This is a genomic window from Exiguobacterium sp. ERU653 (assembly GCF_018617775.1).
Taxonomy (GTDB): domain Bacteria; phylum Bacillota; class Bacilli; order Exiguobacteriales; family Exiguobacteriaceae; genus Exiguobacterium; species Exiguobacterium marinum.
The window spans coordinates 112,400-170,070 of record NZ_JACSKV010000002.1 but is presented as its reverse complement, the minus strand read 5'-3'; the positions used below and the strand labels follow the sequence as shown (position 1 = coordinate 170,070).

The window sequence follows — 57,671 nt, the reverse complement described above, 5'->3', positions numbered from 1 at the left end:
TATATCAAGCAACTTCGATGATTCGAAGTTGCTTTTTTTAATATTGGACATATGTCCTATTCAAGTCATTTTTCTTTTCGTAAAGTCATACGGAGAGAAAGGGGGATGACATGGGAATTCTATTCGCTGTATTATCTGGGACATTTATCGCCCTACAAGGAATCTTCAACGCGAAATTGGGAGATGCGGTAGGGGCGTGGATGTCTGTCACGATCGTCCACTTTGTCGGACTTCTGTTAGCGCTCGCCATCTATTTTTTTAATCGAGACGCAGATTTAACTGCCTTTAAACGCGTACCTTGGTATTATAGTTTGGGTGGACTATTCGGTGTATTCGTTGTATTCGGCGAATTGACGGCGATTCAACAGTTGGGTGTGACGTGGGCAATCTGTGTATTGCTTGTGGCACAATTAGTAGGAGCCTTTATCATCGATTTGAACGGTTGGTTTGGTGTCAAACGGAAGCCGGTCAACACGGGACAGGTCATGGGACTCGTCTTGATGATCTTTGGTATCGGGATTTATACATTTGCGTAAGGAGTTCAATTTTAATGATGAATATTATGGATGCACTGACACGATTGCAGTGGAATCATCTTTTTTCGACCGAAACGCTCGAGGCATCGTCGGTGGTCACGTATGCATCCGGAACGATGCTCTGTTCAAACGATCAACAGATTGAATCCTTGTTCGTCGTACTCGAAGGACGCGTCAAAATTTATACGCTCAGTGAAGAAGGGAAGTTGCGTCTGCTACGTTTGAAGGCTGCCCCGACGCTCATTGGAGATATCGAGTATGCGAGTGGACGTAACGTCTTGCATACGGTTGAAGCGGTCGGTCCGGTGACGTGTTTGCGAATCCCGTTTGAAACACTTCGACATCATAACCGAACGGTCGAATTCACGGAACATCTGTTACGAGGTGTGTCGGAAAAGCTATTCATCGAGGCGAACGCCTCATCCAATCACCTCATGTCGACACTAGAAGAACGATTGGCCGGTTATTTGATTTCTCTTAGTGAATCCGAGAACGAACTGTTTCAAGCCGAGATGAGTCAATTGAAGCGCAAAGAAGTTGCGGAATGGCTTGGGACGAGCTATCGTCACTTGAACCGGACGCTACAAGCATTTGTCGATGAGGGATTAGTGAAACGAACGAGAAAAGAAGTCATCATTTTAAATAGTGAGCGATTGAAAGAACGTGCGAACGGCATGTTTTATGAGTGAGGAGAGGTCATATGCTATTTGGTATTATCTGTTCGGCTGTAGCTGGGGCATTTATTAGTGTACAGGCGGCGGTCAACGCGAAAATGAATACAAATTTAGGGGCCTGGGCCACCACGGTATTAGTCTTTATCGTCGGTCTGGTCGGATCCATCATCCCGTTGTTATTATTTGGAGGAAATCTTGCCGGATTACGTGAGCTATCTCCAATCTATTGGCTCGGTGGATTGCTTGGGGTCGGTGTCGTTTATTGTGTCATGCGGAGTATCCAGTTACTTGGACCAACGTTGTCGGTGTCGCTCATTCTCGTGTCACAACTCATTTGGGCGTTACTCGTCGATTTGTATGGAGCCTTCGGGATGCCTCAAATCACGTTATCGGCTGGACAAATTGTAGGGCTCACCATCCTTCTTGTCGGGGTCATTCTCTTTAAACAGTCTCAGACAGCGGCCATCGCCAAACAAGCAGTCAACGAAGCTACTTCATGAGGAGTGGCTATTTTTTTGAGTAAAACGGGTACAGGTTGGTAACGATTTTTTGTTAAAATGAAGCGGTATGGTTTAAAAAATAGCTGAGGTGATGAAAAAAGTGGATTCTTCCATAGTGATTGATTTGTTGATTGTTTTGTTTTTGATTGTGTTGAACGGGATTTTTGCGATGACAGAAATTGCGCTCATCTCATCGAAACCTGCAAAACTTGAGGTTGAAGCAAATCGAGGGAAACGAAGTGCAAAGATTGCACTCCATTATTCGAAAGACCCGACAGATTTGTTGTCGACCGTTCAAGTCGGAATCACATTAATTGGGATTATTAACGGGGCCTACGGGGGTGCGCGCTTCTCGGCACCACTCGCCTCTGCGTTTGAACAAGCCGGAATGAGTGCACAGTATGCCGGAACGATTGCTTATGTGGTCGTTGTAACGATTATTACGTATCTGTCCTTAATCATCGGTGAATTGGTGCCAAAGCGAATTGCGCTTGTGTCTCCTGAAAAAGTCACGATGGCAATCATCCCTTCACTTGATTTATTCAGTAAAGTGATGAAGCCATTCATTTGGATTTTATCGAAATCGACACTCTTTTTGTTCAAGCTGCTTGGCTTGAAAGCAGAACAAACGAGCGGTGAGACGGAGCTTGAGATTAAACAGCTTCTCTTTGAGGGGGCACAGCAAGGCCAGTTCGCCCATGAAGAAGTACAGCAAGTCGAACGCGTCTTTGCGTTTCACGATCAATTGATTTATGAACTCATGCAACCTCGGACGACGCTTGAGTGGGTCGATTTAGAAGATGATATGGATGATATCAAGAAGTCGATCTATGAAAGTAAACATAACAAGTTACCGGTCGGTCGCGACTCGCTCGACGATTTTGTCGGATATATCGATGTCCGTGACATTTTGACGTTACCGACATTACGTGAGCCATCACAGATTTTGAAGCGCATCAAGCAACCGCTCATCGTTCCGAAACAACGAGAGGCGAGCCAAGTACTTCAGATGATGCAGAAAAATGGTGTCGAGATTGCCTTCGTCTTAGATGAATACGGTGGATTCCTTGGCATGGTCACCTTGTTCGATATTTTGGAAGAAATCGTCGGAGAAGTCATGATTGAAGAGGATACACCGGAAGTGGTACGTCGCGAAGATGGGTCATATTTAGCGGACGGTTTGCTTGGAATCGAAGATTTGAAACGAACGTTTGAGATTCGGGATAACCGATTCGACGAAGGGCGCAACTCGTATCACACACTTGCCGGACTCGTCATTTATGCACTCGGCGATTTCCCGAAACGGGGCGATGTGGTCGAAGCGTATGGACTTCGCTTTGAAGTCGTAGATATGGACGGAAAGCGTGTCGACCAAGTGCTTGTCTCAGAACTACAAGAACCAATCACAGAAGAGGACTGATGCGGTCGCATCAGTCCTCTTTTTCATGTGTCATCCATGTGCGTTGTAAAGCGCCTAACAAGACGTGAGCCGTGTGCAACATCGCCCGTTCATCCACATCGAAGCGAGGATGATGATGAGGGAAGATTGCTGAAAGCCCGGGATTCCCTGCCCCTGTGAAGAAAAAGCTACCGGGGACATGCTCGACATAGTAAGCGAAGTCTTCCCCGACCATGAGCGGGGACATTTCGATGACACCGTCTGCCCCGACGACATCCATCGCGCTCAAGCGGACGAGTTCTGTTTCGGTCACATGATTCACGACAGCAGGATACCCTTTTATATACTCCAATTCGTAATCGGCATCACTCGCCTCACAGACAGAACGGATGATTCGTTCCATATCGGAGATGATTTTTTCTTGCGTCTCCCGAGTGAATGTCCGCACGGTACCAGATAACTTCGCTTCTTCGGCAATGACGTTGAACGCTTGCCCGGAGTGGAGCGTCCCGATAGTCAACACGGCAGGTTCGAGTGGGTCGATACGTCGACTGACAACTTGTTGGAGATGATTTGCTACGTTTACGGAGACCATGAGGGCATCGACCGTATGTTGTGGAATCGCACCGTGCCCACCTGTTCCTTTAATCGTCAATTCAAATCGATCGGCTGCGGCCATGATAGGACCTGTTTTGACACCAACTGTTCCAAAAGGGAGCGGTGTCCAAATGTGCGCACCATAAATATAGTCCACATTGTTGAGGCATCCGTCTTCAATCATCGGTTTGGCACCACCTGGAGATAATTCTTCGGCAAATTGGTGAATCAATACGACGTCTCCAGGAAGTGACACCTCGGTTAATACTTTCGCGAGGACGAGAAGTGTCGCTGTATGGGCATCGTGTCCACAAGCATGCATGACGCCATTTACTTTTGAACGATATGGAACGTCTTTCACATCTTGAATGGGAAGAGCATCAAAGTCAGCGCGTAACGCGATGGTCGGACCGTCACCGCCTTTGATTCGACCGACGACACCGTTTCCGCCAACATGTTCACGTACTTCGATCCCAAGTTCACGGAGGTACGAGGCGATCTTTTTTGGTGTTTCGACTTCTTGAAAAGACAGTTCCGGATATTGATGAAAATGACGTCGCAGGGATACCATTTCTTCAAATAACTCCGTCAAGCGTATTTCAGCATTCGTGACAGTCATTGCGTACACTCCTTTGTGATCAACGCATCAAGAATTGCAACCATTTGCAGATTTTTTTGAAAGTTAAGCTTATCTTATATGAGTAAAGGGAATTAATACAGGAGAAACTGAAGAAATGAGGTGCCAACATGGGGTGGATTATTGCGATTGTAGCAGTTGTCGTGCTCGTACTCATCTATTTTTCGATGTACAACGGGCTCGTCAAATATCGAAATTGGGTCGACGAGGCGTGGGCTCAAATCGATGTGCAATTAAAACGGCGTTATGACTTGATTCCGAATTTGGTCGAAACGGTGAAGGGCTATGCAAAACACGAGCAAGAAACGCTTGCGAAGGTCGTTGAGCTGAGAAACCAGCTCGGAGAAAAGTCGAATCGCCAAGACCAGATGGCGGTGAACGATCAGCTGAGCGGGGCGCTGAAAAACTTGTTTGCGCTTCGTGAGGCGTACCCGGACTTGAAAGCGAATGAGAACTTCAAGATGTTGCAGGAAGAATTGACACAGACGGAAAACAAAGTGGCGTATTCGCGCCAGCTCTATAACAATACGGTCATGAAGTATAACACAAAAATCGAATCGGTACCGACGAATATCATCGCGTCCGTCCACCACTTTGAAAAGCGCGATATGCTCGAGGCGCGTGCCGAAGAGCGCGAGAACGTTCGCGTCTCGTTTTGATGAATCGAGGTGGCACGTATGCTCCTCTATGAACAAATTCGAAAGAATAAAGTGAAGACGGTGTTCATCGTGACAGGATTCGTTTTATTCGTCCTTCTCGTCGGAGCAGCCATCTCCTACGTCAATTATGGGGATGCGATTCCAGGGTTGATTTTCACACCCGTCTTTTCCTTGTTTTATGTCGGTATCGTCATCATGTCGAGTACGAACATCGTCATGAGAATGAACCGGGCGCAAGAAGTGACTTCGGTAGAAGAGCACCGCTTTTTATGGCATACGGTCGAAAACATGGCGATGGTCGCGCGAGTACCGATGCCTCGCATCTTTATCATCAATGATTCGTCACCGAACGCATTTGCGACCGGACTGAAACCAGAAAAGGCGGCCGTCGCCGTCACGACCGGGCTGTTGGATCAACTGTCGCGTGAAGAAGTGGAAGGTGTGATTGCGCATGAGGTCGCACACATTAAAAATTATGACGTGCGACTCTCGACGGTCACGCTCGCACTCGTGTCAGTGATCGCCATCATGAGTGATATCGGGTCGCGCATGTTATTTTTCCGGAGTATCAGTGGAGGACGACGTGACCAAAATCAAAATCCAATCTTTCTCATCATTGGACTCGTTTTGTTGGTGTTGGCCCCGCTTATTGCAATGCTCATCAATATGGCGATTTCACGTAATCGTGAGTTTCTGGCAGATGCGAGTGGAGCGGAACTGACCCGTAACCCGGATGCACTCGCCTCGGCGCTTGAGAAGATTGCAAACGTGGAGACGCCGGTCGAGCAAGCGTCGAGTGCCTCGGCACCGCTTTACTTCTCCGATCCACTTAAAAAGAAAGTGAGCGGTCTGTTCTCGACGCACCCCGATCCAGTGGAGCGTATTTCCCGACTTCGTCAAATGTAAGAAGGGCCTGTCCGTTGCGACAGGCTCTTTATGTTACACTGAACTGGGAAAATAAGGGGGGTAGATGATTTGAGTAGAAATATGTACATAGGTTTAGGAGTTGCTTTACTAGTCGTATTGTTTTTATTAGGACTAGTACCATATACAGTGCAGGTAGTGCTTAAGGTGTTCATGTGGCTCACGCAGTACATCTTGCCGTGGATTTTCCTCTATTATTTCATACAATTCTATAAACGCTATGCGGCCAAACAAGAAAAGCCACCTGAATGAGGTGGCTTTCGACGTTTATCCAGCGCGGTGGCTACGGATTTTTTCAATCTCATCGAGGACGAACTGAACGTTTGTCCCGACGATGACTTGAATATGGTTTGGACTGACGACTTTGATTCCTGGAATACCGGCTTTCTTGATTTGATCTTGGTTGACCGTATCCATGTCTTTGACATCGACGCGTAAGCGTGTGATACAAGACTCGATTCCCGTGACGTTTCTGTCACCACCAAGACCGTCATAGATCATATTCGCCATGGCTGAGAATTCGTTACCAGAAGCTGATGCGACCGGTGCGACTTTCGTTTCGCCGTCTGTCGTTTCACTTGCAACCGCATCAACGACTTCATCCGATTCACGACCTGGTGTTGCTAAGTTGAGCTTCACAATCATGAAGCGGAAGATCGCGTAGTAAATGACTGCAAACACGAGACCTTGAACGAGTAACATGTACGGTTGGTTCGCGAGCGGCAAGCGTGAACTCAACACGAAGTCAACCAATCCTGCACTGAATCCGAACCCGGCTGTCCATTGGAACGTTGCCGCGATGAAGAGCGAGATTCCTGTAAGGACGGCGTGTACAAGGTAAAGAACAGGTGCGAGGAACATGAATGAGAACTCGAGTGGTTCTGTCACACCAGTAAAGAATGAAGCAAATGCAGCTGCGAGAAGAAGTGAGGCCGCTTGTTTCTTACGCTTTGTCTTCGCTGTGTGGTACATCGCAAGTGCTGCGGCCGGAAGACCGAACATCATGATTGGGAAGTAACCGGCTTGATACATCCCCGTCACACCTTTTTCACCTTCACCTGACCAGAACTTTCCGATATCGTTAATGTCGGCGACATCGAACCAGAAAACAGAGTTGAGGGCGTGGTGGAGACCCGTTGGAATTAAGAGACGGTTAAAGAAGCCGTAGAGTCCGGCACCGAATGCGCCAAGTTTTGAAATCGATTCTCCAAATCCGACGAGACCTGTATAGACGAACGGCCAGATGAAGTAAAGGGCGACCGATACGAGAATCATCGAGAAGGCTGTCATGATTGGAACGAGACGCTTTCCACTAAAGAAGGCGAGAGCATCAGGTAGTTTGACTTGACTGAATCGGTTATACATGGAAGCGGCGACGAGACCGGATAGAATCCCGACGAAAGCATTCCCAATCTTACCGAATGCTGGGTTGACGGCTTCTACATCAATTCCTTGGAACAACGCAACCGTTCCCGCAGAGAGAAGCGTGGTGACAGTCAAGAAGGCAACAAGTCCGCTAAGTGCTGCTGAACCGTCACGGTTTTTGGCCATCCCGAGGGCGACCCCGACTGCGAAAAGAATTGGAATGTTATCGATAATGGCGGCACCCGCTTTAATTAAAAATGCAGCGGCAATGTTTTCAGATCCCCAGCCGACTGGGTCAATCCAATAACCAATCCCCATGAGAATGGCGGCAGCCGGAAGTACGGCGACCGGTAACATGAGAGAACGTCCGAGACGTTGGAAAAAGTTCATCATTGTTAATGTCCTCCTTTTTGATGGTGTTGATCTTGTAGACGTTGGATGTGAAGCGTAATATAACCAAGTTCTGACTCGGGCAAGACGATGCCATATGTCTCTTCCATTTCTTTCGCGACATCAGATGCGCACGCATAAGCAGACGTGAACTTCGTCTGAATCATGCGAAGCATGTCTTCATCAATCGTGTGATGATCGTAATGGTTGACCCGATCCATGACGAACCGTAAATGGGTTAATAATCGTTGGTAGGATAAGTCATCTTCTTCAATGGATACATCGAGTCGTCTTGAAATCGATTGAATCATGTCGCGGACAATCGTTGTCTGTTTGACCGTCTTGCGTAAATCACCTCCTTTCACTTTCATCGTATGGATATGAAGCGCGATGAACGCGGCTTCGTCTTTCGGCATTTTCACGTTGAGCTTTTCAGCGATATGTTCAATCGCCCACAGTCCAATCTCGTACTCATTGCGATAGAGGATTTTAATCTCATTCAACAGTTTGTTGCGTAATAAGATGCCATCCATCTCCCGTTCGATGGCGAACGAGATGTGGTCGGTCAAGACGATGTGGATATGTTCGTTGAACGATGTCTCGAGACGCTTCTCTGCATAGGAGATAATATCCTCGGAAACGGTGAAGTGCTCAACCGGGATCCGACTCAATAACTGTTGGAACTTGTCATTCTCTGGCATGATGAAAAACTTTTCGATTTTATGTGGATTGACGATGTCGTTCTTCGTTTTTTTAAACGCGACGCCCGGACCAATCGCAATCTTTTCTTCCCCATCATCTGAGACGATGACCGCATTGTTGTTTAGAATCTTTTTGATTTTAATCATGTGTCCTCCTTGTTCCGGAGTCACGCTTCCACTCGGGCGACAACCGTCTTGCCTGGTACGGCTTCCTTCGTGAATGTGAAGGCGTAATGATGAGCAAGCGCGCCTCCATTCGTCACGACCATTGGCGTGACCGTGTCCTTACCGGCTTGATGGATTTGTGCTAAGTCTGCTGTCAGTAACAGCTGTCCCGTCTTAACGTGGTCGCCCACATCTACTTGAAGATCAAACGGTCGACCTTCGAGTTCGACGGTATCGAGACCGACGTGAATCAAAATCTCAGCCCCATCCTCGGTCCGAATGCCGATGGCGTGCTTTGTCGGAGCGATTTGTACGATTTCGCCGTCAGCCGGTGAGACGACGGCGCCATCCGTTGGTGTGATGGCAATACCGTCGCCCATCATTTTTTCGCTGAAGACCGAGTCCGCTACTTGTTCGAGTGGAATGACGTCTCCTTCCATTGGTGAGTGCAGTGTGGGTTTGTGTCGATTCATTAACTTATTCCATAGCATATCTACTACATCCTTTCTTGAAACAAAACGCCGAAAAACAAAACAGGCATGGAGTATAGACGGGTGGCATGCACCGTACGTCTTACCCCATGCCTGATCGAATCAGTCACATGTGATCGCTATTCGTTTCTTCACGTTCAACATAACATGTGTGGATTTAAGACACAAGACTTTTTTGAAAGCGTTCTCTAAAATTTTACAAGGCAGAGAATCTGTTGTATAGTAAGGACGAATCTAAGTGAGAAAGGTGTTGCATGTTGATGAGTGAGGTTGTATCTGCCTAACGAACTGAAAAATGTCGGATGACACGTTTATTTGTCATGCCGTCATGTTCCGTTACAGATACCGCCCATCAAAAACTGCCAGACACCGGTCTGTCTTTTTGCGTTGGTCGTCATCGACCGACGCTTTTTTGTTTGCGCGGTATCTCGATTCTATCATTTGAGGAGAGAGACACATGGACGAACAAACATTTGAAAAATTACAATACAACGAATTGATGACGAGAGTAGAGCGCTTCTGCATCAGCGGATTCGGGAGAAGGTTACTCAGACAACAACGTCCGACGAGCCACATCGCGACGGTGAAGAAACGTCTGCAGGAAACGTCCGAAGCCCGAGCGATTTTAGATGCGACGTCACACGTCCCATTTATCGGCGTGTCTGACATGGAGACGATTATCGGGAAACTGCAACGAGGCATCCAACTCGAAGCAACAGAACTTGAAGCGGTCGCCGAGTTTTTACGGGGAGCGCGCAAACTGAAACGATTCATGCTCGAACATGAATTCTTTGCACCGCTTCTTTCGGCTTATGCTGTCGGGATGGGCGAATGGCGGACGCTAGAAGAAGACATCACACGAGCGATTCGAGCTGGTCAAGTCGTCGACGAGGCGTCGAAAGAGTTGAAGCGGATTCGCAAGCAAGTCGACATTTTGGAAGGACGAATCGAGGAACGATTGAACAAATTCTTAAAGAGCGCTGCCAATCGCGAGATGATTCAAGACGGATTTGTCACGAAAAAACAGGACCGCTTCACGATCCCAATCAAAGCTTCATACAAGCACAAAGTAGCGGGTACGATTGTAGACACATCGAATCGAGGCACGACGGTCTTTATCGAACCGGAAGCCATATCAAAATTGAATGCAGAACTCGTCGTCAAGCGTACGGAAGAAGCGGTGGAAGTGTATCAAGTGTTGGCGACATTGACGGGAGCAGTGACTGAAGTCCTTCCTGAAATTGAATCGACACTCGATGTCATCGCCCAGTACGATATGGTTTTCGCCAAAGGGAAGTATAGTCAATCGATTAATGGCGTGACACCACACGTGAATGCGACTGGTCGAATTCAATTGAAACAAGTACGTCATCCACTCTTAGAAAGTGCCGTTCCACTCGATTTTGCCATCGGGACGGACTATCGCGGCTTAATTATCACCGGACCGAACGCCGGCGGAAAGACGGTCGTATTGAAAACGATTGGACTTCTCAGTCTCATGACCATGACAGGATTGCATATCCCGGCACACACCGACACGGTCATCTCTACATTCGATGAGGTGTTCGTCGATATCGGAGATAATCAAGATTTGGAGTCGGCACTCAGTACGTTCTCGGCGCATATGCACAATGTGGCGAATATTATGCAAACCGCTGGAAAACGGTCACTCTTGTTATTCGACGAAATCGGAAGCGGTACGGAACCGAACGAAGGAGCCGCTCTTGCAATTGCCATCTTAGAAGCGGCATATAAACGAGGGGCGATTGTCGTGGCTTCGACCCATTACGGAGAAATCAAATCGTATTCTGAATCCCACCCAGATTTCATGAACGCTGCGATGCAGTTTGACCCGGAAACGCTCGAACCGAAATATCGATTGCTCATGGGGCAGTCTGGTGATAGCAACGCCCTCTTTATCGCCCGCAAGATGAAGTTGCCGGAAGCGATATTGAAACAGGCATCTCGTTACATGAACGAGAAAACGTATGACACTACGAAAGTCGATGATTCTAAAATCACACGCGAAATCGAAGCGGCACCGCTTGAAGAGGCGGAACGCTTTGAAAAAGGTGACCGTGTCCGGTTGTTAGAGACGAATCAAGTCGGGCTTGTCTATGCGTTCGATGCATCTCGTCGGCATGTCCGAGTGTTCGTGAATGACGATTACGTAGAGTTGCCGAGTCGTCGTGTCCGGTTAGAAGCACGTGCCACAGAGCTTTATCCGGCTGACTATGATTTGGAAACGCTATTCACGACGTATCAGGAACGAAAGGAGGCGCACGACTTCGAACGAGGATCGAAAAAAGCGCTACGGCGAGTGGAGAAAGAGATTCGGGAAAGAAAGAAACAAGAGCGATCTAACCGAAAATGAATGTGACATACAGCGAAAGGGTAAAAGCACATAGGGAGAAGTCTTAATGCGGGAGGGGCTTATGTGTTCGAGTTAAGTTTTTGGTTTGCACTCGGTTTTGCGATGATTCACTTTTTTTCAGGAAAGCTCATTCATGTGCGTGAAGTGCCGAGGAGCCGTTTTTTATCAGTGGCGGGCGGGATTGCCGTTGCTTATGTATTCCTTCATCTATTGCCAGAGTTAAATGAGTACCAACGTGAACTAGAAGGGGAGATTGGAAACAACGTCTTCGCCTCCCTCGAGAACCATATCTTGATCATCAGTATGTTAGGACTGGCTGTCTTTTACGGGCTCGAGCGATTCGCAACGGCCAACAAACGTAAACAAAAACCGTATGTGTTTTGGATTCACATAGGTTCATTCACGCTCTATACGTTTAGCATCGGATATGTGCTCGCAGAAAGTGAATTTCAGTCAAATGGGACGATGTTTCTTTACTTCATAGCGCTTGGCATTCACTTTGTTACGGTCGATCAAGGATTGCGTCAGCATCATCAACAACTTTATGATCGACAGGGACGCGTCTTGTTAGCGCTTGCTGTACTTGTAGGGTGGGCGGTCGGTTCGTTTGGAGAAGTGAATGAACTCGGTCTATCTATCGTTGTCGCCTTTTTGGCAGGTGGCGTCATCTTGAACGTCATGAAAGAAGAGTTACCTGCTGAGCGAGAGAGTAGTTTTGGTGCATTTTTGATTGGTTTATTAGGATATGCGTTTTTATTACTCGTCATATAAAAAGGCAGCCACCGCGTGTGGCTGCCTTTTGACTTACAAGCTGTTGCTTTGACTCTCTACATTGCTATCGTTCTCTGTTGAAGCGTCGTCATGATGTGGTCCGTGACCATGGCCATGGCGACCACCTTCTCGTCCACCGCGCATGCCACGTGCATCTTCTAAATCATCGTAACTCGTCACGTCAGCAAAGCGCTCTTCGTGATCCGCTAGGATTTGATCGGCCTCTTCTTGAGTCAATTTCCCGTCTTCCACAGCAGTCGTAAGTTTTTCTTCGTGTGACGTCATGATCGCGTCGATGAATGCATCAATTGAAATGCCTTTTTCTTCTGCGAGCTCATGAATCGACTGTCTATTTTCACGGGCTGCATCCACTTCTTCTTCTGTCAATCCGAGCGCCTCGATAAGCGCTGTATGACCCGCTTCTCGGTCACCAACCATGCCAGAACCTCTTTCTCCACGCTCGCATTGTGTCGATTCCGTCGTTGTCGATTCATCTGTCGTCGTGTCATTCGTCGCGGCATATACGCCAGTGCCTGAGACAGCCAATAGACTGGCCAAGGCGATTGCTAATTTTGTTGATTTCATGTATATCTCCTCCTTTTGATACTTCAAGTGTAGAACTTGAGAGAACTGAAGTTGTGAGAGAGTTGCAAGATTTCTGCAAATTGTCTTTGGGAAACGGTGGGGCATTCCATGTGTACGATATAATGGATGTGGAGGCGATAGAAGATGAACGTACTCGTAGTGGAAGATGAACAAAAACTTGCGGACGGCATGTCTCGCTTTTTAGTATATGCAGGGTTTAATGTGACAGTGGCGATGACCCTCAGCGAAGCGAAGCAACAGTTACATCAGCGCTTTGATGCAGTTTTACTCGACGTCCGTCTCCCTGATGGAGAAGGATGGACCTTGATTCCAACGTTAAAAGCGCAACAGCCCGCTCCTGCTATTATCCTGACGACGGCTCGTGGTGAAGCAGATGATCGCGTATTCGGATTAGAACTTGGGGCGGACGATTATTTGGTCAAACCCATCGTTTTGAAAGAATTGGAGATTCGCCTGAAGCGTCTCGTGAAACAGACCGATATGATTCGGTTCGGTGCGCTCACCATCGACCTCAAATCGAGGATGGTACAAGAGAACGGAAGAACGCTCCGGCTGACGAACAAAGAATATGAACTGCTCTTGTATTTATGGAAGCACGTCGGTGAGGCGTTGGATCGGAATCGCCTGCTCGACGATGTATGGGATTATGCGTTCGTCGGAGATACACGTACGGTCGACACCCATATTAAACAATTACGTGATAAATCACCTACACTAAAAGAACAGCTGAAGACCGTTCATCGGGTCGGTTATCGATTAGAGGGACTGTCATGAATCGCTTAATGAAGAAATTATTGTGGACAGCTATCTTGCCCCTTGCTGTGATGGCGCTTTTAACATTTGGTCTCACGTCACTTTTAATCGGACGGTTCGCAGAAGAGGAGACGTATACGCAATTGGAGCGCGAGGCGGCGATCGTGTATGAAGCCATCCAAGAAGGACGTGGAATTCCAGGTCAATTAGACGTACTCCTATTTCAAGACGGGCAACGTATCGAGCTAGAACGTGGTGGAAGGATGCACCGCATGATGCCGATCAGCCTCGACCCGGATGACTTAACAGTTCAGGACGAGGTGAGTGTGAACGGGACTCGTTTCTTGACGTATTTGCAAGAAGAAGGGAACGTTCAAATTGTGACGTACAGTCCTGTGCCATTCTCAAATCCACAGTTTCAGCAAATCTATCTCATCTTAGCGGGTGGATTTATTTTGGCACTGATGGTTGCCATCGGTGTCACGTTTTGGATGAGTCGACGGCTCACGCAACCGCTCGTCGAGTTGAAGCAAGCGACCGCATCGATTATGGAAGGACAACATCACATTACTCTTCCGAATGTGACGAACGATGAGATTGGGGATTTGACCGTCACGATCGGACAAATGAATGCCTCCCTTCAAGAAAAAGAGGCACTTCAAAAATCGTTCATCTCTGGAGTGACCCATGATGTGCGTACACCGCTCGCTATTGTCCGGAATGAGGCGGAAATGTTGGAACTCGGTGTCGTTAATGAGATGGAGGTGGCTATTACGGGCAAAAGCATTACGGAGGAAATAGACCGAATCGACCGGCTTGTCAATCAGATGCTCGAATACTCAAAGTTGTCCTCTGGGACGATTCCACTTGAAATGGAATCGCTTCAACTAGATGACTTAGTTCGCCGATTAACGTCACGCATGTCCGAGTGGTTCCGACAAAAAGACGTGACGCTCGATCTGCAACTCGAAACGGTATCGATTCAAGCCGATCGATTGGCGATGGAACGGGTTCTCTCGAACTTTTTAAGAAATGCGTATGAAGCGAGCCCTATCGGCGGACGTATCACAATCAAACTGACACCTAATCGACTAGAAGTAACAGACGAAGGGAACGGGATTGACCCTGTCGTCCAACTTTCGATTTGGGATATGTATGTGAAAGGAGACCGCTCAAACGGACATGGTCTAGGTCTCGCTATCACGAAATTACTTCTTGAAGCACAAGGACTTTCTTATGGGGTCGAGTCAGAGAAGGGGGCGACGTTTTGGATCGAATGGACATGACTTTATTTTTACGTGGGGTGCGGTTAGAGAAAGACCGCATCCAATCAACGGGTTATCCTTACTCGTTACCAATCTTTCAGACACTCGATGAACTGACGTTTCATCATCCGGTCACGTTTCTCGTTGGAGAGAACGGGAGTGGAAAGTCGACGTTGATTGAGGGGATGGCCGTGGCGGCTGGATTCAACCCAGAAGGCGGAGCACCTTCCTTCCAATTCGAAACGGAGTCAACGCATAGTTCTTTGTATGAAGCGCTGCGCCCGATTCGAGGACCGTATCGTCCGAAAGACGGATTTTTCTTACGTGCGGAAACGGCATATCAGTTGTCGAGTTATGTGGATGAGATGGCGAAACTTGGACCTGACATGGAGCGATTCTATGAAGCGTACGGAGGACGTTCCCTTCATGAGCAGTCGCACGGGGAAGCGTTCCTCTCCCTCATGTTGCATCGATTCCGTGGCGATGGCCTCTATATTTTGGATGAGCCCGAGGCCGCGTTGTCACCGATGCGGCAACTGACGATGCTTGCTCGGATGCATGAACTTGTACAATCCGGCAGTCAATTTATCATCGCCAGTCACTCGCCCATCTTGATGTCGTATCCGGGTGCGATGATCTTACAAGTGGAGACGGGACTTTCCCCGACGCTGTTTGATGACCTCGAGCATGTACGGGTCATGCGCGACTATTTACAAGCGCCGGAGCGGATGCAGCGGATTTTATTTGAAGAGTAAAACGGTCACGATGTAAGCGTTTTAATTTTATGTTGACGTCAAGATTTATAGGGAGTATGCTTATATCGAAAAGAAGAAAATCCACTTTGGGATTGTTACTGGTGATGCAGGCAAAACCTAAATTGACGCCATGACTCCACATTGGACTCTGGTGTGAATTTAGGTTTTTTTCTTTTCAGTTCAGTTGAATGAGAGCGAGGTGAGGAGACCGTGCAGATTTCAAAAGTGTATAACAACAACGTCGTAGCAATCGATGCGAACGGTCAAGAACAGGTCGTGATGGGACGTGGGATTGCGTTTCAAAAACGACCCGGCGATGTCATTGACCAGGCGCGAATCGAAAAAATCTTTACGCTCGAGAGTAAAGAAAGCTATGAGCGTTTCGTTCACTTTTTAAATGAAATGCCGACAGCTGAGATGGAAACAGTGAAGCAAATTGTCAGATTGGCCGAACAGCGGTTGAATCAACCCATTCATGATTCGCTCTATGTGACACTAGCGGACCACCTCCATTTCGCACTTAGTCGGTATCAGGATGGAATCCAAATTCGAAATCCCCTCGTTTGGGAAGTGAAACGATTTTATGCTCCGGAGTTCGCTATCGGAAAAGAAGCGGTTAACCTGATTAATGAGCGGCACGAGGTCAAGCTTGATGAAGACGAAGCAGTTGCGATTGCCTTACACCTCGTCAATGCGACAATGTCTGGTGTCAAGGGTGAAAACCTTCATCTTGTCACCGAGATGACGAGAGCTACGCAAGCGATTCTGACGATCATTACGTACCATTTTCAAATCGAATTGGACGAAGAATCATACGCGTATGCACGATTTTTGACCCATTTAAAATATTTTGTGCAGCGCCTCGCATCCGGAGAGAGGGTCAAATCAACGGGTGACGAAACCCTGTTCCTGATGGTAAAACAGCGATATCCAGAAGCGTTTGAATGTGTCGAAAAAATCGCAGGGTTGATTGCGACGAAATATCATTACGACGTGTCGATGGACGAACGACTGTATATGATGATTCATATCGAAAACTTAATGAAAGAGCGTCGATCCTAAGGATGGTTACTGATGATGCAGGCCAAACCTAAATGACTACACAAGTTGTTGTGTGGTGATTTAGGTTTTTCTTTTTACCTAAAATGATAAGGAGTGAACAAAATGGACCAATACAAACAACTGGCAGAAACGATTGTGGAGCATGTCGGCGGTAAGGAAAACGTCAAAAGCGTCTTTCACTGTGCAACACGATTACGCTTCAAACTAAAAGATGAATCAAAGGCGAGTGCGGCTACATTGAAACAACAAGATGGTATCATCACCGTCGTTCAAAGCGGCGGACAGTTTCAAGTCGTAATCGGAAACAATGTACCATACGTCTATAAAGAGATTGTCGAAGTCGGCGGGTTTCAAACTGCATCGACCGACGCTGAAGAGAAAACAGGCGTGTTCAACCGACTGATTGATGTGATTGCCGGAATCTTTACTCCAATTCTCGGACCAATGGCAGGTAGTGGTCTTTTGAAAGGATTGCTTGCGATTCTCGTTGCGCTCGGATTATTGAAACAAGAGATGGGAACGTATGTCGTCTTAAATGCTGCGGCAGACGCACTATTTTACTTCCTACCCGTGATTTTAGGACATTCGGCTGCGAAGAAATTTGGTGGGAACCCGTACATTGGGATGATTATCGGGGGGGCGCTCGTTTATCCTTCGATTGTCGCGATTCAAGGAGCGGGTGAGTCGTTAACGTTTCTCAATGTACCAGTCGTCTTGATGAGTTATGCGTCTTCGGTCATTCCAATCATCTTGGCGACATACATGTCTTCAAAAGTCGAAACATTCTTCAACCGCCATACACATGAGGCGGTCCGAAATTTCACGACGCCGATGATGGCATTGTTACTTGTTGTCCCGTTGACTTTTTTAGCAATTGGACCGGTCGCGACGTATGCGAGTCAAGGGTTGGCGAACGGATATTCGTTCTTATATGATTTGAGTCCGACAATCGCCATCGCATTCATCGGTGCGTTCTGGCAAGTGCTCGTCATGTTCGGACTTCACTGGGGACTTGTGCCGATCATCATCAACAACTTATCGGTTGTCGGTATGGATACGATCGTTGTCGGTGTATTGATGGCCACATTTGGTCAGGTCGGTGCTGTTTTAGCAATCACGTTAAAGGCGAAAAATCCAAAGGTGAAAGGTTTAGGGACTTCCTCTACCATTGCGGGTGTCTTCGGGATTACAGAACCGGCTATGTACGGATTGACGTTACCTCGTAAGAAGCCATTCGTTTTCGGGATGATTGGTGGAGCGGCAGGTGGTGTTATTGGTGGTCTGTTCGGTACAGCAGCTTATGCGATGGGAGGACTCGGAATCTTCAGTATCCCAGTTATGATTCCGGCAACGGGTGTCGATTTAGCCTTTTACGGCGCATTTATTGGAATGGCGGTAGCAGCAGTGGTCGCCCTCGTATTGACAATGGTGTTCCACAAAGAAGAAGCGACAGTCGAGTCGCAGGAACAAGAAGTCGCAGAGTCTGTATCTGAGCAAGTAGGTTTTCCGGTCTCAGCTCCATTGAAAGGAGAAGTCGTGTCACTTGAGACGGTTCAAGATGAAGTGTTCTCGAGTGGGGCGATAGGGAAAGGAATTGCCATCATGCCTTCAGAAGGTACAGTGTATGCTCCGTTTGACGGCGAAATCGTCACGGTTTACCCATCAAAACATGCAATCGGCCTTCGATCTAATACCGGTGTGGAAGTATTGATTCACATTGGTATAGACACGGTTAAACTAAACGGAAAGTACTTTGAAACATTTGTGACGGATGGACAGAAAGTGAAAGAAGGAGATTCGCTCGTCCGGTTTGATATGGATGCCATCGCTCGTGAAGGATATGACACGATCACGCCAATCATTGTGACGAATACCGATCATTATTTAGATGTATTGCCAACTTATACAGGAACGGTAGAAGCGAATCATGGCGTATTGCGTGTCATTGTATAACAAAGGAGGAGACAATGTGAAACAAGTGTCGAGTGAATTTTTATGGGGCGGGGCCACTGCGGCTAATCAACTAGAGGGCGGTTATCAGGAAGGCGGTAAAGGACTTTCGATTGCTGACGTGATGCCAGGTGGGAAACACCGAATGAAGATCATTCATGACCCAACGTTTGATTTTGAATTACATGATGAATATTCGTATCCGAACCATGAAGGGATCGACTTCTATCATCGCTATAAAGAAGATATCGCCCTCTTTAGGGAAATGGGATTCAAGACATTCCGTATGTCAATTGCCTGGTCACGAATCTTCCCGAAAGGAGATGAAATGGAACCGAATGAGGAAGGTCTTCAATTTTACGATCGTGTCATCGATGAGTTGGTCGCACAAGGAATCGAACCACTTGTCACGATTTCTCACTATGAAATGCCGCTACATCTTGCAAAACAATATGGGGGTTGGCGGGACCGCCGTCTCGTCACATATTTTGAACGATATAGTCGCGTTTTATTCGAACGTTATCAAGGTAAGGTCAAATATTGGTTGACGTTTAACGAAATCAATGGAGCTCAATTCATGCCGATGCTCAGTCTCGGAATTGCGATTCGGGAAGAAGAAAACACGTTACAACTCACGTATCAAGGACTTCATCACCAACTGGTCGCAAGTGCACTTGCGACGAAAGCGGCACGCGAGATTGACCCATCGATGCAAATTGGATGTATGCTCATCGCGGCCCCCGTTTATCCGTATAGTTCGAACCCGGATGATGTTTGGTATGCACACGATGCTGAGCGGATGATGAACTTCTTCTGCGGAGACGTTCATGTACGCGGGAAGTATCCGAACTTTGCGAAACGATTCTTCCAAGAGAATGGCATTGAACTCGAAATGGAAGATAGCGATCTTGAAATCCTAAAAGAAAATACAGTTGATTTCTTTTCGCTCAGTTACTATATGTCCCGTACTGAAAAAGCTGAAAAGAACCAGGATGAATCGGAAGGAAATATCATGAGTGGGGTCAAAAATCCATATTTACAGGCGAGCGACTGGGGATGGGAAATTGATCCGACGGGACTTCGCGTTATCTTGAACAAGTTATATGAGCGTTATGAGGTTCCTTTATTCATCGTTGAGAACGGGCTAGGCGCATATGACAAAGTCGAGTCGGACGGAACGATTCATGACCATTACCGTATCGATTACTTGCGTGACCATTTGAAAGGGATGATGGACGCAATCGAAGATGGAGTCGAAGTGATGGGATATACGAGTTGGGGCTGTATTGACTTGGTGAGTGCTTCGACAGGTGAGTATAGCAAACGGTATGGTTTCATTTATGTGGATCGACATGACGATAGTACCGGTACGTTAGAACGAAAACGGAAAGAGTCATTCTTTTGGTATCAAGAGGTGATTCGTTCACAAGGCGCAAGCTTGTATGAAGAAGAATCAGTCAAATGAAAAAAAACGGCCTCGGCCGTTTTTTTCATGCTTTCGTAATCTTTCGCAATAAGATGATCGCGAGACTAACGCCTCCGGCAATCAACATATACGTAACAATATCCATCCACGTGCTCATTCGTCGTCTCCTTCCGCAAATAAAGCGAGTTCTCCTTGAGGCATCGCGACCAATAGATAGTCGTCTCCGCCAAGTGGTCTCGCGTCCCCTGCTTGCCAGCACTCAAAGTGCTCTTGGTATCCGTTGATGAAGAGAAGAGAGCCGGATTCAAATTCCAGTTCGAGATGCGGGTGATCGTCTCCGAGCCGTACGTGATGGATGCGCTCTCGTCTTAAGCGCATGAGCTGTTCGAGTTGTTCACCTTCGTCAAACGTGTTTTGTGTGGCGTGTACATGCCACGGTCCCTCGATAGAGATCCAAGATTCCAGTCCTTGGCGACTGAAATAGAGGAGATGATGGTTCGGGCCGGAACCGAAGTCGATTCCGACAAAGGAAGAGGCGATAAAGAGGTGATGCAAAATAGATGTCGCTTTTTCGTACTCTGTGGTAGACACACCGGCACCTCACTTTAACAAGTTACTATGATTATCATTTCACGTTACCATGCTAAAGTAAATGAATCTAACTCAGTCTAGGAAAGAAAGTGTAATTTCGGTTTGTTTCTCGTTTTTCAAATCTTATTACGCGTCGACAAAGGCAGCGCCGATCACGCCCGCATCTCCTGACAATTGAGTGAGGCATAGACGCGTTTTTCCACTAGCATGTGGATACATTTTATTCGAGACTGCTTGTTGTAATTCGTTCCAAAATAATGAGGCCGACATCATGACACCGCCACCCAATACAATCACATCCGGATCGACGGTATGAATGATATTAGCTAGTCCACTAGCCAGTTCTTCGACAAAGTGATGGCGGTCTTCGGCATCCAATAATAGCGAAGGTACATTTGTATATCCTTTATCGTTAGCTCGCTTTATGAGTGCTGTACCACTAGCGAGTGATTCGAGAGAGCCTCGATTCAGTACAGGGTGAGCTGGTCCGTTCGAACGGATAATCATATTCCCGATTTCACCGGCACTGCCGTTTGCCCCTCGAATGATTTGATGTTTATACACGTAACCGCCACCAATTCCCGTGCTGACTGTTACATAAAAAACGGAATCGTACCCTTTTCCAGCTCCGAATTTCGCTTCTGCGAGTGCAGCAGCGTTCGCATCGTTTTCAAGCGAGACAGAAAGATTTAAGCGTTGATTTAAAGGTTCAATGATTTTTTGATTATGGCAATTCGGAAGGTTCGGAGGAGTTAAAAACATCCCTCTCTTTAAATCGAGAGGCCCGGGTGCCACGATGCCGACATGCTGGATGTCGAACTCGACACCGAATTGATGGATCGCCATCTCAATAGATTGTAGTGTCTCCTCGAAAGGTAATTGCGGTTGCGTTTTAAACGTGTATTGTTTTAATACATCTCCTTTTAATGACACGGCGGCAATCCGAGTGTTGGTTCCTCCTAAGTCGATACCGATTCGAATGGTTTGTTTCTCATCGGAAGGAACACCAGCTACAAGACAAGTCGCTTCTCCCTCAATCAAGAATGACTCATTGGCAGGAAGGAGGAGTGTGCCGCCGGTATGGACTTCCATATCGTCAATAATTAATGTTCCTTGAACGACAGATAGTAACCGAAATGTGTCAGTAGTGATCCTTTCTTTCGCGGCAACATTCCATTTTTCAACAAAGAAAAATGAATTTTTCGTCAAACTTGTTCGAAAATGATCCAGTTGGCGGATTGGTTCGCTGTATTCAAGATGAGGGACGAAAGAAGCGGTTGTACCCTTCTCCACATGAAGTTCACGAGGACAACCGGTCGTCAAATCCAGCCGATTGTAATCGTATAGACGATAGGTCGTGTCTGAACTTTGTTGAATTTCGAGTACGCATACTCCTCTTGTCAATGCATGGATTGTGCCAGCCGGGACATAGAAAAAATCACCGGGACGAATCGATTTTCGTATCAAACCGTTTTCCAAATCCCCTGTTTCAAGCGCTTTATTGAAATCTTTTGAGGTGGTATAGGAGTGACCGTAAATGAGTGTCGCATCTGCCGGAGCATCTAAAATATACCAACATTCATTTTTTCCATAAGGTTCATTTTCAAGTCGGTTTGCTAATGAATCATCTGGATGAACTTGGACAGACAAATCGTCGTTTGCGTCAATCCATTTAATCAGTAGAGGAAACTCGTCCGCGCTAATTTGAAACAACTCTGGATGTTGTTGATAGAGCTCACGTAAAGACAGACCGAAGTAAGGTTCAGACGCAACAGAAGTTCCTCCTTTTTCTAATGCAGAAGCTGTCCAGGCTTCACCAATCGAATGTTCATTGAATTCAAAACCAAATTGCTTCAGACGTTCTCCACCCCAAAGTCGATGTTGATAGTGCGGCTGTAAAAGAATAGTGCTCATATCCATCCTCCTTCGAAATTAATATACACTTATAAATTTAAAAACTAAATAAAGTTTAAATCAAGTATAGACATGAAATTAATCATGTGTATAATAAAAGTTGTAAACGATTTCAAATAAGGAGTGAAGACACATGAAGAAAATCTTATTAGCGTGTAGTTCTGGTATGTCGACGAGTTTGCTCGTGACGAAAATGAAAGACCATGCCACATCAATCGGGGATGAGGCAAAAATTTGGGCAGTCGGACAAGACCAAGTCGTAACCGAGATGGACGAGGCGGATGTGATTTTAATCGGTCCACAAATGCGATTTTTATTAGACAAATTGAAAGCGCAAACATCAACACCGATTGAAGTAATCGATATGATGGCATACGGCACGGCGAATGGCAAAGCTGCGTACGAACAAGCGTTGAAATTAATGGGGTGAACGAGATGGAAAATGTCGATGAATTAACATTGGAGCAAATGGCATTCATGATGATTCTGCACAGTGGCAATGCGAGAAGTACGATTCAGGAAGCGATTCAACTGTACAAAACGAGTTCTTATGAAACGTTTGAAGAAAAGATTGTTGAGGCACGTGAACAACTGAAAGAAGCACATCAAACACATTTCTCACAAATTCAGCGAGAAGCAAATGGAGAAAAAACAGATGTATCATTATTGCTTCTTCATGCAGAAGACCATTTAATGTCTACGCAAACGATGCTCGATTTGACAGCTAGTTTGGTCGAAATGGTCGAACAAAAGATTGTAAATCCTAATCAAGAAGGGTGAATCATATGTCACAGGACAATAAAATGTTCAACATGATCAGTAAACTGCTCATGCCGATGGCGACCTATTTAAATAACAGTCGCTATTTACAAGTATTGCGAGATGCCTTCATGCTTGCTTTCCCAATTACCATGTTTGGGTCAATCATCGTTGTTATTGCCAACCTGCCATTTCTCGATCGCTTTATGTCCGAGAGTACATTAAATATCTTTAAATCATCATTAGGCATTGCACCTTCAGCAACAATGGGAATCATGTCCTTATTCGTTGTGTTTGGGATTGGATATTATCTTTCAAAAAGCTATGAAGTTGAAGCTGTATTTGGCGGAGTAATTTCTTTGGTTTCATTCCTTTTGGTCACTCCATTTGTAATTGAGATTGAAGGAATGAGTGAAGCCGTAGGTAATGTCCTTCCGTTAGATCGTCTTGGAGCAAAAGGGATGTTCCTTGCGATGATTACTGGATTTCTCTCTGCTGAGATGTATCGTTTTGTCGTTCAAAAAAATTGGACTATTAAAATGCCTGATGGAGTACCGCCGGCAGTGGCAAAGTCTTTCTCAGCCTTAGTACCGGCACTCCTCACGCTTTCAGTTTTCTTATCACTCAATATTATTGTAACTAATATTTTCGAGATGAACTTGCATGACATTATTTTCGATGTCGTTCAACAACCCCTCGTGAAGTTAGGGAATGGTCTCATTCCAACGTTAATTGCAATCTTCTTCGTTCAGCTATTTTGGTTCTTCGGACTCCATGGTCAAGTTATCGTCAACTCGGTAATGGACCCGATTTGGAACACGCTATCCGTTGAAAACTTGACAGCTTATACATCGACTGGGGAAGTACCGAACATTATCAGTAAGCAATTCATTGAAATCTACACGGTTGGGCTTGGTGGTTCAGGATCAACACTCGCTGTCGTTGTTGCCATTTTATTGTTCTTAAAATCAAAACAGTTGAAACAAATCGGAAAACTTTCCATTGGACCTGGACTATTCAACGTAAACGAACCGGTCATCTTCGGACTTCCAATCGTCATGAACCCGCTCATCATGATTCCTTGGATTGTCGCACCACTCGTGACGGTAACGGTCACGTATTTCGCGATGTCGACAGGTTTAGTGCCACCGCCGACGGGTGTAGCCGTTCCATGGACCGTCCCTATGTTCTTAAGTGGAATTATGGCCACGAATTCGCTCGCGGGAGGTCTTCTTCAAATCGTGAACTTCTTTATCATTTTGACGATTTGGTTCCCATTCTTGAAATTTATTGATCGAATGAACTTGAAGAAAGAATTAGAAGAATCAACAGATAAACAGGAAGCAGTGTAAACAAATAGAGAAAAATAGAAACAAGGGAGAGATAAATGATGACGAACCCGACACAAACACGTACGAAAGAGCAAAAGACGTATCAATTTCCGACAGACTTTTGGTGGGGAACGGCTTCTTCTGCTACACAGATGGAAGGTGCTGCTTTTGAAGGTGGAAAAGGATTGAACATTTGGGATTACTGGTACATGCAAGAGCCGAACCGCTTTTTCAATGGTGTGAGCGCGACAGAAGCCTCAAACTTCTATCATTTGTATGAAGAAGACATCGCATTGATGAAAGAACTCGGGCATAACACGTTCCGTTTCTCCATTTCGTGGTCACGTCTTTTTCCTCAAGGTGTCGGGGAAGTAAATGAAGAGGCGGTCACATTTTATAACAATGTCATCAATTGCTTGATTGATCATGGTATCGAACCGTTCATCAATCTGTATCATTTTGATATGCCGATGGCGCTTCAGGAGCAAGGAGGCTGGGAGTCACGAGAAGTCGTTGAAGCATATGTCATCTTTGCGAAGACATGCTTTGAATTGTTTGATGATCGCGTCAAGAAATGGTTCACGCATAACGAACCGATCGTACCGGTAGAAGGTGGATATTTATATGATTTCCATTATCCGAATGTTGTCGATTTCAAGCGAGCTGTCCAAGTGGCGTACCACTCTATTTTATCGAGTGCAATGGCAATCAAAGCGTATCGTGACATGGAACTATCTGGGGAAATCGGAATCATCTTAAATCTGACGCCCTCATATCCGAGAAGTCAGCATCCAGCTGATTTGAAAGCAGCGCGTATTGCCGATGCGATGTTCAATCGTTCGTTCCTCGACCCATCTGTTTTAGGGACGTTCCCTCAAGAATTAGTAGATGTGCTGAAGTCGGAAGATGCGATGCCAATTATCGAGAACGGGGATCTTGAAATCATTCGAGAACATACAGTCGACCTTCTCGGTATCAACTATTATCAGCCACGTCGCGTGAAAGCAAAAGCATCGCTTCCTAATCCGGACGCGCCATTCTTGCCGGAAAACTTATTTGACTACTATGAGATGCCTGGACGGAAAATGAATCCGTATCGTGGATGGGAAATTTACGAAAAAGGAGTCTATGATATATTAATCAATCTAAAAGAAAACTATGGTAATATCCCGTGCTTTATTTCAGAGAACGGAATGGGTGTCGAAGGTGAAGAACGTTATCGTGATGAAAACGGGAGTGTCCAAGACGATTATCGGATTGACTTCATTCGCGAACATCTGAAATGGATGCATCAAGCGATTGAAGAAGGGTCGAACGTGAAAGGCTATCATCTTTGGACATTTATGGACAACTGGTCATGGAGCAATGCTTATAAAAATCGCTATGGATTTGTTGGCATTGACTTGGAAACACAACAACGAACTGTAAAAAAATCAGGGAACTGGTTTAAACAGTTGATTGATGCTAAAGGTTTTACAGAATAATAAGACAAGCTGACAAAGACTACTCTTTGTCAGCTTTTTTTGATATATTGTACATATATGTCTATACATGAGGTGCTATATGTCTAATAAGAAAAAACCGAAATATGAAACCATTGCTGATGAGATGCGTAAAAGAATTATTGAACACGTTTACCCGCTAGAAAATGCACTACCTGATGAAATTCACCTGGCCCAAGAATTTAGCGTGAGTCGTATGACCATGAAGCGGGCACTTGAGATTCTTGTCATGGAAGGGTTGATTTATCGTAAACGTGGTAAAGGAACATTCATTTTACAGTCGAGCTTCCAAAAAGGTCGCATCAACGTGATTAGTAAAGAAACGAGAGGATTGACTCAAGTGATTGGGGATCGTTCGTTACGAAGCGAAGTCCTCAATTTTGAGGTGAAGTTTCCGAGTCAGGAAGTCGCCGATCATCTCATGATTGAGCTGACAGAACCGGTCTATGAAATACGTCGCGTGCGTTACGTAGACGACGAACCGTATGTCATCGAATTGACGTACATGGTTGCTAACCTCATTACAGGAATCACACGTGAGATTTTAGAAAAGTCCGTGTACGCTTATATTCAAGAAGATCTTGGCTATACGATTACAAGCTCACATAAAGTGATTCGAGCAGATAAGCCGGATGAGTACGATCAAGCTTACTTGAAGAATGATATCACTGAACCGATTATTGAAGTCGAGCAAGTCGTCTATTTAAGTAACGGGAAACCGTTCGAGTATTCGTTTGCCCGTCACCGATACGATAAATTTGTGTTTTCATCGGTCAATATTGTGAAGTGAAAGTCGCCACGATGGCGACTTTTTCGTAAGGGGAACCTATCGTGGATGTGAAATTGACCAAGCAGGATACGAAATGAACGAATCCGTCATTCAAGACATCGTGATTGATGTTCAGGCAAGTGTAATTTTAAGGATGATTGGGTTGAACGGTGCTGTTAAAACGACAACGATTGCGTGTCTCATGGGAACGATTCCCTGGATGAAGGGAACCATCGAGATGAAGCGGCAAATCCATTCAAGAAAGAGGTTCTTTATGAACGAACAGCAATATGAGCAACTCCTACACATCCAGACCGCCAAACCTCAGCAAGGATTCCCGTCCTCGGTGGAATACCATCGTTATGAACCGACCCCTTACGAGGCACTCGATTTGCTTCGGGATGCCTATCCGTTAGAGTCGACGGACACCATCGTTGATTTTGGTTCAGGCAAGGGGCGTCTCCCGTTCTATTTGGCGTACACGTTTCATGTTCGGGCAATCGGTGTCGAGATGGATGGTGGGTTTCATGAAGAGGCGCTCCAAAATTTGGCGAGCTATACGAAGAAGCATCGGATTCGAGGAAGCGTTCAATTGGTGCAGGAATTTGCAGAACAGTTTTCCATCCCGTCAGAGGCGAACCGATTCTACTTTTTCAATCCGTTCTCGGTCAACATCTTTCGGCAAGTGATTGCTCACATCATCGAATCCGTTGAAGCGAATCCCCGTCCGGTCGACGTGATTTTGTATTATCCGGCGGATGCATATCTACACTATTTGAACGATGAGACCCCCTTTCAATGTGTACAGACGGTTCGACTGCCGCTGAAGAATCTTCATGAGCGATTTTTGATTTACCGGTTTGATATGATGGAGTCATCTTGGTAATGGAGGAGTGAGTACGATGAAAAAGAAAGACATTCTAGAAGCGTATCGTTGGCGTCAAGCGACGAAAGAATTTGATGCGGATCGTAAAATCAAAGAAGATGACATGGAATTCATTTTAGAGACAGGACGTCTTTCACCGAGTTCGTTCGGGTTTGAACCATGGCAATTCGTTGTGGTTCGTCGGGAAGATTTGCTCCAAAAAATTAAAGATCACGCATGGGGAGCGCAAGGGCAGGCTTTGACCGCGAGCCATTTCGTATTGATTCTCGCAAGAACACCGAAAGCCATGCGTTACGATGCGGACTATATTCGGAACATCGTGACGAGTGTGCAAGGCCGGACGGAAGAAGAGTACGCACAGCGCGTGAAGCGGGTCCAAGAGTTCCAGGAGAACGACTATCGTCTCTTGGACGATGAACGCGTCTTCCAAGAGTGGATCAAGCGTCAGACATATATCCCACTTGGGAACATGATGACGGCGGCCGCACAAATCGAGATCGATTCTTGTCCGATTGAAGGGTTCAATCAAGAGGAAATTGATGAGCTGCTCATCTCAGAAGGTGTCATGGAGCGAGGCGAATGGTCGCTTTCGGTCATGGTCGCATTTGGGTATCGGTCGCGCGATTTCGCACCAAAAACACGTCGTGACTTTAACGAAGTCGTCAAATATATCGGATGAAAAAAGGTTCAATCGCCTCAGCGATTGAACCTTTTGAATTATTTCCAGTCTGTGATGCGGTCGACTGGGAAGCGTACTGATGGGTACCCTTCTTCTGCTGCTTTCCCGATGGAGAGAAGCATGACCGGAAGGTAACGTTCTTTGTCGAGACCGAACGCTTCAGCGATGTTCGTTTTGTCGTATCCACCGATCGGGTTTGTGTCATAACCATGTGCTCGTGCGACGAGCATGAGTTGCATCGCAACGAGACCTGAATCGAGCATAATGCTATCTTTGATCATTTCTTTCGGTGCATCTTTGAAGATGCCTTTGATCATGTCGACTTGGCGGTCGCGGACTTCAGCGGGCATCATACCGCGCTCTACCGCTGTATCGAAAATCTCTTCTGTGTAATCTGCCATTTGATAGTCAGCGAAGAGTGCGATGACAGCTGAAGATGTTTCCACTTGGCGTTTATTGAAGCTTGCGAGTGGAAGGAGTGTCTCTTTTCCTTCTGTGCTATCGATGACGACGAAGCGCCATGGCTGTAAGTTAAGTGATGAAGGAGCCGTTGTCGCTTCTTCAAGAATTTGTGTCATTTCTTCTTTTGAGATTTTGACGTTCTCATCGTATACACGAATCGAGCGGCGTCCTTTGACAATCTCCATAAAGTCTTTTTGTGTAGCAGTGTTCATATTGTAGTCTTCCTTTCATGGTCAATAGTATCTTGTAACATCGTCAGGGATGCTAATAACTGTTGTTGATCCTCTACCTTCATGTTGACAAAAAGTCGGTCCGTTAAGCACTGTTTTTGCTCAGTCCAATGTGCAATTTGTTCACGGCCGTGGTCTGTCAACTCGACATAGATGACACGGTTGTCTTCTTCACATCGTCTCCGCGTGATGAGTCCTTGTGTCTCTAATTGTTTCAAGTGTCGAGTGATAGCTGCGTGATCGACATCGACGCGTTGTTGCAATTCACGTTGACGCAATGGGCCGACATGATACAAATTGCTTAAAATGTCATAGCGACTTAAGCTGAGTCCGTCCATTTCAGAGTCGAATAATTGCCCCATTTCTTTTTGTACGGTGATGATGTGATAGAGAATTTGATCGCGAAGCGAGCAAGAATCTCGCATGCATATCGCCTCCTCGAATCATTGATGACTCAATCATTGATGGGTCACACAATGTATAGTAAACCCATCCTGACAATATTTCAAATAAAAAGTTTTAACAAATGGGTTGTCAAACTGTTATATAATAGTCTATATTGTAATCAACTGATATATAACAATGGCTAAGGGAGGATGTGAGCGCTTGGAACACTATGAACGACTAAATACGTATCATGTTCATGAGAAGCTGTTCGAATTTGTGAATGAAAGTATACTAGAACCTCATGAAATCAACAATTTTTGGAAAGGTGTCGAATCCCTTCTAGAGCGTTTCATTCCAGTCAATCAGACGCTTCTAGAGCAGCGCACGACATACGAACGACTGTTACAGGATTGGTACAGTCGACAAGATGAAGTCGATCCCATCAAATACGAGACGTTTTTATCTTCAATCGGCTATATCGAACCGGTCGTCAAAGATTTCAACATCGATGTGTCGGACGTCGACCGTGAAATCGCCCATCAAGCTGGACCGCAACTCGTCGTACCATTAGACAATGCCAGATACGCACTCAATGCCGCCAATGCCAGATGGGGAAGTCTCTACGACGCCTTTTATGGAACAGATATGATTGAAGAGGCAGACGGTATGGAAAAAGGACGAGAATATAATCCCGTTCGCGGTAATGAGGTCATCCGCATCGCTAAACAGTTTCTCGATGATGCGTTCCCGCTACCAACAGAATCTCACGAGAAAGTGACACGTTACTTCGTTCGTGACGATGTCGCCTATGCGGTGGTTGGGGAAGACGAGTATTCGTTCGCTCATGATTCATTCGTCGGCTACACCGGGGAACCGAACAAGTTACGCACATTGATGCTTCAGCACCATGCCTTACACGTCGAACTTCAATTTGACCGCGAGCACCCGATCGGCAAAATCGATCCTGCTGGACTGATGGACATTGAGCTCGAATCAGCCCTCTCTGCGATTGTGGACTGCGAGGACTCGGTCGCAGCTGTTTGTGCAGAAGACAAAGTTCATCTGTATCGCAACTGGCTAGGTCTGATGGACGGGACGCTTGAAGCTTCGTTCCAAAAGAATGGGAAGCGACTTTCTCGGTCTTTGAATGAAGATAAGCGTTTAATCGGAAAAGGTGGAGTGGAAGTCATACTCCCAGGACGCGCACTCTTATTCATTCGAAACGTCGGGCACTTGATGACGACCGACTTGATGCTTGATGCGGAAGGTCGCGAGGTACCAGAAGGTATCGTTGATGCCGTCTTCACTTCACTCATCGCGAGTCGTCATCTACATCGCCGTCTCAACTCTCGAGAAGGGTCAATCTATATCGTCAAACCGAAAATGCATGGATCTGAAGAAGTAGCATTCACCAACGGCTTGTTTGACGCCGTGGAAGATTTATTGAACCTTCCTCGCCATACGTTGAAAGTCGGTGTGATGGATGAAGAGAGACGAACGTCGCTTAACCTGAAGAACTGTATCGCTCAAGTGAGAGAACGAGTCGTCTTCATCAACACGGGCTTCCTCGACCGAACGGGAGACGAGATTCATTCTTCGATGACACTCGGACCGATGCGGCGAAAAGGAGAAATGAAGACATCTTCTTGGCTTGCGGCATATGAACGGTTGAATGTATCGACAGGTCTTGAGACCGGATTTCATCAACAGGCGCAGATCGGTAAAGGGATGTGGGCGATGCCCGACATGATGCGTGACATGATGCGTGAAAAAATTGCACACGTACGGTCCGGGGCAACGACGGCATGGGTGCCTTCCCCGACCGCGGCGACGCTCCATGCGATGCACTATCATCAACTCGATGCTTTTGATATACAGCGAGAATTGATGCAACAGCCTGTTTTGAATCATGAACGACAACAGCTCCTCGATATCCCGCTCGCGACACGCATCTATTCGCAAGACGAGATTAAAGAGGAACTCGAGAACAACTTGCAAGGGTTGCTCGGATACGTCGTTCGTTGGGTCGAACAAGGTGTGGGTTGCTCGAAAGTACCAGACATTCATCACATCGGCCTCATGGAAGACCGGGCAACACTTCGTATTTCGAGCCAACACGTGGCCAACTGGCTGCATCACGGCATCTGTTCAGCCGATCAAGTGGAAGTCACGCTTTATCGGATGGCACAAGTCGTCGATGAACAAAACGAACAAGATCCGAATTATCGGCCGATGACACCAAACGTCGATCAATCGATTGCCTATCAAGCCGCACACGAACTCGTGTTTCATGGATTGAAGCAACCGAACGGGTACACAGAACCGATCTTACACCGCTGCCGCCGTGAATTTATGAAACGCCAAACCGTAGAGTTAAACCTTAAAGGAGGAACCTTATCATGAATACGAAAAAAATGGAAAGCGAACAGTTGATTGAACGTTGGGTCGTTCGTCGCATCGTATCTGGAGAATCGACAGCTTCTCTTGCGAATACAGCATTCGTATATGGCAATGACTTGATGCGCCTCGTCTTGGATCGCGCCGACGGTTCGCTCCAAATTATGAAGGAATCAATCGATGAGGTCGTCGTCTTCCGTAAACCTGAAGATCCCGATGAAGAAAATGTATGTCGTTGCTGCGGGATGGAGCATTCGACGTTCAAAGCGGCATTGGAGTGCTGTGCTTACCTCGACTAAATCGTTTAGTTTGCACTATCTGTTATATAACAAATTCATTTTATTAAAATTAATATAATACAGGGGGGGTTTATAGATGAAACAACGCGAAGAATTAGGAAACAGCTGGAAGTCAGAACGATTTGAAGGGGTAGAACGTCCATACTCTGTAGAGGATGTGATGAAATTACGGGGGTCCATCGTGATTGAACAGACGCTTGCGACAAAGGGAGCGGAACGCTTGTGGAAATTGATGCACGAGCGTGACTACGTTCATGCACTCGGTGCGTTGACAGGGAACCAGGCCATTCAGCAAGTGAAGGCAGGACTTGAAGCCATTTATTTGAGCGGATGGCAAGTGGCGGCGGATGCTAACCTTTCGGGTCAGATGTATCCGGACCAAAGTCTGTATCCGGCCAACTCAGTGCCAAATGTCGTTAAACGAATCAATCAGGCACTTCAACGTGCAGATCAAATTCAAACGGCAGAAGGAAAAGGCGATACACATTGGTTCGCACCGATTGTCGCAGATATGGAAGCAGGATTCGGTGGGGTACTCAACGTGTTCGAATTGACGAAGGCGATGATCGAAGCGGGGGCTGCTGGCGTTCACCTCGAAGACCAGCTCTCGTCTGAGAAGAAATGTGGTCACCTCGGTGGAAAGGTATTGCTCCCGACACAGACGGCTGTGAAAAACTTGATCTCGGCGCGACTCGCGGCAGACGTCATGGGCGTCCCGACGATTATCGTAGCGCGTACAGATGCGCACGCGGCGAACTTGATCACGAGCGATATCGACCCAATCGATCATCCGTTCATCATTGGAGAACGTACACCGGAAGGCTTCTATCGCACGGAAGCCGGTATCGAGCAAGCGATCGCTCGTGGTCTCGCGTATGCACCATATGCAGACCTCGTATGGTGTGAGACGTCTGAACCAGATTTGGCAGAAGCCCGTCAATTTGCCGAAGCGATTCATGCGAAGTATCCTGGCAAACTTCTCGCTTACAACTGTTCACCATCGTTCAACTGGAAGAAGAAGTTGTCAGACGAAGAGATTGCAACGTTTCAACAAGAGATCGGTGCGATGGGCTACAAGTTCCAATTTGTCACGCTCGCTGGATTCCACGCGCTCAACTTCGGGATGTTCGAACTTGCACGCGGGTACAAAGACCGTGGCATGGCGGCATATTCAGAGTTACAACAAGCAGAATTTGCGGCTGAAGTACATGGTTACACGGCGACACGTCACCAACGTGAAGTCGGGACGGGGTATTTCGACGAAGTCTCGCTCGTTATCTCAGGTGGACAATCATCAACGACTGCACTGGCTGGATCGACAGAAGCAGAGCAGTTCACAAATTAATGAGAAGCAAATAACCGCTGCACGTGCAGCGGTTATTTTTGTTTGGGGCGTGTCATTTCGGAATGGTCAACACTTGACCGACACTGATGAGATTGACGTTCGTGATGTTATTGGCGGCAGCGATTTTCGCGACAGTCGTATTGTACATGGTCGCAATCTTATAGAGTGTATCGCCCGACTTTACCGTGTACTTCACGGTCGTTGCAGGTGGTGGTGTGACGGTTGTTCCAGGAATGATGAGCACCTGACCGACACTGATGAGATTGACGTTCGTGATGTTGTTAGCGGCTGCAATCTTCGCGACAGTCGTATTGTACATGGTCGCAATCTTGTAGAGCGTATCGCCCGACTTTACCGTGTACTTCACAGTCGTCGAAGGGGGTGGTGTGACCGTTGTCCCAGGAATATTGAGCACTTGACCGACACTGATGAGATTGACGTTCGTGATGTTGTTAGCGGCTGCGAGATCGGATACAGTGACACCATACGTCCGTGCGATGCTGTATATCGTGTCGCCTGACTTCACGGTATACGTTTTATTCGTCGATGTGTTTTGATAGGCAAGTAATTGCGAGACCGTGACGAATTTGTACCCTTTTGCTTTGAGTTGCGAAATCATCGTCGGTAATGCGAGTGGGGTACCTGGTGCCCCCGCACCTGTATGCATCAAGACGATTGAACCCGGTTTAATATTGGTTTGTACTTTCGTGTTGATTTGGCTCGCGGTCAGTCCTTTCCAGTCGATTGTGTCGATGTTCCATTGAATCGTATATCCGTATCCGGCAGCACCGACACCGTTCAACACGGCACTATTGACGGCACCAAATGGAGCTCTAAAAATCGGCTTTGTCGTTTTTCCGGTCAATGATTTTATCAAAGCTTCCGTGCGGTCGAGTTCGGATTTCATTTGGGTAGCAGTCAGTTTTGTGAAATCAGGGTGTGTATATGAGTGGTTACCGAGCTGATGTCCTTTTGCGGCGATATTTTTAATGTATTGTGGATGGTTGTTCGCACCCGAACCTGTCAAAAAGAAAGTAGCTTTGACGTTGTTTTTTGCCAAAATGTCTAAAATCTTGTTCGTGTTTGCGCCGTCTGCCCCATCATCGAACGTCAACGCGACGACTTTACTCGTCGTGTTCACGCTCGTAATAAATGTTGAAGCGGCGGCACTGACGGAAATCGATTGTGTGATCACCATCGCCAATAAGATGAAGAGTGCCATCGTCCCACGAATGACCTTACGTTTCATCTGAATTCGCCTCCATTCATGATGTCATCTTCTTGATGTTAAGAATTTCCGAATGCACGCTACATATATTTTATATACCCGTTTTTTGAAATGACGGACTAAAATACGGGAATGGGTTTATAACGAATTTGTATCGACTAGATGTGTGAAAATTGTGAGAATGTATCGTGGGATATATCACAGAATGCTCACACTCTTTTTGGAAAGAGATGGTATCATGAACAATGTGTGAAAGATGTAAGCGATTTATGAGGAGGACTTATGATGAAAAAGATGATGACACGGTTTGGGGTCGTGTTTGGGCTTTTCGGGTTGTTTATACTCGGAGCGTGCGGTACGGAGAAAGAAGCAGAAAGCGCGGCTGTTCCACAATCGATGGAACCGGTAGAGGCAGAGTTGACGGTTGCCGCAACAGCGGAAAAAGGAGAAACAGTGCCATTGTCGGTCCATGTCACGCAAGAAGGTCAACCTGTAGACGACGCAGATGAAATCAAGTTTGAAGTATGGAAGAATGATGCGAAAGAAGAGAGCGACATGATTAAGGCGACGCTCACGAAAGATGGCGTTTATGAAGCAGAGGCGACGTTCGCTGAAGAAGCGGTCTATACGGTCCAAGTTCACGTGACAGCGCGTTCGATGCATACGATGCCAACGACGAATGTGACGGTTGGCCATCCGGAAACAGCAGCTGAAGCGGAAGAAGATAGTGACCACCATCACCATGCAGGAGCGGATATCACGCTTGACCCAAAAGAGGCGACAGCAGGTGAAGAACAGCCGTTCATGGTGCACGTCATGATTGAAGAGGAGATGCTCGCGGGGGCAGACGTACAACTCGAAATCTTCCAAGACGGGGCAGACAAACATGAGTGGGTGAAGTTAGAGGAAGCAGATGCTGGGATGTATAAAGGTGCACACACCTTTACTGAATCTGGTGCATACAACGTTCAAGTCCATGTTACGAAAGGTCATGATATTCATGAGCACGTGATGGAGACGGTAGACGTTAAATAAAAAATCGGCTCGCGTTGAGCCGATTTTTTATTATGCATTTTGATATAGGGATTCAACTTGTTGTTGAAGCGTTTCATTCTCGAGGAACTCATCGTACGATGCTTCTTTGTCCACGATGCCGTTTGGTGTCACTTCGATGATGCGTGTCGCAATCGTCGAGATGAGCTGATGGTCATGTGAGCTGAAGAGGAGTACGCCTTTGAACGTCTCGAGACCATTGTTGAGAGCTGTGATCGATTCAAGATCCAAGTGGTTCGTCGGATCGTCGAGGACAAGCACGTTCGAGTTCGAGAGCATCATCTTCGAGAGCATGCAGCGTACTTTTTCTCCCCCTGAGAGGACAGACGCCTTCTTCATGACTTCTTCACCTGAGAAGAGCATGCGACCGAGGAATCCACGAAGGAACGTATCTGACTCATCGGCAGGTGAGAATTGACGCAACCAGTCCAAAATACTCTTTTCTGAGCCTTCGAAGTACTCCGAGTTGTCTTTCGGGAAGTATGACTGAGTCGTCGTCACGCCCCATTTGACCGAACCTGTATCTGGCTCCATCTCACCCATAAGAATTTTAAAGAGTGTTGTGATGGCAACGTCCGAACGACCGACGAATGCGACTTTGTCCGTCTTGTTGAGTGAAAACGTGACGTTGTCGAGTACTTTTACGCCATCGATCGTCTTCGATACGTTGTCGACATAAAGAACATCGTTCCCGATCTCGCGCTCCATCGTGAATCCGACGAACGGGTAACGACGTGACGACGGACGAATGTCATCGAGTGTGATCTTATCGAGCAACTTCTTACGTGACGTCGCTTGACGGGCCTTTGAGGCGTTCGAGCTGAAACGCGCGATGAAGTTTTGAAGTTCTTTGATTTTCTCTTCTTTTTTCTTGTTCTGGTCTGAAGCCATACGTGCAGCAAGTTGGCTTGACTCATACCAGAAGTCGTAGTTCCCGACATACAATTGGATTTTTCCAAAGTCGAGGTCTGCCATGTGCGTACAGACTTTGTTCAAGAAGTGACGGTCGTGGGAAACGACGATAACTGTGTTTTCAAAGTTGATCAAGAACTCCTCCAACCATTGAATCGCTTTTAGGTCAAGTCCGTTGGTCGGCTCGTCTAAGAGGAGGATATCTGGCTTACCGAAGAGCGCTTGGGCAAGAAGGACTTTGACTTTCTCCCCACCTGTGAGTTCGCTCATTTGTTTCTGGTGTAGCGCTTCTGTGATGCCGAGACCTTGAAGGACCATCGAGGCTTCTGACTCTGCTTCCCAACCGTTCAACTCAGCGAATTCGCCTTCGAGTTCAGCTGCGCGCATTCCGTCTTCATCTGAGAAATCTTCTTTCATGTAGATGGCGTCTTTTTCTTTCATTACTTTGTAGAGACGCTCGTGACCCATGATGACGGTCTCGAGAACCGCACTGTCCTCATACGCGTAATGGTCCTGTTTGAGGACGGCGAGACGCTCACCCGGTGTGATGCTGACATCACCCGTCGTCGTATCTTGCTCACCTGATAAAATCTTTAAGAATGTCGATTTACCGGCACCGTTCGCACCGATCAATCCGTAACAGTTGCCTGGCGTGAACTTGATGTTCACCTCTTCAAACAACTTGCGGCCGCCAAATTGTAGGCTGACGTTATTTACTGTAATCATGTATGGTATCCCTCGTTTTTCTGATTAGTTTACGACGTGTATTGTATCACGTTTTTAAAAATCGCGCAGTGTCGCATAAAAACTATAATGATGACATAGGCAAAGTCACAGAAAAAGCCATCATCATGACGGCTTTAGTCGACTCGTATAACAGTCGTATCGAGTTCAAACGCCACATTTCCTGCGAGCGCGCGTGAAATCATACATTGATCTTTCGCTTTTTTCGCGATGCGCTCGACTAGCGTGATTTCTCGGTCGGTCATCTCTGTAGGTACTTGAATCGTTGTCGTATAGCGAATCGTCACGTACGTGAAGATGCCGTTCGTCACATCGACGATCCCTTCCGCGTCAATCGTGATGCCACGGTGAGTCAGGCCACTTCGCCCGAGTACGGCAGCGAGTGTGATGATATAACACGTGGCCGCTGCCCCGAGTAACATCTCATCTGGATTCGTGCCGACTCCGGGACCGTCCATTTCGGGCGGAATCGAAATCTGTGTCTTTAATCGCTCGGCCTCGAGGGTACCGACGTCATTTCGTCCACCATCCCAGCCGAGGTTCATGCTAAATGTATGTTTCATCAAAATCGCCTCCAATGTCTCTAGTGTAAAAGAGAACGATTGGAGGCGCATTTGTTATGCTTGTGCACGCTTCGCGAATGTGCGAAGTGTTTCGATGATGACCGTTGTTGCTTTTTCCATGTTGTTCACAGAGATGTATTCGAACTTCCCGTGATAGTTTTCGCCACCCGTGAAAATGTTCGGTGTCGGAAGACCCATGTAAGAAAGTTGCGATCCGTCTGTCCCGCCACGAATCGGTTCAATCTTCGGTTCGATGTCAAGGCCGCGCATGACGTCAGCGACGGTATCGACGATGTGTTTCACCGGTTCGATTTTCTCGGCCATGTTGTAATACTGATCTTCCATCTTGAGCTCAATCCGCTCTTCCCCATATTTTTGTTTCCATTCGAGGACAAGTTTCTCCATCAATGCTTTACGCGCTTCGAACTTCTGTTTGTCGTGATCGCGGATAATGTATTGAAGTGTCGTCTTCTCCACATCCCCATTGAAGCCGTTCAAATGGAAGAATCCTTCGTAGTTGCTCGTACGTTCTGGTGCCTCATCAGCCGGTAAACGGTTTTGGAACGCCATCGCGAGCTTCATCGAGTTGACCATCTTATTTTTCGCGCTACCTGGGTGTACGTTCGTCCCGTGGAAGGTGACGGTCGCACCCGCTGCGTTAAAGCTCTCATACTGTAACTCTCCGAGCGGGCCCCCATCCATCGTGTAAGCGAAGTCCGCATTAAAACGGGCGACATCGAATTTATGTGGTCCACGCCCGATTTCTTCATCTGGTGTGAAGGCAATGCGGACCGGTCCGTGTGGAATCTCAGGGTGAGCCAATAAGTATTCAACAGCTGTGACGATTTCGGCAATCCCTGCCTTATCATCCGCACCGAGGAGTGTCGTACCGTCGGTTGTCATGAGCGTATGTCCGACATACCCGTCCAGTTCTGGGAAGTCTTTTGGTGATAAGACGACATTCAATGACTCGTTTAAGACGATGTCGCCACCTTCATAATGTTCGACGAGTTGAGGAGATACGTTCGTTCCTGTGAAGTCGGTCGCTGTATCCACGTGAGCGAGGAATCCGATTGTCGGGACGTCATAATCGACGTTACTCGGAAGTGTGGCGAAGAGATAGCCGTATTCGTCCCTCTCGACATCTGTCAGTCCAAGTTCTTTTAATTCTTTCTCCAAATGGCGAATCAAATCCCATTGTTTAGCCGTCGATGGTGTTGTCGTACTCGTGAAGTCAGACTGTGTATCAATCTTCGCGTATGTCATTAAGCGTTCAATTAATTTTGCTTGCATGGATTGCCCTCCTCTAAAAAGTTTCATCTTCATTAGTTTATCACGAGCGCTCGAAGTCGAAACAAAAAAGTCACACCCATCGATGAAGTGGGCGAGACCTGTTCAAAAGAGAAACGGATACAGAATGGGTAAGATGAACGATGTGAAGATGGCGGTCAATCCCATCGCAGCACCACCTGTTGCACCAGACAGCGGATGTTCAGTCGCTGCCTGAGCGGTTCCAATCCCGTGACTGATGGTGCCGAGCGTAAGTCCACGGGTGAATGGGTCGTCTATACGAATCCATGTCAATAGTACCGGACCGAGCATCGCACCTAAAATACCGCAGGCGACGGCAATCGAGGCCGCAAGCGTTGCATCCCCTTCTAGCTGCCGAGCCAACTCAAGGGCAATCGGGGACGTGGCAGACTTGACCGATAGTGCAATCAATACGTTTTCGGTGAACGAAAATAACTTGCCGAAAAGTACAGCCACAAAGATTGTGGAAAGTGACCCGATGACAATCGCGCTCAGTGATCGCTTTGCCCGTGCGAGTAGTACGGGTAAGTTGCGATAGAGCGGTAACCCGAGGGCGACTGTCGCTGGACCGAGTAAGATCGTGATGAGATCGGTAGCCGGTTTATACGTATCATAGGATTGTCCCGTCACGAGTAACAGGAGAATCAGAATGGCTGTACTTAAGAAGACGACATTGGTGAACGGAGAGGCCCACTTTTTCGAAAGTTGACGACTAAGCGTATACACGAGAATCGTCAATCCGATCCAAACGTATGTCACGATGCCTCACCTTCTTTCCCGGAAACAAACGCTGTCACGACCATACCGACCGCCATGCTGACGAGTAACGTGATGAGGAGTGGGATGCCGGCAGCTTTTAACAACGTACCGTATGCCATGAGACCGACGGCAATCGGGATGAAGAAGAAAGCGAGATGCTTCGTCAAAAATCCGGCGCTGTCTTCAATCCATTCCACGCGAATGACTTTTGTCAGTAAGAGGACGAGCAAGAGCACCATACCGATGACGCTGCCTGGTACTTTCCAAGAGAATGTTTCGACAATCCAGTTGCCGAGTGTACTCAACCCGAACAAGAGCGTGAGTCCAATCACCCATTTTAATAATTTCATTTACATGACTTCCTTTCGCATCAATCAAAACGTATGAATCTTCTCAAATTCAACGGGATAGGTCAAGAGAAGGGGATAATACGTTTATTCTACTCGATGAAGAGGAGGAAGATAGCGCGATGGAAGAGAAGGGAACACTTTATTTCTTATGTGGAAAAATGGGGGCTGGAAAATCAACGAAGGCCAAACAAGTAGCTGTTGAACAACGAGCGGTTCTCTTATCTGAAGATGAATGGCTATCTACGTTATATCCAAATCAAATTCATACGTTTGAGGACTACAGAAAACATGCTACTCTGCTGAAGCCACTTCTTGAATCTCATGTGAAACAATTGTTAAAACTAGGGATGAATGTCGTGATGGATTTTCCGGCAAATACGAAGTCGTCTCGAGCCTGGTTTCTAAAACTTGCACAGGACGTGGGAGCGGAGCACTGCTTGGTTTATCTAAACCGAAGTGACGAACAATGTCTTCGACAGATTCATAAACGTCGCATCATGGAACCGGAACGAGCGGCATTTGATACGGAAGAAGTCTTTCATCATGTGACGTCATTCTTTGAAGTTCCGGATTGTGCGGAACAGCTATATATCATTGAAATATAAAACATGCGCAGCGGAATAAACCGCTGCGCATGTTTTAGGCTTACGCTTGTTTTTTCTTACGGAATCGTGCGAAGAACTCATAGACGATCGGTACGATGAGCAACGTGAGAAGCGTCGAACTTGTAAGTCCGCCGATCACGGTGACCCCGAGACCTTTCGAGATGAGTGCGCCACCCTCGAGACCGAGTGCGAGCGGTGCGAGTGCACCGATGGTCGCGAGTGCGGTCATCAAGATTGGGCGAAGGCGTGTGCCTGCTGCCTCCAGTAACGCTTCACGTGTTGATAAACCAGCTTCTTCTTTATGAATGACGCGGTCAATCAAGACGATGGCGTTCGTGACGACAATCCCGATCAACATGAGTGCCCCGATCAAGGCAGAAACCGAAATCGTTTCACCTGTGATGAGGAGGGCGACGAGTCCCCCGATAATCGCATACGGAAGTGAGAACAACACGACGAATGGTGTGAGAGCTCCACCGAATGTGATGACGAGGACCAAGTAGACGATGGCGATCGCAGCAAGCATCGCAAGACCAAGCTGTGTGAACGATTCTTGGATCTGTTCCGTTACCCCCCCGACATCGTACGTTACGCCAGATGGGAGTTCGATGTCTGATACGCGTTCTTCAATCGCAGCAGACGCTTCTGTCGCTTTATCTGTGCTGAGTTCAACACTTACTTGGGCGAGCAGTTTTCCGTCGCGCTCGACGAGTGTGTCCGGTGTCGTGCCTTCTTCGATTTCAATAAAGTCTGAGATCGGGCGTGGACCGAACGGTGTCGTGATTTCTTGTGCTTGTAAGTCATCGACACTGTCATACGTCACTTGCTCGTTCGGGATGATGACGTCTAATTGTTTGTCATCTACCGTCACGCTCGCAAGTGGGCTTTCGGGTGCCTGGAATTGGCTGATGACTTGTGCGATTTGACCTGCCGATACACCGGCTTCTGCTGCAGCCTGTTGATCGACGTTGAACGTATATTGTACATATGACTCACGTAAGTCAGATGTCGCTTGACGGACATAGTCTGTTTCTTCTTCAATCGTTTCGATGAACGTCGGCACGATGGCTTCTAAATCTTCAAGTGAGTTGGCATACACGTTATACGTGACGCCACTCGTCGCACCGCCACCAGAGAAGTCTTGTTCTTTCCACTCCCCACTTGAGGCGAGTTCATTTAACTTCTCGATGTCTGCCAGTTTCACATCAGCAAAATCTTCTGTGTCCGGATCGTATTGAACGATGAAAATCCCTTGTTTGTTGTTCCCAGGGTTCAGTGGGTTCTCTCCACCGACCGTGAACTGAACGTCCGTTGCGTTCGGTTGTTCTTCCATGAAGTATTCTTCTGCCACTTCTGCCGCAGCAATCGAGTCTTCAAGCGTTTGACCCGGTTCTGGGTCGAACGTGACGAACAACGTCTTTTCCGAATCCTGATTCAAGAAGTTGACTCCAATCGCCGGAACAAGAGCGAAGCTTCCGATAAGAAGAGCAGTCGCGAGTCCGAAGACGACGAGTTTATGGTTCAGTGACCAGTTCAAGACGCCGCGATACCATTCCGCGAGCTTACCTGGACCTTCTTCTGGCTTCAACTTGTCACGGTTTTTAAAGAACGAGTCGGCCATCATCGGAACGACCGTAATCGCCACGAGCAACGAAGCGAGAAGGGCAAATACGACAGTCAATGCGAACGGCAAGAACAACTCACCGACAAATCCTGTGACAAAACCGAGCGGTAAGAATACTGCAATGGTGACGACGGTTGAAGAAGCGATTGGAATAAATACTTCTTTTGTCGCCGCAATAATCAACTCTTTTCCACGAAGTGGTTCATTCGATCTAGTGAGGCGACGGTAAATATTCTCGATGACGACGATGGAGTCATCGACGACACGCCCTATAGCGACGGTCATCGCACCGAGTGTCATGATATTCAACGTGATGTCCAATTGTTTCAACACGATGAGTGCCATGAGAAGTGACAATGGGATCGAGATGACAGCGATAATCGTCGATCGGAAGTTACGCAAGAACACTAAGATAATCAAGATGGCGAATAAACCACCGAGCAATGCTTTTGATAACATCGTTTCGACCGATTCTTCAATTGGTTGTCCTTGGTCGAGTGTGATGGACACGTTCGCTGTATCATATTCTGCCTCGAAGTCATTCAATACTTCTTTGACGGCGTTGACGACATCAACCGTGTTCGCATCTTGTGTTTTCGTCACTTGTACGCCGATTGAACGTTCACCGTTCGAGCGAGAAATCGATTCTTCGATTCCTTTGTCTTCGATCGTTGCAAGCTCACTCAACGCAACGGTCGGAACCGCAGTCGGGACGTTCGGTGGTAATGCCGATGGCGTTTCCGTCGGGACGTCTGGCGTTTGACCAGTTGGCAATTCCGTCGGAGCAGACGGTGTCGCCGGTGTAGACTGGGCTGGTGAGTACGGGATTTGAAGGTCGCGGAACGCTTCGAGAGTCTCTGATTTTCCGTCGATGACGACCGCTTGCTCTGTGTCGCCTAATTCATATAACCCGAGGGCGATACGGGCATCGTTCGCTTGAATCAATTGTTTGACCGTATCTTCCGTCAAATTGTATTCAGCGAGCGCTTCCTGGTCGAATTGGAGTTCGACGCGGCGAATCTCTTGTCCGGCAATTTGGACGGTTTGTGCGCCTTCTACCCCTTCAAGGGCAGGTTGCACTTCTTCTTCAACGAGCTTTGTCAATTCGGCCAAATCAAGGCTTTCATCCGAGATGGCAGCTCCGACTACTGGGAAAGCGTCGAAACTGAGACGCGACACTTGAGGCTCTTGTGTCGACTCGGGCAACTCGACGTTACTTAACGCGTCTTTCACTTGCTGTTCGGCTTCGTCCATGTCTGTACTGAAGTCATAGTCGATTTGAATGTTTGATGCGTTTTGGAACGATGAAGAACGAACTTGCTCAACGCCATTTAGACTTTGAAGGCGCTCTTCGAGGACGCTACTGACTTCTTCAAGCACTTGCTCAGGTGAAGCACCAGGATAGATGGTTGTGACTGAGACGGTCGGTGTCGTAATGTCCGGTAATGTCTCAAGCTTCATCGTCAAACCGGCGAAAAGACCGGCGGCCGTCAAAATGATTGTCATCAACCAGACGGCGAACTTGTTGTTGACGGAGAAGGACGTGATTTTCTGCATGTGTTTTAATCTCCTCTAATGTTGTTTTTATGAATGGTTGTCGATTTTATGTGCCCGATCAATCAAGCGTTCGATGATTGCTTGTTTGAGTTCGGTAGGGGGAACACCGACACCGAAGTGTTCGGACATCATCATGCCTTCGAGTGCATAACGAACGATCATCGTTTCCACTGGGTCAGCCGTTTGTTGGAACTGTGCGAAGAACGTATCTAAATCATGTTTCCAACGATCCGCATACTCTTGGTCGACAGCGAACAACGTAAGAAATGCAATCATTTTCTCGACGTCGATTTGAATGGTTGCTCGCTCAGGATGTAACTTCGTCTCGTCAAACAGACGAACGAATGCTTCGACTGGTCCGTGACCTTCTTGTTGCAACGAAACATATAACTCGTTTTGTTCTTGTTGTAATCGTTCAACCATCGCAGTCATCAATGCTTCCTTTGAAGGGTAGTGATAAAGGAGGCCACCTTTTGAAATCCCTGCAGTTTTGGCGACCTCGTCCAACGTGAGTTGGTGAACTCCATGATTCATAATGATGTCCGTTGCCGCATCCAATAGCTTTTGTTTTGTGATGTTCGATCGGTTTGTCATACATTCACCTCTTTCTGTACCGACCAGACGGTTTGTTTGGTCTTACTATATCGTCCGCAATCTTTTGAAGTCAAGAAATGATACCTTCAAAACTGTCATAAAGCGCACATTCAAACGGATAGCGATTGCAGAAAAACCTTGACGTGAGAATGATTATCAGTAATGATAGGTATTGAGAGTAATTATCATTACCAGAGAGAAATAACCGAATGTGGGGGAATGACAGATGAACAAAAAATATGCAGCTTTAGGAATTTCGGCAGCGTTAACGACATCACTCCTTGCCGCTTGTGCAAGCACAGATGAGACAACTTCAAATGAAGGCTCAGACGATTCGAACGTCGTCAATGTTTACTCGAGTCGCCACTACGATGTCGATCAACAATTATACAAGCAGTTTGAAGAAGAAACAGGCATCAAAGTCAACGTGGTGGAAGGAAAGAGTGACGAACTCCTCGAGCGTTTGAACACTGAAGGTGAGAGTACTGAGGCGGACCTCTTCATTACGGCAGATGCTGGGAACTTGTATCAGGCAAAAGAAGCGGGGCACCTACAAGCGGTCGATAGCGATGAGCTTGAGTCAAACATCCCTGCAAAATATCGTGACACGGACAACGAATGGTTCGGTTTGACGAAACGTGCGCGTGTCATCGTGTATTCAAAAGATCGCGTGAAGCCAGAAGAGTTGTCGACGTATGAAGCGTTGACGGAAGAACAATGGAACGGCAAAGTACTCGTCCGTCCGTCTGAAAACATGTACAACATCTCACTCCTCGCATCATTCATCGAAGTAAACGGCGTCGATGAGGCGAAAGAGTGGGCGAAAGGCTTAGTGAACAACATGGCACGTGATCCACAAGGGAATGACCGTGACCAAGCGAAAGCCGTTGTCGCCGGTGAAGGGGACGTCGCCATCATGAATACGTATTACATGGGACTCATGTTGAACTCTGAAGACGAAGAAGAGAAGAAAGTCGCTGAAGAGCTCGGTGTCTTCTTCCCGAACCAAGATACAACAGGCACACACGTGAACATTTCTGGAATCGCGATGACAAAAGCATCGAAGAACACAGAAAATGCTCAGAAATTGATGGAGTTCATGTCAGAACCGTCAGCTCAAGAGAAGTTTGCGAGTGTAAACTACGAATACCCAGTCAACGAGTCGGTTGAGCCGAACGAGCTTCTTCAATCATGGGGCGAGTTCAAGGAACAAGACATCAACCTCTCTGTACTTGGTGAAAACCAACAAGAAGCAATTCGCATCTTTAACGAAGTAGGTTGGAAGTAAGATGACTTCGGCTTGAACGAGAGTTCAGGCCGGAGATTTTTGCGTTTCTCACACCCTAGGCGCTACACGGGAAGCATAGAAACTGATATGATGGGACCGGAATTGATAGTTTACAGAACGGGAGCGGTACGACATGAACTGGCACGCAGTAAAACGACAACTGAATGGATGGGCGATTCTCAGCTTTCTTGCGATTTTATTGATCGTCCTACCGGGAATTGTCGTACTCGTCGAATTGTTTGCGCCGGTCAATGACAATTGGCAGCACATCCAAGAGTACTTGCTTCCCCGTTACGTACGAAACACGCTATTCATCATGTTAGCCACAGGTGTACTGACGACCGTGATTGGGACGAGCCTCGCTTGGTTCGTGACCGTCTATGATTTCCCGTTCCGTCGTTTCTTTAAATGGGCACTCATCTTGCCGCTCGCGATTCCGCCTTATATCGGGGCGTACACGTATCATGGTATTTTAAATTATACCGGAGTGATTCAAACGACGTTACGAAATGAATTTGGTATCACCGTCGATCAATCGTACTTCAATATCATGTCGATTCAAGGGACAGTGTTCATCTTCACATTGTTTCTCTACCCATACATCTATACGATCACGCGGGCGTTCCTCCATAACCAGTCGTCCTCAATGATTGAGAACGCGCGGATTCTCGGTCGCGGGTCGTGGGATATTTTCTTCACCGTCGTCATTCCGATTTCTCGCGTCGCCATCATCGGTGGTGTCAGTCTCGTTTTGATGGAAGTGCTGAACGACTATGGGGTCGTGAAATATTTTGGGATTCAGACGTTCAGTACGGCCATTTTTAGCACATGGTTCGGGATGAAAGACACGTCGTCCGCATTGAAGCTAGCAGGTACCCTTATGATTCTCGTCATCGCCATCTTGACGATGGAGCGACTCGTACGAGGACGGAAACAATTCAGTTACGCTTCGACAAAAGTGAAACCGCTCAAACCGAGACCGCTTCAAGGCTGGCATCGCTATGCGGTATTCGCTTATGTCTCGATCGTCTTTGCGATTGCATTCGTCATCCCGTTCACGCAGCTGACGGCATGGACGTTCCTAACGTTCGATACGGTCTTTACGGAAGAATTTTGGCAACTCGTTTGGAATACGGTACGGGTCGCCTTTACCGCGACCGTGATTATCCTACTGTTCGCACTCATCATTGCGAACTATACGCGACTATTCCCGTCGAACATGACACGCGTCATTTCAAAAGTGACGACGCTTGGGTATTCGATTCCGGGAGCAGCGATCGCCATCGCGGTCATCACGCTCTTCTTATGGCTCGATGACAAAGTGCTTAATCTGGCACGTGCGCTCGACTTGAGTCAGACGTTCGTATTCCGAACGACGCTCATCATGCTCATCTTTGCTTACGTCATCCGCTTCCTCGCGATCGGTTACAACTCGATTGAGAGCGGATTCGAGAAGGTCGGGAAGTCGTTCACGGAAGCGTCCCGCATGTTGGGATGGAATACCGTCCAAACGTTCTTCCGCGTCGATATTCCGATGATCAAAGGTGCCATCATGAGCGCGTTCATCCTCGTCTTTATTGATATTATGAAAGAGTTGCCGCTGACGCTCTTTTTACAACCATTTAACTTTTCGACGCTTGCGACACAGGCGTTCAAATACGTGAGTGATGAGAAGATTCACGAAGCGGCACTCGCTTCCATCGTCATCGTCCTCATGAGTGGACTGTTGATATTCGTTTCCCACAAGGTGCTTGATAAGGAGGCCGACTAATGTTCGTTCAAATCAACGATTTACATTTTAGCTATAAAGGTGCAAATGAAGAAACCATCAAAGGGTTTTCGATTTCAATCACAAAAGGTGAAATCGTCTCACTTCTTGGGGACAGCGGTTCTGGGAAAAGTACGATTCTCCGTTTGATCGCGGGACTCGAGATGCCGAACCAGGGCGTCGTCGTCGTGAACGACTGTGTCTGTTGCGACGATTGTCAGTTCATGCCGCCAGAAGATCGTGGCGTCGGGATGGTCTTCCAAGACTACGCACTCTTCCCGCACATGACCGTTGAAAAGAACATTCGGTTCGGTCTTCATAAACTGAACCGCAAGGAACGGAATGCGCGTGTTGAAGAGATGCTCGAACTCGTCAATTTGACGGAATTTCGCCACCGCTACCCTTATGAGCTCAGTGGGGGACAACAACAGCGTGTCGCGCTCGCGCGTGCGCTCGCACCGAAGCCGGCGCTCTTGATTCTAGACGAACCGTTCAGTAACTTGGATACGTCACTTCAGCACCGGATTCGCGACGATTTGCGTCGCCTGTTGAAGCAGACGGGCACGACGACGATTTTCGTGACACATGATGAGGAAGATGCCGAAGCGCTTGCTGACCGCATCGTCTACCTCGGAGAAGGCAAAATTAAAAAGCAGGTCATGACGGAGAACAACAAGACGTTCAACCCGCAAATTCCTTGCTTCGTATAATTGAGAAGACCCCTTATTCACATTGAAGTGAGTAAGGGGTCTTCTTGTCATTTTGTCATCTGAGACGGTTTTGACTCATTTCCAAGCTTGTCAATCGCAGTCACGTAGTAGGATGCGTTGTTCTCACTTGTGACCTCGATACTTTTTCGTGCATGGGATGGGATACTTTCGATATGAGTCGCTTTTCCGTCGATGACTTCATAGATCCGATATCCAATCACGCTCTCTTGACGAACGGCGTGCCATGTCAATAAGTTACCTTTCAGCTCGATTGCCGTCGGTGTCTCGAGATCGACAGTTTCGTTCAGTTCGGTATCCACCAGCTCTGTATAGACGACGAATCGTTCATCGTAGCCCCCGTCCCCGAACGTCCCCGAACAGGTAATCAAATTTAAGTTCCGATTTGATGTGGCACCGAAAATCTCTTCAATTGGCGCGGTTTTCGTATCATAGCGTTCTGTTTTCGTGACGCGGAATCGTAAGGTGTTTCCCGCCTCATCTTGAATCAGAACATCATCGCCTTTTGTCAGTTGGTCGAGTTGATAAAAGATAGCCGGGCCGGTCTTACTATCCACGTGACCAGCAATCACGGCATTTCCTTTGCTACCTGGTGTGACACCGGGTTCGAACCACCCGACCTGGTTCTCATCTTCTGGTACGCCCATCTGTCCATTGTCCAGGACACCGACTTGTTCAATTGCCGTATCGACATCGATTTTAGGGATCTGGATTTGAACAGGGGTGACGGCCTTGGCGTTTTCTTCTTCCTCGGCTAAACGTAGCTTCTTCACCTCTTCCTGTAGAAGTGAGAATTCAGCCGTTAAATCCGGGCTCTTCTCTATTTGTTTTTCTTCTACAGGTGGTGACGACGATTCTTGGGCGCTCGTCCACGTCCAGAAGCTAAAACAAAAGAGAGAGAGCGCCAGAAACAAATGGCGCTTGTTCATGGGGCTCCCTCCTTATTGATTATTGTTCAGACACTTTACGTTTGCGAAGCGTTACGAAGGCGAGTAAGATTCCGCCAAGGACAGCTAATCCAGCGTAGAGGCTGTTCATTGATTGTTCTTGTGCACCACCGAGACCAGTTTCAGGCATCTCTTCAGGCATCATTGTTTCTTCGAACTTGTCAGGCATTTGTGTCACGATCGCGTTACCGAGTGTTTCACCAACACCGAACATGAACGCATATCCTTCACGGAATGACATCCAAGCAGCTTCTGCATCGCCAGCGACATATTGATCGAACGTGTCGAGTACGAGCGCTTCGTGCTGTTTGATCGCTTCTTCACCGGCAGCTTGTGGTAAGTTACCTTCTGTTGCAGCATCGAGGAATGTGCTGAAGTCGACAGCGAATTGGTCGAGTTTCATACGTGCATCTTCAATCTTCGCTTCGTCACCTTCAAGTGTAGCAGCGACGATGTCACCTTGTGCCGTGATGTGATCTGAGTTCCATACTTTTTCGAACTGTGCAGCACCTTCGTCACCATATACAGAAGCGATGGCTGCTTTGAAGTCGAGTGTGTTTTGGTCTTCTGCCCATGTTACGTAGTCATAATCCTCTGCTTGATCGTACCCTTTTTGCATACCGATTGCTGCGAGGGCGAAGTGCTCACCTGCGAGACTGTTCAATGTTGAGCGGAGTTCAACAGCTGGTGTGTCGGCTCCAGTCGTGAATTTGTCAGGCATTTGTGTGACGATTGCGCCTGAGAGGGCTTTACTGATGTTGAACATGTGCTTGTAGCCTTCACGGAACGTCATGTAAGCTTCTTCGTAATCTCCTTCGACGTAGTTATCGAATACAGAGAGGACTTGGTCTTCGTGAAGTTCAAGCGCATCAGCTGCTGCTTCCTTCGGTAAGTTCCCTTCCGTCGCTGCGTCGAGGAATGTTGAGAATTCTTCTACGAACTCATCAACTTCAGCTTCAGCTTCCATGCGTAACTCTTTGTTTTCTGATTTTGCAGCTTCGACGAAGTCGGCTGAGTAGTCGTTGTGACCACGGAAGATTTCTTCAAATTTCATGCCACCTTCTTCTCCATAGATAGAAGAAATGGCTGGTGTCATATCGAGTGCGTTTTGATCGAGTGCTTGATCTGCGACCGCAGCATCTGCTGCCTCGTCATAACCTTTCATCATCGATGTGACGGCTAATACATAGTGCTCAGATAAGAGTTGGTCGAGTGTCGCGCGAAGGTCACCTGCTGGTGTGCTCGCTGTTGGCATGTGGTCCGCTGCTTGTGCGTTCACTGGTACGAGTAGTCCTAAGGCAAGTGCCGGGGCTACGATTTTGTTTAACGTCTTCTTCTTCATGTGTAATCGCTCCTTTTCGTAAGTGAGTGTTGTCGTTATTTACACCCATCTAACGGAGCGGTTCAAAAAATGGATCACTCTTTTTTTATTTTTTTTCGTTTTTTTGTTGAAGTGTCCGATAAACCCCTGGTGCGACGCCATATTTCCGTTTGAAAATTCTGTGGAAATATGGATAACTTCGAAATCCAGATAGTTCCGCAATCGTTTCTAACGAATGCTTCGTATAGCGCATTTGCTCTTCGGCGATCTGCAACCGAATCGATTGTGCATATTCGATGATGGTCATCCCGGTCCCTTCTTTAAAGAGGTGAACGGTCCGTGAAACACTGAGGTCGACCGCTGTGGCGACGTCTGATACTTTGAACTCACTCGTGACGTGCGCTTCGATAAAGCGCATCATACGAGAGACGACTGGAGGTCGCGTATGGGAATGCACATCTTGAATCGAACGATCGAGCATGAGTAGAAGGGCTTGGACGAGCGTTTCAATTAGTACAGCACTTTGTTCAGATGGTGGACGACGCACTTCCTCTGTAATGTGTTGCCATAGCGAAAGTAGGCGGGAATCGATGGTGATCGCATACAGTCGTTTCCGTGGAGTCGCATGCCACCATGTATCCATCGAATGTCCAGTGCAAAAGATATGATAATCTCCGCTCGCGGGTGTATCGATATGCATTTCATAGAAGTCACCCGGACGGACGATTAATAAGTCACCAGGTCGTGTGATCATCGTTTCCCCATTGACCACAATCCGAGCCGTCCCCTCTGTCTGTAAGCGAATCAGATACGTATCGAGTAAGTTTGCGAATGGAAAAGTATAAGTCGTTGTATGGTACGAATAGCCACAAAAGCCGATTTCCATAATAGTCTCCTCTTTTTATAGCAAAATTGTGCATATCCTAATCATATCATGGATGGTCATGAATCCTTGAAGGCAGTACGATGAAAGCGTTGAAACGGAAAATGAACTTCAAGGAGGATGTAACATGAAACAATGGTGGAAAGAAGCGGTCGTATATCAAATTTATCCACGTAGCTTCAATGATTCGAATGGGGACGGAATTGGTGATATTCAAGGAATCACGGAGAAGATGTCTTACTTGGCAGAACTCGGGATCGATGTCATCTGGCTCTCGCCGGTATATGATTCACCAAACGATGACAATGGATACGATATTCGTGATTACCGTGCCATCATGGACGAGTTTGGTACGATGGATGACTTTGATGCGATGCTTGAGGAAGCGCACCGGCATGGTATTAAAATCATGATGGACCTCGTCGTCAACCACTCTTCTGACGAACACCAATGGTTCATGGAGTCACGTTCTTCAAAAGATAGTCCGTATCGTGACTATTATATTTGGAAAAAAGGAAAGGACGGTCAACCACCGACGAACTGGGGAGCTTTCTTCGGCGGTAGCGCTTGGCAGTATGATGAGGCGAGCGATGAGTACTACCTTCACCTCTTCAGTAAGAAGCAACCGGACTTGAACTGGGAAAGCGAGACGCTTCGCCGTGAAGTGTATGACCTCATGACGTATTGGCTCGATAAAGGGGTCGATGGGTTCCGAATGGACGTCATCAACATGATCTCAAAAGACCAAAGCTACCCAGACGGTCAAACACAAGGAACGGGATACGGTGACGGTACGCCATTCTTCTTTAACGGACCACGCATCCATGAATTCATGCAGGAGATGAATCAAGAAGTCTTATCGAAATACGATACGATCACGGTCGGGGAGATGCCAGGTGTCAGTGTAGAAGAAGCGAAGCTTTATACAGGGGAAGACCGCAACGAATTGAACATGGTCTTTCACTTTGAGCACGTAGACGTCGGGAACGGGAGCTTCGGGAAGTGGAATCCGACGGACTGGAAGTTGACCGAACTGAAGACGATCTTCTCACGTTGGCAAGAAGGACTTGAAGAAGAAGGGTGGAACAGCTTGTACTGGAGTAACCATGACCAGCCTCGAGCTATCTCACGTTTTGGGAATGATTCACCGGAATACCGTGTCCGTTCTGGGAAGATGCTCGCGACACTTCTTCATCTATTAAAAGGGACACCTTACATTTATCAAGGGGAAGAGTTCGGCATGACGAACGTCGCCTTTGATTCGATTGATCAGTATCGGGATATTGAGACGTTGAATGCCTATCGTGATTACACGTCAAAAGGATTGTTGACACACGATGAGATCTTCCGTGGGATTCATGAGCGGGGACGTGACAATTCACGCACACCAGTTCAGTGGTCGGACGAAGCGCACGGCGGCTTCACGACTGGGACGCCATGGATCGGGGTCAACCCGAACTATGTCGACATCAATGCGGAAGCGGCACGGAAAGACCCGAATTCGCTCTTCCATTACTACCGTCAATTGATTGCGCTCCGTAAAGCCAATCCAATCGTTGTCTATGGAAAGTATGAGCTCTTGTTGCCGAAAGATGAAGGGGTCTATGCATTCACACGTTCGTTCGAAGGGGAAACTTGGCTCGTGCTCTGTAACTTCTCGGACGAAACACAACAACGTGATTTACCATATGACGTAAACGAACGCGTCATCGGCAACATGGAACCGATTGGACCGTTCACGCTTCGTCCGTACGAAGCGCAAGTGTACAAACTGTGACCAAAAGCTCGCCATTCGGCGAGCTTTTTTTGAATGGTCACGTATCTTCTTTTCATGATTCGGGAATAGTGTAAGTAACGTCTGACATGAAAAGAGGGAACGACATGGGTACTTTAATCGCTTACTCTTCCAGGTATGGGACGAGTGAAAAAGTAGCGGCTCTACTCACTGAACGTCTGTCGGGTGACGTTCATGTCCAAAATATCGTAGAAGAGCCGAATGTGATGTGGGAGACGATCAATCACGTCATCGTCGGCAGTTCGATTCGGATGGGAACCATCCAGGACGAAATGAAGGAATGGTTGGCGCTTCACGAAGCACACTTGCTTGAGCATCCCCTCGCTTTATATTTGTGTGCCGGGACACCGACAGAATCAGAGCGGATTCGTGAGTTAGAAGAGGCGTACCGTGAATCACTCCGCGAGCATGCCTATTTTGTCGAGGTCGTTGGCAGTGGTTATGACTTTGAACGAATGGGTTTTTTAGACAAAGCAATCGTCCGAATGATGGCAAAGCAGAAAGAAAGCTCGCTTGAACTCGATGACGACAAATTGGACCGGCTCGTGGAGGCGGCTCAAACGTCCGAACGTACCCGGTCTGAGAACCCGTAAGCGAGTATGTCCTGTACATCAATCGGACTTTTCGTGGAGATGAGAGCATCTCCACTTTTTTTCTGTCCTTCGATTTGATGAAGCGCAATTTGTTCTATCTGACGTCCGATTTTTAAGGCGATGGGTGCAGACTCCTTGCACTTTAAGGCGTTGATAGTCACTTCGTCGGTGCGGTTCTCCCCTCCAAACAGCTCGAGGTCGGCTCGGGCTGTGGTAAACCCGCGAACGGAAATTCGTTTCAACTGTACACGTCTTGACTTATATTGAATCGCAAGTGCTGGATGCTGTTCATAGTCGTAGGTCGGGTCGCCGATGGCAGTCAAACCATGGATGAAGACATCTTGATATGCGGAAACGACCAGACTCCGTGGCGAGGATTTTGCATAAAGCGGGCTTCGGACTGGCTCGATGGATACCAAATTTGTACCGGACAGGAAGCGTGCAGTCGCGGAATCCGGATCGTCTGCCAAATGATGACCGATGTGGCGGAAGTTGAACGAACGATTGTCGTGAACGGAGAGATGTCCGAAGATATGGACGTCGTGTGCGGCTGACGAGGTTCCATGCGCTTTTACTTCGATACCTCCAAAACAGCCTTCCGTTCTGTTGTGAACAAGCGTGACGTGACGCGAACCGTCATCAATTTCAATGCCGTTTGAGTTTGAGAATCCTAAAGCGTGCGTTCGGCCATGGGGGTGATGACAATAACAGTTAGTGATGTAGATGGCATCACTATGATGTGTTGTGATCCCATCGTCCCCATAATTCGTTGCTTCGAGTTGATTGAGATGGATATACCGACTTCCGTTTGCCGCACGAAGTCCGTCACCTAGGTAGTGATAGTGCGGGGACGTAATGTCAAACGCATGGAGCCCGGCATTTTTAGCCGTCACATGATGCACCCATCCATACGTCACGTGCGCGAATGTCAAAGCGCTCGATGTCGTGTCACCGCTTGTCGTTCGTTTCACGTCACCTAAACGATCAACGTTCCAATCAAGTGTAAGATGGGATACCTCGATATGATGATTGCCGGCGAATGGGGTCGTATTTCGTAAAAGACGGCGATGCTTCGGAGCCCGATCGGATAATTTGAGGATTGTGACGTCTTGTCCGGCACCTTCAAGTGTACAACTAGAAGGAAGGCGAATTCCTCGAACGATATATACACCTGGTGGCACATAGACACGGCGATTAGAGCGGAGGGCGAGACGAAAGGCGAGGGTGCAGTCCGTCTTGCCATCTCCAACAGCCCCATAGTTCGTCACATCGACACGTGATTTTGTCATATGCATCAGATTCAAATATTCCGCATCGAGTCGGCGCATCCAAACGGGACGAACCACTCCATCGATCTGTTCAAGCGGAAGAGACGTCCGGACAGGCGAAACTCGCTCCGTTAATGGGATTCGACAAGCGTATGTTTGGCTCATTGCTGGATAAGTTGTTTTACTCGTGGTATGATGCCACTTGAGTGTTTGATGAATTAATTCTTCTTCAGACCAGTCGGAATAAGCAGCAATCATCGATGCGATTGACTGTTGATCATTTGAATTTTTCATAATAGATCCCCCTAGTGTCATCTTCTCTAGGGTGTACCCGTTTCGACTTATTTTTAGCAATCAGAAGTATTTACTAGACAGAAGCATCTAACCATGTTATATTCAATATGTGCTTAATTAAGAATAGCTGGAATCATAATTCACAAGTGCTTGGGATTATTTTTCATTAGATAATTCCAGAGGCTTGTATTTTTTTTGGTCAAGTTTTTTCTAGTAAGGCACTACTATAACGCATAGCGTTTATTTCAGGAGGGTTCATTCATGAACACAGGTAAAGTAAAATGGTTTAACTCAGAAAAAGGTTACGGCTTCATCGAAATGGAAGGCGGAGACGACGTATTCGTACACTTCTCAGCAATCCAAGGCGACGGCTTCAAAACACTTGAAGAAGGCCAAGAAGTAACTTTCGAAATCACAGACGGAGCTCGTGGACCACAAGCTTCTAACGTTGAAAAAATCTAATCTTCCTTTCTAAGGAATATGATACCTGCTCGCATCGGCGAGCAGGTTTTTTTGTGTTTAACCATATGGTTTGAGGGAACAGTATACGAGCGACAAATCGTGAAGGAGGAATTCGGAATGAGTGCAAAAGAAACAGCATTAAAAATATTAGACTCAAGTAATGTAGGTACAATGGCGACTGTATATAAAGTAAAACCGCACAGTCGATATATGACATTTTTCCATGAAGATTTCACGCTCTATACAGCAACTTCAAACGATACAGATAAGGTAGAGGAATTAGAGAGAAATCCATATACTCATATTTTAATTGGTTACGATGGAGATGGAGTCGGCGACACGTACCTAGAAATCTTAGGAAAAGCAACGGTGTCAGATGATGAATCGATGAAAGAAAAAGTATGGAATGACAAACTTGAAGGATGGTTCGATGGACCGGATGATCCAAAACTCATCATTCTCAAAATCGAACCTGAATCAATGCGTGTGATGAACAAAAAAGGTCAACCATCCCAAGAAGTCACCTTATAATACTCTTAGAGACGCCTAAAGAAGGCGTCTTTTTGTATATGTGAATAGACTGTGGCATACATATGTACGAATTATGAACAAGGAAGATTATATATGTGAAAAAGTGAACATAGATGATATATTGTGAATGTAATCACATTATTCATTTATTTAACTTCTTAAAGGGAGGAATTATTATGTTCACGAAATTTTGGCAAAACCACAATGTTGCCACAGCGATTTTAACGGTATTACGTGTATGGCTCGGTTATCATTGGTTGACGGCAGGTTGGGGTAAAATCACAGGTGGTTTTGGAACAGAAGGATTTTTAAACAACGCGGTGTCACTCGCCACTGGAGAACATCCAGCTGTCGCAGGATGGTGGGCCGCATTCTTAGAAAACTTTGCAATCCCGAACGCTGGATTATTCGATGTCCTCATTCCTTATGGTGAATTTTTGGTCGGCCTAGGGTTATTACTCGGTGCACTCACACGTAGTGCAGCATTCTTCGGACTTGTCATGAACATGGCGTTCTTACTTTCAGGAACAGTCAGCACGAACCCGACGATGTTGATCGTATCTGTCTTGATTTTAGTTGCCGGTCATAACGCTGGCAAAATCGGAGTCGACGGCTTGTTCCTTCGTAACTTCGTTGAAACGAAAGTATTGCACCGTTCACCAAATCGTCAAATAGCCTCGTAACTTTTATATGTTCTCCTGTGACAAACCTCTCACGTTTCGGCTACGATAGATGTAGCCTAACAGAGATAAAGGAGAACGCATATGACTATGACTCATTTTAAATGGATTGGCTACACAGAAGGGGTATCCTTCTTGCTGTTACTATTAATCGCGATGCCACTGAAATATATGGCCGGCATTCCACTTGCGGTCAGTATTGTCGGCGCAGCGCACGGTTTCTTGTTTGTTGCTTACGTGCTCGCAGCCGTGTACATGGCGT

56 protein-coding genes (1 of these 56 cut by a window edge) are annotated in these 57,671 nt (G+C 47.0%); 35 read left to right on the top strand and 21 right to left on the bottom strand.

Going from position 1 to position 57,671, the window contains the following annotated elements; genetic code table 11:
• The first annotated feature begins 110 nt into the window (after positions 1-110).
• From KNO95_RS10855 to KNO95_RS10840, 4 genes are all read left to right on the top strand, one after another.
• Positions 111-536 carry a DMT family transporter gene (locus KNO95_RS10855; RefSeq protein ID WP_214878999.1) on the top strand — a complete coding sequence of 142 codons (426 nt, stop codon included), beginning with the start codon at positions 111-113 and terminating at the stop codon, positions 534-536.
• Between the two features lie 14 nt (positions 537-550).
• Entirely contained in the window at positions 551-1,225 is a 675-nt protein-coding gene (locus tag KNO95_RS10850; protein ID WP_214703594.1) for a Crp/Fnr family transcriptional regulator, read from the top strand.
• A gap of 11 nt (positions 1,226-1,236) precedes the next feature.
• Positions 1,237-1,710: a DMT family transporter gene (locus KNO95_RS10845; protein ID WP_026824634.1), complete on the top strand. Its 474-nt coding sequence runs from the start codon at positions 1,237-1,239 to the stop codon at positions 1,708-1,710.
• A gap of 91 nt (positions 1,711-1,801) precedes the next feature.
• On the top strand, positions 1,802-3,130 hold the full coding sequence (locus KNO95_RS10840) for a hemolysin family protein (RefSeq protein ID WP_034770728.1): 1,329 nt from the start codon (positions 1,802-1,804) through the stop codon (positions 3,128-3,130).
• Positions 3,131-3,140: 10 nt separating this feature from the next.
• On the opposite strand, the gene KNO95_RS10835 is transcribed toward KNO95_RS10840, so the two are convergent.
• Complete coding sequence (locus KNO95_RS10835) at positions 3,141-4,325, bottom strand: amidohydrolase (protein WP_214703595.1); 1,185 nt, start codon at positions 4,323-4,325, stop codon at positions 3,141-3,143.
• A gap of 128 nt (positions 4,326-4,453) precedes the next feature.
• Between KNO95_RS10835 and KNO95_RS10830 the strand changes: the two genes are divergently transcribed.
• Both KNO95_RS10830 and htpX read left to right on the top strand, forming a co-directional pair.
• Positions 4,454-5,002, top strand: a complete 549-nt coding sequence (locus KNO95_RS10830) for a LemA family protein (RefSeq protein ID WP_015880351.1) — start codon at positions 4,454-4,456, stop codon at positions 5,000-5,002.
• Positions 5,003-5,020: 18 nt separating this feature from the next.
• Positions 5,021-5,908 (top strand): zinc metalloprotease HtpX, encoded by an 888-nt coding sequence (htpX, locus tag KNO95_RS10825; protein WP_214703596.1) that lies wholly within the window; start codon positions 5,021-5,023, stop codon positions 5,906-5,908.
• Between the two features lie 285 nt (positions 5,909-6,193).
• Here htpX and nagE read toward each other — a convergent pair whose 3' ends face one another.
• Genes nagE through KNO95_RS10810 form a run of 3 tightly spaced genes read right to left on the bottom strand, consistent with a single transcriptional unit; the run spans position 6,194 to position 9,038 of the window.
• Positions 6,194-7,684: an N-acetylglucosamine-specific PTS transporter subunit IIBC gene (nagE, locus tag KNO95_RS10820; protein ID WP_214703597.1), complete on the bottom strand. Its 1,491-nt coding sequence runs from the start codon at positions 7,682-7,684 to the stop codon at positions 6,194-6,196.
• A gap of 2 nt (positions 7,685-7,686) precedes the next feature.
• Positions 7,687-8,529 (bottom strand): PRD domain-containing protein, encoded by an 843-nt coding sequence (locus KNO95_RS10815; RefSeq protein ID WP_251129395.1) that lies wholly within the window; start codon positions 8,527-8,529, stop codon positions 7,687-7,689.
• A gap of 20 nt (positions 8,530-8,549) precedes the next feature.
• Positions 8,550-9,038 carry a PTS sugar transporter subunit IIA gene (locus tag KNO95_RS10810; RefSeq protein WP_214703598.1) on the bottom strand — a complete coding sequence of 163 codons (489 nt, stop codon included), beginning with the start codon at positions 9,036-9,038 and terminating at the stop codon, positions 8,550-8,552.
• Positions 9,039-9,495: 457 nt separating this feature from the next.
• Here KNO95_RS10810 and KNO95_RS10805 point away from each other — a divergent pair, with 457 nt between their 5' ends.
• Positions 9,496-11,412 (top strand): endonuclease MutS2, encoded by a 1,917-nt coding sequence (locus KNO95_RS10805; RefSeq protein ID WP_214703599.1) that lies wholly within the window; start codon positions 9,496-9,498, stop codon positions 11,410-11,412.
• Positions 11,413-11,475: 63 nt separating this feature from the next.
• Positions 11,476-12,183: a hypothetical protein gene (locus KNO95_RS10800; RefSeq protein WP_214703600.1), complete on the top strand. Its 708-nt coding sequence runs from the start codon at positions 11,476-11,478 to the stop codon at positions 12,181-12,183.
• A gap of 33 nt (positions 12,184-12,216) precedes the next feature.
• Here the strand turns inward: KNO95_RS10800 and KNO95_RS10795 are convergent, their stop codons facing one another.
• Positions 12,217-12,768, bottom strand: coding sequence for a hypothetical protein (locus KNO95_RS10795; protein ID WP_214703601.1), 552 nt, complete (start codon positions 12,766-12,768; stop codon positions 12,217-12,219).
• Positions 12,769-12,912: 144 nt separating this feature from the next.
• Here KNO95_RS10795 and KNO95_RS10790 point away from each other — a divergent pair, with 144 nt between their 5' ends.
• From KNO95_RS10790 to KNO95_RS10765, 6 genes are all read left to right on the top strand, one after another.
• The gene (locus KNO95_RS10790; RefSeq protein WP_026824624.1) at positions 12,913-13,563 is read left to right on the top strand and encodes a response regulator transcription factor; all 651 of its coding nucleotides are present in this window, start codon (positions 12,913-12,915) and stop codon (positions 13,561-13,563) included.
• Positions 13,560-14,828, top strand: a complete 1,269-nt coding sequence (locus tag KNO95_RS10785) for a HAMP domain-containing sensor histidine kinase (protein ID WP_214703602.1) — start codon at positions 13,560-13,562, stop codon at positions 14,826-14,828. Before KNO95_RS10790 ends, KNO95_RS10785 begins: the two co-directional genes overlap by 4 nt.
• Positions 14,819-15,562, top strand: a complete 744-nt coding sequence (locus tag KNO95_RS10780) for an AAA family ATPase (protein WP_214703792.1) — start codon at positions 14,819-14,821, stop codon at positions 15,560-15,562. The genes KNO95_RS10785 and KNO95_RS10780 overlap by 10 nt, the downstream gene beginning before the upstream one ends.
• 210 nt (positions 15,563-15,772) lie before the next feature.
• Positions 15,773-16,624, top strand: a complete 852-nt coding sequence (licT, locus tag KNO95_RS10775; RefSeq protein ID WP_214703603.1) for a BglG family transcription antiterminator LicT — start codon at positions 15,773-15,775, stop codon at positions 16,622-16,624.
• A 102-nt stretch (positions 16,625-16,726) separates the two neighbouring features.
• Positions 16,727-18,577: a beta-glucoside-specific PTS transporter subunit IIABC gene (locus KNO95_RS10770; protein WP_214703604.1), complete on the top strand. Its 1,851-nt coding sequence runs from the start codon at positions 16,727-16,729 to the stop codon at positions 18,575-18,577.
• 16 nt (positions 18,578-18,593) lie between these two features.
• Positions 18,594-20,039, top strand: a complete 1,446-nt coding sequence (locus tag KNO95_RS10765) for a glycoside hydrolase family 1 protein (RefSeq protein WP_214703605.1) — start codon at positions 18,594-18,596, stop codon at positions 20,037-20,039.
• Between the two features lie 114 nt (positions 20,040-20,153).
• On the opposite strand, the gene KNO95_RS10760 is transcribed toward KNO95_RS10765, so the two are convergent.
• Positions 20,154-20,591, bottom strand: a complete 438-nt coding sequence (locus KNO95_RS10760; RefSeq protein WP_214700869.1) for a hypothetical protein — start codon at positions 20,589-20,591, stop codon at positions 20,154-20,156.
• Positions 20,592-20,717: 126 nt separating this feature from the next.
• Positions 20,718-22,505: a type I phosphomannose isomerase catalytic subunit gene (locus KNO95_RS10755; RefSeq protein WP_214703606.1), complete on the bottom strand. Its 1,788-nt coding sequence runs from the start codon at positions 22,503-22,505 to the stop codon at positions 20,718-20,720.
• Positions 22,506-22,638: 133 nt separating this feature from the next.
• Here KNO95_RS10755 and KNO95_RS10750 point away from each other — a divergent pair, with 133 nt between their 5' ends.
• From KNO95_RS10750 to KNO95_RS10720, 7 genes are all read left to right on the top strand, one after another.
• A complete protein-coding gene (locus KNO95_RS10750; protein WP_026824620.1) occupies positions 22,639-22,935 on the top strand; it encodes a PTS sugar transporter subunit IIB in 297 nt (98 codons plus the stop codon).
• A 5-nt stretch (positions 22,936-22,940) separates the two neighbouring features.
• A complete protein-coding gene (locus tag KNO95_RS10745; protein WP_251125161.1) occupies positions 22,941-23,285 on the top strand; it encodes a PTS sugar transporter subunit IIA in 345 nt (114 codons plus the stop codon).
• 23 nt (positions 23,286-23,308) lie between these two features.
• Positions 23,309-24,616, top strand: a complete 1,308-nt coding sequence (celB, locus tag KNO95_RS10740; RefSeq protein ID WP_214703811.1) for a PTS cellobiose transporter subunit IIC — start codon at positions 23,309-23,311, stop codon at positions 24,614-24,616.
• Between the two features lie 38 nt (positions 24,617-24,654).
• Positions 24,655-26,079 carry a glycoside hydrolase family 1 protein gene (locus tag KNO95_RS10735; protein WP_214703608.1) on the top strand — a complete coding sequence of 475 codons (1,425 nt, stop codon included), beginning with the start codon at positions 24,655-24,657 and terminating at the stop codon, positions 26,077-26,079.
• Positions 26,080-26,158: 79 nt separating this feature from the next.
• A complete protein-coding gene (locus KNO95_RS10730) occupies positions 26,159-26,887 on the top strand; it encodes a GntR family transcriptional regulator (protein ID WP_214703609.1) in 729 nt (242 codons plus the stop codon).
• Between the two features lie 73 nt (positions 26,888-26,960).
• The gene (locus tag KNO95_RS10725; RefSeq protein ID WP_251129394.1) at positions 26,961-27,752 is read left to right on the top strand and encodes an SAM-dependent methyltransferase; all 792 of its coding nucleotides are present in this window, start codon (positions 26,961-26,963) and stop codon (positions 27,750-27,752) included.
• A 16-nt stretch (positions 27,753-27,768) separates the two neighbouring features.
• Positions 27,769-28,431 carry an NAD(P)H-dependent oxidoreductase gene (locus tag KNO95_RS10720; RefSeq protein ID WP_026824613.1) on the top strand — a complete coding sequence of 221 codons (663 nt, stop codon included), beginning with the start codon at positions 27,769-27,771 and terminating at the stop codon, positions 28,429-28,431.
• Positions 28,432-28,469: 38 nt separating this feature from the next.
• Here KNO95_RS10720 and KNO95_RS10715 read toward each other — a convergent pair whose 3' ends face one another.
• Together KNO95_RS10715 and KNO95_RS10710 are read right to left on the bottom strand one after the other, a co-directional pair.
• A complete protein-coding gene (locus KNO95_RS10715; RefSeq protein WP_214703612.1) occupies positions 28,470-29,105 on the bottom strand; it encodes a nitroreductase family protein in 636 nt (211 codons plus the stop codon).
• Positions 29,102-29,548: a MarR family winged helix-turn-helix transcriptional regulator gene (locus tag KNO95_RS10710; RefSeq protein WP_026824611.1), complete on the bottom strand. Its 447-nt coding sequence runs from the start codon at positions 29,546-29,548 to the stop codon at positions 29,102-29,104. The genes KNO95_RS10715 and KNO95_RS10710 overlap by 4 nt, the downstream gene beginning before the upstream one ends.
• A 181-nt stretch (positions 29,549-29,729) precedes the next feature.
• Here KNO95_RS10710 and KNO95_RS10705 point away from each other — a divergent pair, with 181 nt between their 5' ends.
• The 3 genes from KNO95_RS10705 (at position 29,730) to aceA (ending at position 33,551) form a co-directional block, all read left to right on the top strand.
• Positions 29,730-31,913, top strand: coding sequence for a malate synthase G (locus KNO95_RS10705; protein ID WP_251129393.1), 2,184 nt, complete (start codon positions 29,730-29,732; stop codon positions 31,911-31,913).
• Entirely contained in the window at positions 31,910-32,206 is a 297-nt protein-coding gene (locus KNO95_RS10700) for a hypothetical protein (RefSeq protein WP_026824609.1), read from the top strand. The genes KNO95_RS10705 and KNO95_RS10700 overlap by 4 nt, the downstream gene beginning before the upstream one ends.
• Positions 32,207-32,282: 76 nt before the next feature.
• Entirely contained in the window at positions 32,283-33,551 is a 1,269-nt protein-coding gene (gene aceA, locus KNO95_RS10695) for an isocitrate lyase (RefSeq protein WP_214878996.1), read from the top strand.
• 52 nt (positions 33,552-33,603) lie between these two features.
• Here aceA and KNO95_RS10690 read toward each other — a convergent pair whose 3' ends face one another.
• A complete protein-coding gene (locus KNO95_RS10690; protein WP_214878995.1) occupies positions 33,604-34,800 on the bottom strand; it encodes a LysM peptidoglycan-binding domain-containing protein in 1,197 nt (398 codons plus the stop codon).
• A 264-nt stretch (positions 34,801-35,064) separates the two neighbouring features.
• Between KNO95_RS10690 and KNO95_RS10685 the strand changes: the two genes are divergently transcribed.
• A complete protein-coding gene (locus tag KNO95_RS10685) occupies positions 35,065-35,814 on the top strand; it encodes a FixH family protein (RefSeq protein ID WP_214703616.1) in 750 nt (249 codons plus the stop codon).
• Between the two features lie 30 nt (positions 35,815-35,844).
• Here the strand turns inward: KNO95_RS10685 and KNO95_RS10680 are convergent, their stop codons facing one another.
• The 5 genes from KNO95_RS10680 to KNO95_RS10660 form a co-directional block, all read right to left on the bottom strand.
• Positions 35,845-37,470, bottom strand: coding sequence for an ABC-F family ATP-binding cassette domain-containing protein (locus KNO95_RS10680; protein ID WP_214878994.1), 1,626 nt, complete (start codon positions 37,468-37,470; stop codon positions 35,845-35,847).
• Between the two features lie 134 nt (positions 37,471-37,604).
• Entirely contained in the window at positions 37,605-38,054 is a 450-nt protein-coding gene (locus tag KNO95_RS10675; RefSeq protein WP_483297735.1) for an SACOL1771 family peroxiredoxin, read from the bottom strand.
• A 51-nt stretch (positions 38,055-38,105) separates the two neighbouring features.
• Positions 38,106-39,344 (bottom strand): peptidase T, encoded by a 1,239-nt coding sequence (gene pepT / locus KNO95_RS10670; RefSeq protein WP_214703619.1) that lies wholly within the window; start codon positions 39,342-39,344, stop codon positions 38,106-38,108.
• A gap of 102 nt (positions 39,345-39,446) precedes the next feature.
• Entirely contained in the window at positions 39,447-40,121 is a 675-nt protein-coding gene (locus tag KNO95_RS10665) for an LrgB family protein (protein ID WP_214878993.1), read from the bottom strand.
• Positions 40,118-40,471: a CidA/LrgA family protein gene (locus KNO95_RS10660; protein WP_214878992.1), complete on the bottom strand. Its 354-nt coding sequence runs from the start codon at positions 40,469-40,471 to the stop codon at positions 40,118-40,120. The genes KNO95_RS10665 and KNO95_RS10660 overlap by 4 nt, the downstream gene beginning before the upstream one ends.
• Positions 40,472-40,590: 119 nt before the next feature.
• Here KNO95_RS10660 and KNO95_RS10655 point away from each other — a divergent pair, with 119 nt between their 5' ends.
• Positions 40,591-41,076: a P-loop nucleotide/nucleoside kinase family protein gene (locus tag KNO95_RS10655; RefSeq protein ID WP_214878990.1), complete on the top strand. Its 486-nt coding sequence runs from the start codon at positions 40,591-40,593 to the stop codon at positions 41,074-41,076.
• Between the two features lie 40 nt (positions 41,077-41,116).
• Here KNO95_RS10655 and KNO95_RS10650 read toward each other — a convergent pair whose 3' ends face one another.
• On the bottom strand, positions 41,117-44,257 hold the full coding sequence (locus KNO95_RS10650; protein ID WP_214878987.1) for an efflux RND transporter permease subunit: 3,141 nt from the start codon (positions 44,255-44,257) through the stop codon (positions 41,117-41,119).
• Between the two features lie 27 nt (positions 44,258-44,284).
• Positions 44,285-44,851, bottom strand: coding sequence for a TetR/AcrR family transcriptional regulator (locus KNO95_RS10645; RefSeq protein WP_214703626.1), 567 nt, complete (start codon positions 44,849-44,851; stop codon positions 44,285-44,287).
• A 226-nt stretch (positions 44,852-45,077) separates the two neighbouring features.
• Here KNO95_RS10645 and KNO95_RS10640 point away from each other — a divergent pair, with 226 nt between their 5' ends.
• From KNO95_RS10640 to KNO95_RS10630, 3 genes are all read left to right on the top strand, one after another.
• A complete protein-coding gene (locus KNO95_RS10640; protein WP_214790212.1) occupies positions 45,078-46,139 on the top strand; it encodes a Fe(3+) ABC transporter substrate-binding protein in 1,062 nt (353 codons plus the stop codon).
• Between the two features lie 133 nt (positions 46,140-46,272).
• Positions 46,273-47,910 (top strand): ABC transporter permease, encoded by a 1,638-nt coding sequence (locus KNO95_RS10635; RefSeq protein ID WP_026824596.1) that lies wholly within the window; start codon positions 46,273-46,275, stop codon positions 47,908-47,910.
• Positions 47,910-48,617, top strand: a complete 708-nt coding sequence (locus KNO95_RS10630) for an ABC transporter ATP-binding protein (protein WP_026824595.1) — start codon at positions 47,910-47,912, stop codon at positions 48,615-48,617. Before KNO95_RS10635 ends, KNO95_RS10630 begins: the two co-directional genes overlap by 1 nt.
• Positions 48,618-48,664: 47 nt before the next feature.
• On the opposite strand, the gene KNO95_RS10625 is transcribed toward KNO95_RS10630, so the two are convergent.
• The 3 genes from KNO95_RS10625 to KNO95_RS10615 all read right to left on the bottom strand — a co-directional run bounded on the left by KNO95_RS10625 (position 48,665) and on the right by KNO95_RS10615 (position 51,789).
• Positions 48,665-49,564: a class F sortase gene (locus KNO95_RS10625; RefSeq protein WP_214878985.1), complete on the bottom strand. Its 900-nt coding sequence runs from the start codon at positions 49,562-49,564 to the stop codon at positions 48,665-48,667.
• Positions 49,565-49,583: 19 nt separating this feature from the next.
• Complete coding sequence (locus KNO95_RS10620; RefSeq protein ID WP_214703628.1) at positions 49,584-50,924, bottom strand: globin family protein; 1,341 nt, start codon at positions 50,922-50,924, stop codon at positions 49,584-49,586.
• 85 nt (positions 50,925-51,009) lie between these two features.
• Positions 51,010-51,789 (bottom strand): helix-turn-helix domain-containing protein, encoded by a 780-nt coding sequence (locus tag KNO95_RS10615; protein WP_214878983.1) that lies wholly within the window; start codon positions 51,787-51,789, stop codon positions 51,010-51,012.
• 124 nt (positions 51,790-51,913) lie between these two features.
• On the opposite strand from KNO95_RS10615, the gene KNO95_RS10610 reads away from it, so the two are divergent.
• A complete protein-coding gene (locus KNO95_RS10610; RefSeq protein WP_214878981.1) occupies positions 51,914-53,563 on the top strand; it encodes a glycoside hydrolase family 13 protein in 1,650 nt (549 codons plus the stop codon).
• A 104-nt stretch (positions 53,564-53,667) separates the two neighbouring features.
• Positions 53,668-54,174 carry a flavodoxin domain-containing protein gene (locus tag KNO95_RS10605; protein WP_214878979.1) on the top strand — a complete coding sequence of 169 codons (507 nt, stop codon included), beginning with the start codon at positions 53,668-53,670 and terminating at the stop codon, positions 54,172-54,174.
• Here KNO95_RS10605 and KNO95_RS10600 read toward each other — a convergent pair.
• Positions 54,138-55,736, bottom strand: a complete 1,599-nt coding sequence (locus tag KNO95_RS10600; RefSeq protein ID WP_214878977.1) for a glycoside hydrolase family 55 protein — start codon at positions 55,734-55,736, stop codon at positions 54,138-54,140. The genes KNO95_RS10605 and KNO95_RS10600 overlap by 37 nt on opposite strands.
• Positions 55,737-55,997: 261 nt before the next feature.
• On the opposite strand from KNO95_RS10600, the gene KNO95_RS10595 reads away from it, so the two are divergent.
• From KNO95_RS10595 to KNO95_RS10580, 4 genes are all read left to right on the top strand, one after another.
• Positions 55,998-56,198: a cold-shock protein gene (locus KNO95_RS10595; RefSeq protein WP_015880427.1), complete on the top strand. Its 201-nt coding sequence runs from the start codon at positions 55,998-56,000 to the stop codon at positions 56,196-56,198.
• A gap of 117 nt (positions 56,199-56,315) precedes the next feature.
• Positions 56,316-56,729 carry a pyridoxamine 5'-phosphate oxidase family protein gene (locus tag KNO95_RS10590; protein ID WP_026824589.1) on the top strand — a complete coding sequence of 138 codons (414 nt, stop codon included), beginning with the start codon at positions 56,316-56,318 and terminating at the stop codon, positions 56,727-56,729.
• 176 nt (positions 56,730-56,905) lie between these two features.
• Positions 56,906-57,412 carry a DoxX family membrane protein gene (locus KNO95_RS10585; RefSeq protein ID WP_026824588.1) on the top strand — a complete coding sequence of 169 codons (507 nt, stop codon included), beginning with the start codon at positions 56,906-56,908 and terminating at the stop codon, positions 57,410-57,412.
• An 81-nt stretch (positions 57,413-57,493) separates the two neighbouring features.
• Positions 57,494-57,671 carry the 5' portion of a DUF3817 domain-containing protein gene (locus tag KNO95_RS10580; RefSeq protein ID WP_026824587.1) on the top strand. It continues 119 nt past the right edge of the window, so the window shows 178 of its 297 coding nt (coding positions 1-178); its start codon is at positions 57,494-57,496; its stop codon lies off the right edge, out of view.

Excerpts from the sequence above, each read along its gene's own strand:
- KNO95_RS10855 (WP_214878999.1), top strand. The coding sequence starts at position 111 with ATGGGAATTCTATTCGCTGTATTATCTGGGACATTTATCGCCCTACAA.
- KNO95_RS10850 (WP_214703594.1), top strand. The coding sequence starts at position 551 with ATGATGAATATTATGGATGCACTGACACGATTGCAGTGGAATCATCTT.
- KNO95_RS10845 (WP_026824634.1), top strand. The coding sequence starts at position 1,237 with ATGCTATTTGGTATTATCTGTTCGGCTGTAGCTGGGGCATTTATTAGT.
- KNO95_RS10840 (WP_034770728.1), top strand. The coding sequence starts at position 1,802 with ATGAAAAAAGTGGATTCTTCCATAGTGATTGATTTGTTGATTGTTTTG.
- KNO95_RS10835 (WP_214703595.1), bottom strand. The coding sequence starts at position 4,325 with ATGACTGTCACGAATGCTGAAATACGCTTGACGGAGTTATTTGAAGAA.
- KNO95_RS10830 (WP_015880351.1), top strand. The coding sequence starts at position 4,454 with ATGGGGTGGATTATTGCGATTGTAGCAGTTGTCGTGCTCGTACTCATC.
- htpX (WP_214703596.1), top strand. The coding sequence starts at position 5,021 with ATGCTCCTCTATGAACAAATTCGAAAGAATAAAGTGAAGACGGTGTTC.
- nagE (WP_214703597.1), bottom strand. The coding sequence starts at position 7,684 with ATGATGAACTTTTTCCAACGTCTCGGACGTTCTCTCATGTTACCGGTC.
- KNO95_RS10815 (WP_251129395.1), bottom strand. The coding sequence starts at position 8,529 with ATGATTAAAATCAAAAAGATTCTAAACAACAATGCGGTCATCGTCTCA.
- KNO95_RS10810 (WP_214703598.1), bottom strand. The coding sequence starts at position 9,038 with ATGCTATGGAATAAGTTAATGAATCGACACAAACCCACACTGCACTCA.
- KNO95_RS10805 (WP_214703599.1), top strand. The coding sequence starts at position 9,496 with ATGGACGAACAAACATTTGAAAAATTACAATACAACGAATTGATGACG.
- KNO95_RS10795 (WP_214703601.1), bottom strand. The coding sequence starts at position 12,768 with ATGAAATCAACAAAATTAGCAATCGCCTTGGCCAGTCTATTGGCTGTC.
- KNO95_RS10790 (WP_026824624.1), top strand. The coding sequence starts at position 12,913 with ATGAACGTACTCGTAGTGGAAGATGAACAAAAACTTGCGGACGGCATG.
- KNO95_RS10785 (WP_214703602.1), top strand. The coding sequence starts at position 13,560 with ATGAATCGCTTAATGAAGAAATTATTGTGGACAGCTATCTTGCCCCTT.
- KNO95_RS10780 (WP_214703792.1), top strand. The coding sequence starts at position 14,819 with ATGGACATGACTTTATTTTTACGTGGGGTGCGGTTAGAGAAAGACCGC.
- KNO95_RS10770 (WP_214703604.1), top strand. The coding sequence starts at position 16,727 with ATGGACCAATACAAACAACTGGCAGAAACGATTGTGGAGCATGTCGGC.
- KNO95_RS10755 (WP_214703606.1), bottom strand. The coding sequence starts at position 22,505 with ATGAGCACTATTCTTTTACAGCCGCACTATCAACATCGACTTTGGGGT.
- KNO95_RS10750 (WP_026824620.1), top strand. The coding sequence starts at position 22,639 with ATGAAGAAAATCTTATTAGCGTGTAGTTCTGGTATGTCGACGAGTTTG.
- KNO95_RS10745 (WP_251125161.1), top strand. The coding sequence starts at position 22,941 with ATGGAAAATGTCGATGAATTAACATTGGAGCAAATGGCATTCATGATG.
- celB (WP_214703811.1), top strand. The coding sequence starts at position 23,309 with ATGTTCAACATGATCAGTAAACTGCTCATGCCGATGGCGACCTATTTA.
- KNO95_RS10735 (WP_214703608.1), top strand. The coding sequence starts at position 24,655 with ATGACGAACCCGACACAAACACGTACGAAAGAGCAAAAGACGTATCAA.
- KNO95_RS10730 (WP_214703609.1), top strand. The coding sequence starts at position 26,159 with ATGTCTAATAAGAAAAAACCGAAATATGAAACCATTGCTGATGAGATG.
- KNO95_RS10725 (WP_251129394.1), top strand. The coding sequence starts at position 26,961 with ATGAACGAATCCGTCATTCAAGACATCGTGATTGATGTTCAGGCAAGT.
- KNO95_RS10720 (WP_026824613.1), top strand. The coding sequence starts at position 27,769 with ATGAAAAAGAAAGACATTCTAGAAGCGTATCGTTGGCGTCAAGCGACG.
- KNO95_RS10715 (WP_214703612.1), bottom strand. The coding sequence starts at position 29,105 with ATGAACACTGCTACACAAAAAGACTTTATGGAGATTGTCAAAGGACGC.
- KNO95_RS10710 (WP_026824611.1), bottom strand. The coding sequence starts at position 29,548 with ATGCGAGATTCTTGCTCGCTTCGCGATCAAATTCTCTATCACATCATC.
- KNO95_RS10700 (WP_026824609.1), top strand. The coding sequence starts at position 31,910 with ATGAATACGAAAAAAATGGAAAGCGAACAGTTGATTGAACGTTGGGTC.
- aceA (WP_214878996.1), top strand. The coding sequence starts at position 32,283 with ATGAAACAACGCGAAGAATTAGGAAACAGCTGGAAGTCAGAACGATTT.
- KNO95_RS10690 (WP_214878995.1), bottom strand. The coding sequence starts at position 34,800 with ATGAAACGTAAGGTCATTCGTGGGACGATGGCACTCTTCATCTTATTG.
- KNO95_RS10685 (WP_214703616.1), top strand. The coding sequence starts at position 35,065 with ATGAAAAAGATGATGACACGGTTTGGGGTCGTGTTTGGGCTTTTCGGG.
- KNO95_RS10680 (WP_214878994.1), bottom strand. The coding sequence starts at position 37,470 with ATGATTACAGTAAATAACGTCAGCCTACAATTTGGCGGCCGCAAGTTG.
- pepT (WP_214703619.1), bottom strand. The coding sequence starts at position 39,344 with ATGCAAGCAAAATTAATTGAACGCTTAATGACATACGCGAAGATTGAT.
- KNO95_RS10660 (WP_214878992.1), bottom strand. The coding sequence starts at position 40,471 with ATGAAATTATTAAAATGGGTGATTGGACTCACGCTCTTGTTCGGGTTG.
- KNO95_RS10655 (WP_214878990.1), top strand. The coding sequence starts at position 40,591 with ATGGAAGAGAAGGGAACACTTTATTTCTTATGTGGAAAAATGGGGGCT.
- KNO95_RS10650 (WP_214878987.1), bottom strand. The coding sequence starts at position 44,257 with ATGCAGAAAATCACGTCCTTCTCCGTCAACAACAAGTTCGCCGTCTGG.
- KNO95_RS10645 (WP_214703626.1), bottom strand. The coding sequence starts at position 44,851 with ATGACAAACCGATCGAACATCACAAAACAAAAGCTATTGGATGCGGCA.
- KNO95_RS10640 (WP_214790212.1), top strand. The coding sequence starts at position 45,078 with ATGAACAAAAAATATGCAGCTTTAGGAATTTCGGCAGCGTTAACGACA.
- KNO95_RS10635 (WP_026824596.1), top strand. The coding sequence starts at position 46,273 with ATGAACTGGCACGCAGTAAAACGACAACTGAATGGATGGGCGATTCTC.
- KNO95_RS10630 (WP_026824595.1), top strand. The coding sequence starts at position 47,910 with ATGTTCGTTCAAATCAACGATTTACATTTTAGCTATAAAGGTGCAAAT.
- KNO95_RS10625 (WP_214878985.1), bottom strand. The coding sequence starts at position 49,564 with ATGAACAAGCGCCATTTGTTTCTGGCGCTCTCTCTCTTTTGTTTTAGC.
- KNO95_RS10620 (WP_214703628.1), bottom strand. The coding sequence starts at position 50,924 with ATGAAGAAGAAGACGTTAAACAAAATCGTAGCCCCGGCACTTGCCTTA.
- KNO95_RS10615 (WP_214878983.1), bottom strand. The coding sequence starts at position 51,789 with ATGGAAATCGGCTTTTGTGGCTATTCGTACCATACAACGACTTATACT.
- KNO95_RS10610 (WP_214878981.1), top strand. The coding sequence starts at position 51,914 with ATGAAACAATGGTGGAAAGAAGCGGTCGTATATCAAATTTATCCACGT.
- KNO95_RS10605 (WP_214878979.1), top strand. The coding sequence starts at position 53,668 with ATGGGTACTTTAATCGCTTACTCTTCCAGGTATGGGACGAGTGAAAAA.
- KNO95_RS10600 (WP_214878977.1), bottom strand. The coding sequence starts at position 55,736 with ATGAAAAATTCAAATGATCAACAGTCAATCGCATCGATGATTGCTGCT.
- KNO95_RS10595 (WP_015880427.1), top strand. The coding sequence starts at position 55,998 with ATGAACACAGGTAAAGTAAAATGGTTTAACTCAGAAAAAGGTTACGGC.
- KNO95_RS10590 (WP_026824589.1), top strand. The coding sequence starts at position 56,316 with ATGAGTGCAAAAGAAACAGCATTAAAAATATTAGACTCAAGTAATGTA.
- KNO95_RS10585 (WP_026824588.1), top strand. The coding sequence starts at position 56,906 with ATGTTCACGAAATTTTGGCAAAACCACAATGTTGCCACAGCGATTTTA.